Source organism: Fictibacillus phosphorivorans (genome assembly GCF_007673525.1).
In the GTDB taxonomy this organism is placed as follows: Bacteria; Bacillota; Bacilli; order Bacillales; family Fictibacillaceae; genus Fictibacillus; species Fictibacillus phosphorivorans_C.
This window is the reverse complement of sequence record NZ_VDZU01000006.1, coordinates 1-55,460: the sequence shown is the minus strand read 5'-3', so window position 1 is coordinate 55,460 and position 55,460 is coordinate 1. Positions and strand designations below refer to the sequence as shown.

Sequence of the window (55,460 nt, the reverse complement as noted above, 5' to 3'; positions counted from 1 at the left end):
ACTGACGGAATTAATTCTTAATTCCTTACCTATTTCTTTTGTTCAGTTTTCAAAGAACTTTTTTCTTTATCGCGTCACTCTCTTAAAGCAGCGACAAAAACTATCTTACCACATATCTTCTTTCGAAGCAACAACTTTTTTAAAAGTTTATGTTTGTTTTTGTCGAACGTTATGTAAGAAAAGCAACAACGTTTATTACTATATCAGCGATACGGCCGACCGTCAACGCTTTTTTAAAGATTTTATTAAAAAACCTCTTTTCATGTCGAAAAGAGGTTTGCTCGCTATAAAGAATACTTCTCTAAAAGGTCGTTTTTCGTCTTCCATACTTGAACGGATAGATCGACAAAATACTCTTGTGGGTTCAATCTTCGTAAGTGCTGAGGCCAAAACAATCCAAGCTGCTCTTGATGATAGCGCCGGATTTCTTCTAGATTCGGAAGGTCATAGACAAGCTTTCCTTCTATATAAACCGGCTGTAGCAATTCTTCGGCAGTAAAAGAAGAAACCACTTTGCTTTTGTATGTGTGCACCGGATCGAAAAGTTTTAAATCTTTTTCAGGAAGTATCTCATCATCCATCGCTATGTAATCCGCTTCAGCTTTTCCTTTTGAATTAATAATGCGGTAGACCTTTTTATATCCAGGTGTTGTGATTTTCTCTACATTAGATGATATTTTGATCGTTGGTACGAATTCTCCGTTTTCATATTTAGCTACAACTTTATAAACACCTCCGAGTGCAGGCTGATCTGATGCGGTTATCAGCTGCGTCCCAATTCCCCAAGAAGTGATTGTTGCACCTTGTGCTTTTAAATCTGAGATCACATCGTCGTCTAAGTCGTTACTCGCTACGATTTCAACATCTGTGAGGCCCGCTTTGTCTAACATTTTACGAGCTTGAATGGATAGGTACGCGAGATCACCGCTATCCAGACGAATACCTTTAAGTGATTTACCCGCCGCTTTCATCTTCAACCCAACTTCTATCGCGTTAGGAATTCCACTTTTTAATGTATTATACGTATCTACAAGTAGGACGCTTTGATTGGGCAGAACTTCCGCAAACCGTTCAAACGCTTCTTCTTCTGAATCATGATCCTGAACCCACGCGTGTGCATGAGTTCCTTTTGTAGGAATGCCAAAGAGTTTTCCAGCGCGCATATTTGATGTTGCATCAAAGCCTGCAATGTATGCGGCACGCGCTCCCCATATTGCGGCATCGGCTTCTTGGGCGCGGCGCGTTCCAAACTCCATTAACTGATCATCAGGAGTGACATAACGAATGCGGGCTGCTTTCGTTGCGATCAATGTTTGGTAGTTCATGAAATTAAGAAGTGCTGTCTCTAACAAGTGTGCTTCAAACACACGACATTTGATACGAATTAACGGCTCATTCGGAAAAACGACCGTTCCTTCTTTTACAGAGAATAACTCTCCCGAAAAATTAAAGTTCTTTAACTCCTCCAAGAAAGGTTCCTCATAGTGTTCTTCTTGTGTTCTTAAGTAGTCGATATCTTCCTCTGTAAAATGAAGATGCTCCAAATAACGAATGATCCGCTCAAGCCCCGCAAATACGGCATAGCCGCTTTTAAACGGATTCTTTCGAAAGAATGCTTCAAATACGCGAATGTTGTTGTGCGTTCCGTTTTTCCAATGGGCGTACATCATATTAATTTGATACTTATCTGTATGTAATGCTAAATCTTCATAGCTCATGAATGTGTCCCGCCTTTCTCTCTCTTCATTTTTCTCTATTTGTGTGGTTGTTAAACATGGTAAAAGGCCCGATAAGAATATCGGGCTAACACTAAATTATATTATTGTGTTCTAGCTTCCTCCGCATAATCTTGGATCACCTTTACAGCACGATCTCTTTCTGCTGTTAGAGCTTCCTTCTTAGTCTCGTGTTTTTCTTTCGCATATTCCATGAGTTTTTCATTTCTTTCCCGTATCAGTTCATCCAACTTATTTATTTCTTCATCTTTAAGTTTTGCCTGATCTCTCAGATTCATCTTTACGTCTTGGAATAGAGACTGCTCATCTCTTATACTATCAATGACTGTATCTGTGTAAATTTTACCGAGGTCCATAAACTTGTTTGAACTACTCCAGTTGATATCATTAATATCCATTGAAGAATCCCAATTAATTCGTGTATTGTGCATCGCTTTCGACCAGTTGGAATCTACTTCATCAAACAATTCTTTTTGAGAAGAAACTGATTGGAATTTACCTCCACCCGCTTCTGCTACTGCTTTAAGTTGTTGCTGACCTTCGTTATCGACATCAAAGCCAATGATGTTTACTTCTGCCTTGATGTTCGACTCGTGTAACTTTTTCGCTGCTTCTACAGGATTTCCGTCACACGTCTCAATTCCATCACTCACAATATAAATGACGTTATTTCCTTCTTTTCCTTGTAGATCCTTTTCAGCTGCTTCAATGGAAGCTGCGAGCGGTGTCCAACCTGTTGGCTTAAACTTAGAGAGAGATTGTTGGAAAGTTCCTTCATTATATGCGCCTAAAGGGTACATAACTTCCGTACTTTCACATGAAACCTTCTTGTCTTTATCATCGTTACTTCCTTTATGTCCATAAACACGCAGCATGACGTTCGCGTCATCAGGCAATCTACCTGCAAACTTCTTCAACGCTTCCTTTGCCGCCGTCATCTTATCCGTTCCTGAAACTTTTCCTGCCATGCTACCGCTTGCATCTAAAAGAATGGCTACATTAAGAGGACCTTCCTTTTTTTCCTCTCCATTTTCACTTTCTTCTTTATACTTTTCATACGCCTCTACTTCTTCAAACGAAATGTCAAAGTCCTCTAACTCCTGAAATCCCGGCTGATGATCTGCCGAGAACCCAGCAACGATTCGGTTATAGGCTTCCTCAGCCTTCATACCTTTAGGATAGTTCTTTGTGATTTTATTAATCTCTTGACCAAGAGCATCACCTTCAAGGTCCTTTACCTTTTCGTTATACTTACCTACACCCTGTTTCACCATCTCTTCAGGATCAGTCGGCGCTTTTTCAACCGTCTCTTTTCTAGGTTCTTTTTTCTTTGGTTCTGTTTCTGATGCTGTTTTTTCACTTGAGCATGCGGTTAATAGAAGAATAAATAATAAAATTAGAGATAACGTTACACTAGATAAACGATTCATTTTTCTCTCCTTTTTCTTGATCAACATTCCTTAAGCTCTCATCTCTTCTTTTTCTCTTATCTTCTGAATATGGTTATGCTTCATAGCCGGCAGTGCCAGGATCACTGGAATAATAAAGAACGGAAATGATTCTTCTCCTATAAAAAAGAGTATCAAACTTAACGGTGCGACTAGCCCGTAGATTAATAGATATAGAAGAAAATAAACACGTCTCCATCGCTTTTCTTTTTTGGACATACCGCACCTCATTTTTTAAGATTAAAACTCAATTTCTTTTTTCGTATGTGTTTTCTGAAACTCCGCTGGCTTTGGATCAAAGTATTCCATGGTGAACTTTGGAACGAACTTGTTGTTCTGTAGGTAACCTGAACCCCATGTTGGGTCCATCGTTAACCAGCGTCCGTCGACCTTTGTCTCCACCCACGCATGATTTTGCCCAGCAAACCCTGTTACCATTTGCGCTTCCATACCACTTGCACGTAATAGAGCAATCGCTAAATACGCAAAGTCCTGACAAACGCCTTCTTTCTCTTCCAACGTTTTTACCGCACTGTCGTCAAACTCAAATGTTCGATTGTTTAGCTTGTCTACGTCATAGCTCACATTTTTTGCAACATACTCGTAAACCGCTAGCGCTTTTTCTTTATCAGTCTTTTTATTTTTTGTCAGTTGCTGAGCTAGATTCGTAATCTCAGTTGCATCCGACTGAATACCTCTAGATGGTAAGGTAAATCGTTGATCACTCGTGTTTGTATTCTCAACCGAGAAATTTGCTACACCAACAAAGAACTGCATATATCCATTCGTCTTATTAAATTCAGGTGCCATAACGGATACATCGTATTTCCCTGGTCCAAAACGGAGGAAAAACTCTCCCTCAAATTTATTGTTCTTAACCGGGATCGCGTACATCGCTTTTAGATCGTCTTTCTCTGTCTGAACGAAAACGACATTCGTCTTGTTCGCATCCTCACCTTTTGGATTAATTTTCCCTTTAATCTTGTATGTTAGATCCGCTTTTTCACCGCCTACTTCTGGCGTCTCAAGTTTGAAGCCTTTTTCTTCGTAAGCGGAGGAATATTTCACAGGTTCAAAGGATTCACCAGATAAATTCTTCACATATAAGTGAGCCGCGTCCGTAAAAAAGTTTGTCGATCCTTCTTTAGGCGTCATGATCTGTACCTCATGAACACCCGCGCCATAATAGAGAGGGATTTTATGTGCAAACTTTCCATTCTCAACCGGAACCATAATTTTAGTAGATTCACTTTCTTTCTTAAGCTCAACCATAAGCTGCTCTACGCTCGAATCAGCAACTTCACCCGTAAGCTCGAAAGAACCATTCCTTTCCATATACCCATTTATGGAATTTTTTAACTTTAAATCATATTGAAATGCGTTCTTCGTATAAGCAATATCTCTCTTAATCTCAGGATTCACGTTCTCTACATCAAATGAGGCAATGTCGTAATAGTAGTCTTCAGCCGTATCGCTCGGCACACTCACTTTGACAGAATAATTCCCCTTCCCATTAAACAACTGAACCTTTTGTTCAAACTTGCCTTCCTTTAAAGGAGCGTAATAACTGAACTCTCGACCGTTTGGCCCTTCTTGATCACTCCTCACCTTAATCCATACATGATCTGACTTGAAGCTGTTATACTTTTTCGCCTTACCTTTAATGAGTACCGTCGAGTTTGCCGTAAACTCTTTGTACTTAGGGCTAGATAACGTCGCTTCCACTTCTTCTGCGTATGGAAGAAGTTCTAGTTTCTCTAATTTGTCCTCTTTATTTGCTTCCTCAGCGAGGGTTGTATACTTATCTTTTTTCGCTTCTTGTTCAGGTTTGGCAGAAGGTTTTTGGTCTGATGTGCAGGCGGTTAGTGTCAAAACCATGAGAAGAAGAAGAGAATTGGTTAGTTTGTTTTTCATTTAATAATCTCCTTTGATTATTTTTCAAAAAGAAAGAGATGGGGTTTCCATCTCTTATGCAAATTCTATAGGATAATAATTAATACGGAATATTTTTGTGAATGTTCCTACATTTCTCACTTAATAACTATAAACTTATATCCTTTTCACGAATGCTGTTTATTTGATTTTTCTTCATGTAAGCCAAAATAAAGTGGTAATTCTTCTACCGTACCTTCACACATAAAATGAAAACTGTTAAGAACTAGACTGTTTATTTTCTTCAAGCCTCTTTAATTCTTCTTGAACTTTTTTTAGGTTGTCTTCATTTAAAGACTCCAACTGCTTTTTATTGTCTCGTCTATATTGCTTCATTCTTTCAAAACGTTCTATTCGTTTATCATCTAAATATCTCCAACTCTTTCTACTAATTTCCCCCTCATCCCTTAAATATCTGATGGTATATCGATAATTATTATTTTCTCTTAAATATGCTTCAGCAAAGTCATTAGAGAAGGAGAGAATTTCAAATTCTTGATCAAAAAACTGACTCTTGGCTTCCCTGTTCGCACTGTCTTTCCATTCTTCCCAAGACTCTGCCATTTTTTTTGCTTTATCAAGTTGCTCAGTTAATTGTTCCCCATTGTTAACAGAGGAGTAAGTCCCTTTTGATGCATCAGCAATTTGCATAAGCTGTTTTTGTCCTTCATGATCAATATCAAAACCAAGAATGTTTACAATCGGCTGAATATTTGAATCAGCAAGTATTTTTCCTGCATACACAGGGTCATCATCACAAGTTGCAATCCCATCACTCACCAGATATATAATGTTGGTACTTGTTTTACTATCATACTTACTCAAGTCTTTTTAAGATTCCTTTAACGCTAAGGCAATAGGAGTCCAACCTGCTGGCTGAAACTTGTCTAGTGATGCACTAAAGCTCTCATTATTATACTTTTGCATAGAATAAACCAACTCAGAGCTACCGCATGAAAGTACTTTATCTCCGTCACTTCCGCTTCCATTATGCCCGTACACGCGTAGCGCAACATTTGCATCTTCAGGCAGGTTAGAAGCAAAATCTTTAATCGATTCTTTTGCAAGATCCATTTTGGTTTTATTACCTATTTTCCCACCCATACTTCCACTTGCATCTAAGATAATTTCAACATTCAAATTCTCTTTAAAATGATATCTTTCATCTTCCAGTTCTGGATTCCCAAAAGATTGTACTTTAATATCCTCTAAAACTTTATCTGGACTTGGATAATCTTCATGATATAGAGCAACCATGTTTGCCCAATATTTATCCAATACTTCTTCACTCGTATTATCTGTGAGTTTCGGAAACTCGTTAAATGTCTTAAGTACCCTTTTTTTTTCTTCATCTGAAGCTCTAAAATTAAGTCCAGCAAACCTTCCGACTGGATAATTCAAAACTTCATCTAAGCTTTTAGACGGTTCTGGAACATCTTTTAATTTATTGATCTCTTTTTTATTTCTTTGATCCATTGTGCTTTTTTCTTCATTACTCTTTGAACTATCCTGTTGGCGTTCAGTTTCTTCTTTATTGCTACATGCTATTAGTATGATAGAAAATGTGGTTAAAATTAGAAAGAGAACAATTTTTTATTCATAAGCGCTATTACTCCACTCCTATATAATACTAATCATCTTCATATACCATCGTACATCATACTTTTATATACTATGATCTTTTTCACGAATACTGTTTATATGATTTTTCTTCATCATAGGCAGACCTAAAGCGATACCCAACATCGCATACGGAAACCCTTCATTTCCGCCTAACCACATGAAGAGATTATAAGGAACATAAATACCATATATAAAGATGTACATCATCATATAGAAACGACGCCATTTCTTTTCACTTTTTGACATCAAATTCCCCCTAGCGAATATTCTCTAATTAAGTTTGTATTTCTCGTTTATATCCTGCTTCATTTGTTCAAACGTTTTTTCGTTCATGGAATTTAAATAATTTTCTACTTCTAGACCTGACTTCTCAATAAACTCATTTAATTTCTCTTCTTTATCTTTTAAAATCTCTCTTTGCTCTCTCGTTATATAATCCTCATTCGAAAGATAGGTAATTGAGCCACTAATATTATTAGATAGCTTCGTTTTTTTACTGTCCCATTCATTGGTAAAACCAAGAGCCTCAAAATAACGTTCTACTTTTATGGCATCCGCTTCTCTTAGTGAATCTTTCTTCCACTGCTCCCAGCGTTTTGCTATTTCTTCAACTCGCTTAAATTCTTCCTTTAACTGAGTTTGATCGTTAATATCTGTATAGATTCCACCAGCTGCGGCAGCTACATCCTTTAATTGTTTTTGCCCTTCTCCATCAACATTAAAGCCGATAACGTTAACGATCGGGGAAATATTAGAATCTACTAATTTCTTGGCTGCTTCAACAGGATCTCCATCACATGTTTCAATACCGTCACTCACTAGGAATACAATATTGTTATTCTTTTCTGCAGGATATTTCGCTAAATCTTTTTGTGCCTCTTCTAACGCTAATGTGATTGGCGTCCATCCTTTAGGCTGAAATTGATTCAGCGCTTTATCAAACTCAGTCGAATTATAAGATGCTATAGGATAGACTAAATCTGAGCTTCCGCATGACAGTTTTTTATCAGAGTCCGATCCACTCCCTTTATGACCATATACTCGTAATCCCACATTTGCTTTATCAGGTAAAGATTGTACGAAGGTATCAATAGCATCTTTGGCTAATTCCATTTGGGTTTTACCTTTCACCTTCTTACCCATAGAACCGCTTGCATCTAAGATAATTTCCACATTATAATTTTCTTTAAATTGAAATTTAGGATCTTCAATATCGGGGCTACCGAACGAATATAATTTCCACTTGTCAACAAGAGTAGCCGGGTCTGTAAAGCCATTCCAATAGAGGGCTACAAGGTTATTGAAATACAAATCTAGCGTTTCTTCATTCGCTTCCTCATCCAGTTTAGGCATGTCTTTTAAAAGCTCTTCCTTCACACCACTCGTAGTATCATATACTTCTTTTCCAGCAAATTTTCCGTTTGGATATGCAAAAATCTCATTAATAGAAGTAGGAGCTGGTGGAATTCCCTTTTTTAATTTACTATCAGATTCTTTCGTTTCAGGCTTACTTTCTTTTTTAGTTTCTTCCTTATCTTCCTTTTTAGAATCTGCAGGTTTATTCGCTTCTTCTGAGTTAGAGCATCCTGTGAATAGAGTTAGTAAAAGGAATAGAAACAATAGTGTTTTCAAGTTTCTAAAACTCATTTAATACCATACCTCTCCTGTTTATACATACTTCTTTGTTACATAATTTCGGCTGAAAATCTGAACAACTCACTATTTATGATGAAAATTCCGAAGACCTTTCTCATTTATTGTCCTGATACTCATTTCCTACAAAAATCAAATTACAACAAAATCTAATATGTAAAATCTTTTGAATTTTTTCTATGGCAAAACTATCACAGAAATTCTTAAGGCGTCAACCTTCTAAATCCTTGCTACATAAAGGCTTATTGAACTTATCCACAACCTTCTTACTACCTTTGGCAATGTTCGACTTTTTCCGACACCTCCCCGAAAAATTCCTACTAGGAATATCCTCACGTTATATATACATAAATATCCATTTTTACATTTGTTTTTACCTCTAATATTAAAAATATAAACCTGAAAATCACTAAATAAGCGCTTTTAACGATCAGAAGTAGATAAATTCACTTAGGTAAAAAGAATTAAAATAAAAAAACACCTAAACCAACGTTTGGGTGTTTTCAAAATTCTTTTCTCTATTTCTTTAACTTTCCTAGCCATCTCCACGAATAGCTATAATGCGTGGTATCATAATTTGTATTTTTAAGCTCTTTTTTCTCTCCAGGTTTTAAAGTAACGGTTTCCGTAACGTGTGTAAAAACTTTCTTTTCTTGTCTATTCTTAACCGTAATCTCGATTTTCCCTTTGTATGTATACTGTTTGTTAAAATTAGCTGCATAAATGTTATAAGCTGTAGACCATCTGCCCTTTTCCGAATTAACGACAACCTCTAAGTTCTTAAAGGATTCATTGTTACGATCTCCTCTTTCGTGATAGGTTTCCTCAAGTGTTTCAAACGCTTGTTTCTTCATATGTTCATCCATTACATCTGAAACTTTCATAATTCCATTCATCGCTAGTAAACATGTTGCTATACACCCAATCGCCCAATAAACACCAGTTCTCGTTCTCCCTAACTTTTTATAGTGAACGAATGAACTAATGGCTAGAATAAGTCCAAATGCAAAAGCTCCTATGTTAAACCAGAACACACCACTTAAATAGTCATTATCCATTTTTGTCCTCACCTTTTTAAAACTTCAATTTAATTAAGTTCACCTTCCCACTCCCAAGAATATGAATCGTACAGACTTCTCCCATCAAAATGATCTATTTGTTTCTTTTCTCCTGGTTTTATAGTAATTTTTTTAGTTGTGTATTCCCCGTCAACTATTTTATTATTGATGATGGTTTTTATATAAACCTTTCCATGAAATGATACCTTTTTATTAAAATTAGCTACATAAATATAATGAGTATCTGGGCCTTTACTTTTATCAGTTTTAAGTGATAATTCCAGGTTAGCAAAAGATTCTTCTTCATTTCCTCTTTCTTCATTGTTTTTTTCCATTTCTGTATATGCAGCTTTTACTCTTTGCTTCTCTGAATAGTTCACGTACAGAATTACTCCATTAAAAAAAATCATAACTCCTATAAAGACAGCTGTTCCCCAGAGTTCAGCTCGAATTTGACTAACTTTTTCTTTCTTCTTCTTTTTGTAATAACCTATTCCAAATATTAATGCTAAGATGAACGCTAGTATATTCGTAAAAATAATTAACCACATTTCCAACAAAACCTCCTAACTTAATCCTCTTCTAAATGTATTCGTAATCCTCTATAACCTTCAAACTACTCTAATTTTCATACCCTACTTACGCTCAATCCAAATCAAAGTTTCGACATAAAAAAAGTTGAGGTCAAAAGATCAACCCCAACAACTCTTCACTATAATAAAATGTCACTAACGCGCCTACCGCTAAATATGGTCCGAACGGGATCGCGGTCTTTCGGTTATATTTCTTCGTTACTAATCCTACGATTGCGATTAAAACGCCGACGATGGACGCGACCATTAATGTCAGATAAGCTCCTTGGAACCCGAGTACGAGCCCTAATGCCCCCATCAGCTTAATGTCTCCACCACCGATTCCGCCTTTAGAGAGAACGGCTAACAACAATAAAAATAAAAATCCGAGCAAACTTCCGACGGCAGCGTCTACCCAGCCTCTAGGTTCAAAGATCGCCTGTAACGCTAGGAACCACAAGAAAAATACGATCAGCACTTTGTCTGAGATAATAAAGTACAACAAGTCGGAAACGGTAATGATGGCGCATAATAAAACGAGTGAACAGGCTAACAACAGCTCGATCGAGAAACCGTATTTTATGTATGAAAAACTATAAAGAGCACCAGTTGCGAGTTCTACCATCGTATATAAAAGGGGGATCCCTTTCTTACATGATTTACACTTTGCACCCGCAGCTAGAAACGAAACAACGGGAAACAGCTCGTACCATTTTAATTGCCTTTCGCAATGGTCACATTGTGAACGTTCTACACCTATTACCTTCATTCCCTTTGGCAGACGGTAGCCGATCACTCCGCCGAACGAGGCTAATACTGCTCCTACTACAAAAAACCAAACAGTCCACATTGCATCCATTTCCCACTTCTCCCTTAATCTTCATCCTGCACACTATTATAATGAAGAAACTTATTTTTTGCATCTCTCTTCCTTAAAGTTATCGGCTATCTTTTTTATATGTTTTCCTGCACATACAAAAAGGAATGCCCAAAAATGGACATTCCTACGAAAGTTTTTCTCTATTCAACTAAGAATACGAAATAGCTGATAAAGACGATGAAGAGAACCCACATGATCGGGTGAACTTCTTTGAAACGTCCTTTTACTGTCATTGTTAGTGGGTACATAACGAATCCTAGTGCGATACCTGTTGCGATGCTGTATGTGAGCGGCATTGCGATTAGGGTTAAGAATGCTGGTACTGCAATTTCTAGACGGTCCCACTTGATCTTGCTTAGTACCGATACCATGAGCACACCTACGATGATCAGTGCTGGTGCTGTTACAGATGGTGTTACGACTACTAATAATGGCGAGAAGAAAAGAGCGAGTAGGAACAATCCACCCGTTACAACAGACGTGAATCCTGTACGTCCACCTGCAGCTACACCTGAAGCTGATTCGATATAAGCTGTTGTTGAAGATGTTCCAAGGATCGCACCAACTGCGATCGCTGATGAATCGGCGAGCAACGCTTTACCTGCACGAGGCAGCTTGTTGTCTTTCATGATTCCGGCTTGTGATGCAACTGCCATCAATGTTCCTGCTGTATCAAAGAAATCAACGATAAAAAACGTTAGAACAACGATCATCATGTCTATGGTGAAAATTTGATCAAAGTGAGAAAACGCTTGTCCGAATGTTGGTGCAAGGCTCGGAATCGCTCCTACGATTTGATCTGGCTTATTGATCAAACCAGCAAAGATACCAACTACAGCTGTGATTACCATTCCGTAGAAAATTCCTCCACGAACGTTTCGGATCATCATTAAAATCGTAATGATGAAACCAAAGATTGCGAGAAGTGTTGGACCTTGTGTTAAGTCACCAAGAGAAACAAGTGTAGCTTCGCTTGGAGCGACGATTCCTGCGTTCTTCAGTCCGATAAATGCGATGAACAGCCCGATACCGGACGCTGCAGCAAACTTCAAATCTTCTGGGATTGCATTTATGATGGTTTCGCGAATTTTAAATAATGTAATAAAAATAAAAATAATACCAGACATCAATACGCCAGCAAGTGCTGTTTGCCACGGGATATCCATGACCAAAACTACTGAGTAAGCGAAGAAAGCGTTTAGTCCCATACCTGGAGCAAGTGCGATCGGATACTTCGCTACGATCCCCATGAAAAGAGTTCCTAGGGCCGCTGCAAGTGCAGTTGCCGTGAACACGGCACCTTTATCCATGCCAGCATCGCCTAATACGGATGGGTTAACGAATAAAATGTAAGCCATCGCAAGGAACGTAGTTAATCCCGCTGTTGCTTCTTTTTTGTAAGAAGTGTTGAACTCCTTGAAACCAAAATACTTTTCCATCTATATATCCCCCTATACCCTGTCTACGTATAAAATCGAAAGCTATTTCTAGTCGCTTTTGGATGAGGTTGATTTCCGTTTCAGGTACTCGCTTTCCGCGGGGCAAGCGGTGAGCCACATTCGTACGTTTCACTTTTAAGTGTCTCACCTGCACGCCTGTCCCGCAGGAGGCTCGCACCTTGCACTACAAACAACTTTCAAAGATGAACTTCATAAAAGCCCTGCGACTAGCAGCAATCTATAGAAAATAACTAACAAAAAGACCCAAGGGACAAGCCCTTGGGTCTGAATACGTAAGAGTTAATGAAACGAGGCCTATGCAAAGAGAGCATGTGCGCCATGTTTCAAAAATCCTTCGTAGTCAGACCATTTACGGCAGTCTGGTAGAAACTTTCGGGCCATATCCCCGAATTTATACGTAGGAAATACATTTAATTTTTAATTACTATTTGAGTATAGGTCGAACTTTGTCGTACGTCAAGCATTTTTACGAATGATTTTATGTTATTTTGCAATAATCGTTCGTGTTTTCGCTTTCAAACCTATTCCCACTCGATCGTTGCTGGTGGCTTAGACGTAATATCGTACACCACGCGGTTGATGTGATCCACTTCGTTTACGATACGTGTAGAGATCTTTTCAAGAACGTCCCAAGGGATACGTGCCCAGTCAGAAGTCATTCCGTCGATTGAAGTTACGGCACGGATACCGATCGTGTAATCGTACGTACGAGCGTCACCCATTACACCAACGCTACGGATGTCAGGGAGGACAGTGAAATATTGCCACACTTCACGCTCTAACCCTGCTTTTGCGATCTCTTCGCGAAGAATGAAATCAGACTCACGAACGATTTCTAACTTTTCTTCTGTAATCGCACCAAGTACACGGATTCCTAGACCAGGGCCTGGGAACGGCTGACGCCAAACAATGTGTTCAGGAATTCCAAGCTCTGTACCTACTTTACGCACTTCATCTTTAAAGAGTGTGTTAAGAGGTTCGATCAATTTGAACTGCATGTCTTCAGGAAGTCCGCCAACGTTATGGTGAGACTTGATCGTTTGTGCAGTTGCTGTACCGCTCTCTACGATATCTGTGTAAAGCGTACCTTGTGCAAGGAACTCGATGCCTTGTAGGTTTGACGCTTCTTCATCAAATACGTAGATAAACTCGTTACCGATGATCTTACGCTTCTTCTCAGGATCAGATACACCTTCAAGCTTGCTTAAGAAACGGTCTTTTGCATCGACTTTGATGATGTTGATGTTGAATCCTTCGCTGAATGTTTTCATAACTTGATCTGCTTCATCTTTACGAAGAAGTCCGTGATCAACGAAAATACATGTTAATTGGTCGCCGATCGCTTTATGAACAAGTACGGCAACAACAGACGAGTCAACGCCACCTGACATCGCGCAGATGACTTTTTTGTCGCCAACAACGTCACGGATCTTTTGAATCTCGTCTTCGATCCAGTTTTCCATCGTCCAGTTACCTTCACATTCACAAACAGATTTTACGAAGTTATCAAGAAACTCGATACCATACTCTGAATGACGAACTTCTGGGTGGAATTGTACGCCGTAAAGTTTACGAGATACATCACTCATTGCAGCTACAGGACAAGAAAGACTTGTTGCGTCCGTTACAAAACCTTCTGGTGGTGCAACAACTAAGTCGCTATGGCTCATCCATACCACTTGTTGCTCTGGAAGATTTTCATAAAGTTTGTTCATGTTCGTTACTGTGATCTCTGCTTTACCATACTCACGGTGGCTCGCGCGCTCTACTTTACCGCCGAAGTGGTAGCTCATCAACTGCATACCATAACAGATGCCGAGCACTGGAATATCCAGATCAAAAATAGCTGGATCACAAGCTGGTGCTCCGTCCGCATAAACAGAGTTAGGTCCACCAGAGAAGATGATTCCTTTTGGGTTCATTTTCTTTATATCTTCCGCCGTTGTCGTGTGCGGATGTAATTCACTGTATACTCCTAAGTCACGGATACGACGTGCAATCAACTGATTATATTGTCCACCGAAATCTAACACAACGATCATTTCACTCATTACGTGCAAATCATTCGTTACGCTCATGTACTTCACCCCATCTATTATTATCAGCTATAGTATCCGTCAGCTTGTCTATCTTTACACTTTCTTTATAAAACAAAAAGAATTCTACCCTTGTTTTCCACATACAAAAACAAAGGCAGAATTCCTTAAAATGTAGCTATAAAGAATCCTGCCTTCATAGTCAGGTCATTTTCGGCAACCCGGTAGAGACTCTCGAACCTTATTATCGAGGATATACGAAGGAGAATAATATCTGACACTATAATCTTAAAGACATTCTAACAATGCCTGTTATAGCGGTCAAGGGCGGATTCTTTTAATTAAATTTTCCCACAATTCTTTATGAAAATCATTCCACAGATCTGACTGCTTTTTCGGACTGAATTGAACACCTTCATAGGCTTTCGCGAGAATTCTCATGTCCTTTGTATCAAGCTCTCTGTCAACATACAAAGCGTATTCTCTCAACGTAAAAGCAGGTCTTCTTTTTATGCCATATACCTTTAATAACCACATCAAGCGTTCGAAGGCTTCTTCAAAGCTATCAGCGCCTTTTTTATGTTTATAGCGCCAGATCGTGTACTGTCGGAGCCATTTTCTGCGGAACAGATAAGCGAGCCCAGCGATTACAACAAAGCTGATTAACAGAATTACAGCTAACGTTCCAACAGATTTCAGGATTGAATCTGAACCTGTTTTTTCTCCTGAAGAAGTGTTTTCCTCCTTGGTTACGTCTTTTTCAGGCTTGTCCGGCTGAGTCGGAACTGGTGCAGCTGGTGTTGAATCTTTTTCTTCGCCTTCAGGCTGGAATGGATTATCGAATCCACGCGTCGGCTCGAATGGAACCCAACCAATTCCTGAAAAATACACTTCTACCCATGAGTGGGCATTTGCGTTTGTAACGGTATATTCACGAAGACCATCATCACCAAGTGCTTCAAAAGTTCCAGGAGTAAAGCCTTTTACCCAGCGCGCAGGTATGCCAACAGAGCGCAGCATTACAACCATCGACGTTGAAAAGTTGTCGCAATACCCTTTTTTCGTTTCAAACAGGAACTGATCGACGTAATCTTCATCGCTCTTTGGAACGGCAACTTCGATCGTGTTATAGCCATAAGCGTTCTTTGCAAAATAGCTTTCGACCGTTTTAACTTTATCGTAGATCGTTGGTTGGTTTACGGTAACATTTTCCGCTAAATCTTTTACCCGCTGCGGCAATGTTTCGGGAAGCTGCAAGTAATTTTCTGTTATATAAACGGGGTATTGATTGTTGGAAGCTTTTAATTGCTCTTCTTTTATTACAGGTAACTGGTAGTCCATCTCGTATTCAGAAAGTTTCTCTTCTCTCCCACCTTGAAAGGTAGAAATCTTCCCGTTTACACCATCTAACTGATAGTTGATATCCGATTCTGCTTTTATATTGGCTAGCTTTCCTGGAATCATTAAAAATGAATATTCTTTTCTTCTCTCCGCTTCGATACGTGCTTTATGGTCTTTCATTTCTAATCCATCTTCCCAGACTCTGGTGTAATTCGTATCGGCTGAAGGATTATCTGCTTCTAAAGCGATCGCCTGAGTCGGAATCTTATTCTCCCACCCTTTACCGGTGTAGAATTCTTTCGTTTCTATCCGCCAATAATGCCTGCCGTTATCATAAGCGGTAAAGATCGGCGTATAGTCGAACTCAAATGGTCCGCCAAGCTGGCTGTCGTTTTCTCCATAACCAATCTTTGCGATCCCAGCGCCTTTTCCTAGACCTTCTTCTCCATCTTTTCCTGACATGTTCTGAAGAAACGGAACAGGATCTGGCCAGATTGGAGATGCTTTTGGTGCCACATACCCTAAAGCTGACGACAAAGCGATGACTCCAGAAAGTGGTGCCACCCACAGGACAGGGAATTTTCCTTTTAAAAGCGAGAAGCCCTGCGTTTCAATAATCTTCATCATTCGTAAAATACCGACTAAAATCAGTCCGATGAAAACGGTACGGATGATCGCGAATTTCCCATCATAAACCGTAAATGTATCAAGTATCGAAATATAAATGACGGTGATTAAGAAAAACAGAAAGATTCTCCGCGTTTGGACGAGCCAATAATGCATCAAATAACTGACGAGCCAGAGTAATATAAAGAACAACAGACTTCGAGAGAGCGACGTCATCTCGTCCCAGTTTTGGTCTGAAAACAGCCCAAGATTGTATTGAATATCTTCAATTAAGAATGGAACCCATTTAAAGGATAAGAAGACATCAAAAAAGTAAAGCGAATGAAGCGCATATAACATCGCTCCCAATTTTACCGGAAATGAGATCCATAACGGTAGCTGAAAATACGTAACGATAAACAAAAAGAGCGTGTACATCACGAAAATTTGGATATCGTTCGTCGTTGTAAGCTCTTTAAGCGGTCTTAACCACTCCCATAAAAGAAGAAAGCCTAAGCCGTACAGAACCAATACGTGTAGCGTTGACGCTTGTTGCTGATTAGATTGAGGCATACGTGCCACCTGCCTTCAGCGATTCGTTAAAGTCAGAGCCAATGATCGGTGTTACAGGCACACCGAACTGCCTGATTCGAGAGATATACGTGAGTTCTTGACTCTTTAGTTTAGTATCAAGCGCTAAGTAAAAGAAAATCACATTCGTTTGCTGTCTAGATGCGATAAGTTCGAGCGTTTTCATCGTGTATTCAGAAAGATTCGGCGATATGATAAGCGCTGTCTTTCCTTCCATATAGCCTGCCATGTATTCCTGCTTCAATCGTTCTTCAAACGGCAGCTTCACGTCTGACTTCACTTTTGCCAGTTCGTGAAGAATCCGCCACTCTTGCTCAACCCCAATATTCATCGGGATTTCTTTTCCAGATAGCGGATGATAACCGATCGAACCACCCTTTGAAATCGCATAGTGAACGATGGATGCGGCAAGTGAAACGCCGCGTTCAAACAGCCAATCCTGCGTGCCGTAACTCTTTTCACAATGATCAAGCACAATTACAAAATCATCGTTCCGCTGCTGTTCGAACACTTTTGTCAGCAGCTTATTCGATCTTGCACTCGCTTTCCAGTGCAGCCAGTTCATTCGGTCGCCAGCGACATAATCACGAACACTGACTGTCGATGTATAGTCGGTAAACGAACGCTTCCCGACTTTTTTCATACCAGATTGCAGCATCTTTCCTGCTTCCCACCGCTCGATACTTTGATATTGTGGGTACACAAAGATCTGATCTTGAACGGAGACACTCGTGCTTTTCAAAACAAAGCCAAAGACATCACCTGTACTGATTTGAATTTGATCGAATTTAAACAACCCACGCGGTGCAGGATTAATCGTATATGAATATTCTAGATGCCTGCGAAACAACGGAAACAACAGGATACGAGACTGGATCTGATGCGTATTGCCCTCGTATCGTGTCTCACGAAGCAGTACCTCTGGCAGCACGTCCTCTAACACAACGTAAAAGAGCGGAAAGTTGCTTCTTCGTTTGATGACGATCGTAACTTCTACTTCTTCGCCTGCCATCAGTTTGTTTTTAGAGATAAATCGCTCAACCTTCAACCTCTGAATCGGATAGAAAGCCATCGTAACGGAATAAAGAACGAGCGGAAGTACGCTGTAAAATAAAAACCAGCTTACGAATCCTCCTTGAAACATGGCAAAAGAGAACGTAACAAGCAGTAAAAAGATGATCCCTGAAAACCCGATCGGCGTTTTATACTTCTCCCGAAATTTATGAAGAAACGCCTTCATTATGCATGCTGTTCCTTATGAATAGGTGCAGGCACGCGGGCCAAAAGCTCATTGATTACTTCTTCAGCTGAGATCCCTTCAAAGCGGGCTTCAGGTTTTAGTAGCACGCGGTGAACAAGAACATACGGTGCTAAGTATTTCACATCATCAGGGATAACAAAATCACGGTTCATGAGCAATGCAAAAGCCTGTGCTGCTTTTAATAAAGCGAGCGAGCCACGCGGACTAACGCCTAGCGCAATGGATTTATGATTACGTGTACGATTAATCAGATCGACGATATATCGCTTGATCGAATCTGATACATAGATGTTCTTAACGGCTTTTTTCAGTTCTGAGATCTCTTCAGGTGAGATGGCTGGTTTAAGGAGGTGGATCGGGTGTTCATTTCCGATTACGTTCAATACGTTAAACTCTTCCTCTGGAGTCGGATACCCCATCGTCAGCTTCATTAAGAAACGGTCAAGCTGTGCTTCTGGAAGTGGATAAGTTCCTTCGTACTCGATCGGGTTTTGGGTGGCCATAACTAAGAACGGATCGGGCAATATATGTGTCTGCCCATCTACGGTCATGCTCATTTCTTCCATTGATTCAAGAAGTGCAGATTGCGTCTTTGGTGACGTACGGTTGATCTCATCAGCAAGGATGATGTTTCCTACAAGAGGACCTGGTCTAAATTCAAAACTCATATCTTTTTGGTTATATATCGATACCCCCGTCATATCAGACGGCAATAAATCAGGTGTGAACTGGATGCGGTTAAAGGTTAGTCCCAGAGATTTTGCGATGGATCGCACCATCATCGTCTTCCCTACTCCTGGTACGTCTTCAAGTAAAACATGTCCCCCTGCTAATAACGAAACAAGTGTTAACTCTGTAACCTTTTTCTTACCTACCATAACTTTTTCTACGTTTGCGATAACCTCTCTAAGTTGAGGATGATATTCAAATGTCTTTTCATTTCTAGCGTTCATGATAGACTCCCCTCTAACATTTCTGTCTCTACATTATTTAATTTTTTCTTTCCTTTAAATATTCTCATCACACAGACGATATTCCTTGTTTTTTTACAAAAAAAGAGAAGATTCGATACAAGTGAACAAATAAAAAAAGATGCACTCTATACAGTGCACCGTAATCGTTCTTTCTAAATATTGTTTTGCGTTCTTAAACTCTAATTTCCCAAGCTTAATAAGCATGCTGTTTTTGTAGATATTTCTCGGGAAATTGTAGAAATATGACGATTGAATGTAGAGGATTGTATTTTGTATCATTATAAAATCCATATCGGGTCACGATATATCTATGTTAAATAATAGCTCCGTTAGGGTTGACCGTATCGCCCCCCGATATACACAAGCTTACTTTCTAAATAAAGAAAGAATCGCTTCCCATTTACTTTTCGGCCGGCTTTGAACTACGATTTCAAGTCGTCTATTAAAATCGTTCTGCAGACGCCATTCTTTGACCTGTTCTTCTCTTAACTTTTGAATTTCCTGTTGCAGAAGTTCACTTTTCTCTTTTTCCTGTTCTAGCAATGCTTCGTATTGTTCTTTCTGTTGATTGGTCAGCTTCTCAATCTTTGCGTTCGTTTTCTGAGCTGCGTTTCCAACATTCGCACTGATCGCATGATGATCTTGCTGAAGCCTCGATACGGTTACTTTAAGCTCTGACATATCGTTTGTCAGCTGAGCATTCATCTCGCGTGTCGCTGCTAATTCATTCGCTAGCATCATTAATACTTCTCTTAATTGGTTCGGGTCTTGTGGAAGGTTCTCATATGTATCGGGTAGCGCTACGTCCGTCTGAACTGTTTCTTTCAGTCTTTCTTTTTGTTGAAGTACAATATCTTTAGCTGTATCGTCTAAAGGCTTGTCTGTATCGCGTAGCGCTATGAGCGATTCAATATCAGATTGAACAAAGATACGGCGATCTCCATCCTTTAAAAACTCGTATCCATTTCGTTCTAAAATTTGTCCATACTTTCGAACAGTAGGTGTTGCGATCCCTACTTCTTCTGCAACTTCCTTGGAGGAGAAAGCTCGTTCATTCGGTTGTATATCACGTCGCATATCGGGCCTCCTTCATTTCTCTTCATCTATTCCTTATATCGCCATGCGATACATATCGTTAAATTCTTCTACTATAGGCATTCGCAATGAACTGTACCAATACGTCTATGCTCTCCTAAATAGATTTCGGCAAATGTATCGATCTCCCCTTCTTTCCTTTTGAGAAACTCGCTCATTCCACTAGTTTATTTTTCTATTTCTTCACCCTACCCAGAAAATAGCTGTTTTCTAAAAGAATAAGGACATATATAATGAAAAAGTGCAATTATTTTTACATTTATTTTTTATGAGAGAGGTTATGTAATGAATACTACTTATTCATCGATACAATCTACTAAAACAAGAATGTTAGTCATCAGCGCACTATTCGTGGCACTGACTCTTGTTGCAACGATGTTCATCAACATTAAGCTTCCAATTGCAGGAAACGGTGGTCTAATCCACTTAGGAAACATTCCTCTATTCGTAGCAGCTTTTGTTTTCGGCAGAAGAACAGGTGCTATTGCAGGTGCTTTTGGGATGGGCTTGTATGATCTATTTTCTCCTTGGACCATTTGGGCACCGTTTACTTTTGTTATCGTTGGTGCAATGGGCTATGTAGCCGGTGTGATTTCGGAAAAAGTACCGGGTAAACGAGTACTCGTCTACTCAATGGCAGTTGTGGTTGCTATGCTTATTAAAGTAGTAGGCTATTATTTTGCAGAAGTTGTGCTTTATGGAAACTGGATTCAGCCGTTCGGATCGATTCCAGGAAACATTCTGCAAGTTGGTATTGCGGGGATTATTGTTATTCCACTCGTAGCACGCATTAAGAAAAGAATTCTTTAGTAACAGAGACCCTGTATCGTATCGGCTTAATTCCTATGCGATATGGGGTTTTTTATTGTTTACCGATGCCCTGAAACCTTTTAAGAATACAAAGCGACTTACCTTAAAACGGATATCAAGAGGTGTGAAGATGAAGAAATCATTTCTTAAATTGTTTTTTATTACATTGAGTATCTTGTTAGCTGGGTGTAGCGTTTATTCTGAAAGTAAAGAGACCGCTCCGAACCTCATCATGCAGGATACCAAAGAGAGGCTTATCGTTACAGGCGAAGTAAAGAGGACTTTTAAAAATAACAAGGCCGTTAGAATTGCTAGAGATGCGATACAGTCTGCTGAAAGAATACCTGGAATTTTAAATGTTTCAAAAAATAATTTAGAGATGACTCTTGTTGATTCGAATGGAAATAAAGAGAACTATTTTCTTTGGTTACGAAAAGAAAGTGATAGTGGCATGATCATGAATGCCGACGATACACATACGGGATATACTCTGAAGCAACTTGACGTTGTTAAATTAAGAAAGCTGTTAAAATTCTAATACAAACAATCTACGAACCAACAAAAACTTCACCATCACACTTCACTCCTCCTGAATGTTAAAATAAAGAATACTTCCCTGTTAGACATATTGAAACTGTCGACTTAAAATCGCAAGAACTTAGGAGTGTATAGAAGCATGAACAAAAAAGATATCGCTCAAATACGAAAACAATTCAAGAAAGAGAACGATCTACTGAAGATCTCCAGCATCTTTAATGTGTATATTACGAAAGAATCAAGCGAGATCTATCATCACGTGAGTCAGCCTTTTGAGATGCTAGATCCTGAACAACAAGAGCTCTTTTTTAATAACTTCAAAAAATTGCTTGGTGGAAATCTCGATGAAAAGTTATTTGAATTAAAGTTTAATAGAAATGCTGAAAATAATAGCCAGCTTATCCTGCATCAGGGATTACTTGCTAGCGATACAGAAGACTGGAAAGAACGCATGCTTCAAATGGTAGGGAAGATGCTCGTAAACCGTCAGTACGAAAAGGATATCGTGATTACCTTCATTAAGGGAGAATACTATAAGCCGACGAAGCGCAAAAATGATGAGGCTGAGATTAGTGAACGAGATGCCGTCTACTCCTTCCCCTTTATTTTGTGCAGCATAAACAATACACAAGAACCGAAGAAAGAACTGCTCTTTGATTATGTGGAAAAAGAGTTCAAGTACAATTTCGTGGTCGATCCTGTTATTAACCTGAACGCGCCGATCGGAGGGTTCCTCTTCCCTTGTTTTAGTGATAATGCAGCAGATGTGAACCACATTCTGTATTCAGCAGGTAAAGTGCATGAACCCGATTATGAATTCATAGTGGACGTTTTAAATGGCGAAGAAATCATGACAGCAAAAGACGATAAGATTGTGTTTGAAGAAATTATCAAAGACGTAACACAAGATCAGTTGAACACGTCTACCCTCTCCAATGTTTATGAAGAAATCAACCGAATGATGGAAGAGAACGAGGAGGAAGAGCATCCACGACTAGACTCCAAGGACGTTGAGCGCGTACTGAAAGCGAGCGGTGTTGAAGATATTAGTGTGGAAAAGGTAGAATCCGCTTTTCAAAAAGTGATTGATGACGATAAGTATGAAATTAAAGCGAGCAGTGTTGTTCCGAAATACAACTCGAAGTCAATTAAGATCGACACAAAGGTAGCTAAAATTTCGATTAGCCCGCAAGATTTAAGGTATGTGAAACAAGTGCAGCTTAGTGGTAAACGTTACCTCATGATTGAAGTTGAGGAAGATACGGTGATTGAAGGGTTTACGATGATTCCAGAGGCTTTTGGCGAGAAGGTTAAGTAGTTAGATTGCCCAATTAATACAACCTAAAAAAAGACTCCTAAGTTTAGGAGTCTTTTTTTAGGTGATAAGTTAAAAATTATTACCAAGAGTTATCTATGAAAGTAAAACCATTATGGCTAACATTAAATTTATCAATAAAGTTGTAAGGTGTAGGTGATGTTGGTTGATAAAAGCTACCAGAACTATTACGAGTTTTGAATGTCTTACCAGCTTTGTAGTAAGAGTACCAAACTAGTTCAGAACAGTAAGTTGAAGCAATATTAGTAGGACCAGAAGTGATTTTGTAAGTAATTTTTTTTCCTTTGAAATAGTATATTGCTTTATTAGCTGCATTCTTTCCTAAAGTGCTTGAACTTGAGCGGACCACCTTGGATTTTTCATATCTTGAATGCCATTGACTTTCTGTCAAAACCGTTGGATAAGGTTCCGATTTCCAACCGGAGGTATGTAAAATGGTAGTATCGGTAATATAAATTCCTGAATGTCCAACTATTCCACTTGAAGAAGTACTGTTGGTGATGATAATATCTCCTGGTTTATTGTTTATAGCTGCTTTTGCAGAGATTCCTGGGAAAGCTGTTACAGACACTAGAACTAAAAATAGCGTCAGAACAACAAGTTTATAAGACTTCATATTTTTTATCTCCTTTACTTTATTGAAAGTATACTGAGTTTACTATACCAGTAAACGATACTACAAGAAGTTATATCATAGAACATAGTAAAAAAATCGCATACTTTATTCTAAACAGTGATTTCCTCATCTAATGATACAAGTTGTTTCGACCATAAATTTTTGTTGTTTTTTTCACTTTCAAGAATCACAGTAGTACCACTAGAAAAAGATTTAACTAATTCATCAGTGAATAGCTCCTTTTTTTGTTTTTTTGTATTCACCAGGAATTTCTAAGAAGTGAGAATTTGCCTTCATAAATAAATAACGATGAAAGAATTTTACAGAGACATAGGTAAAAAAGATAGAAAACATAAGGTAGACTAATAACATTATAGTAGTCATTATTACCTCTGACTTACTAATAAAGTAATGGGCAATGATATAGCCTAAAGGGACCGACCAGGTTAATGCTTTGAAATGCCATGGCATGTCTTTAAATTGTAAAAAATCCGAATTAATAGAACAGTATTTTTTATTTTGAAACCAAATTTGAAACAGAAAAAAAGCTAAGTAAATAATTAATGACATTACAAAAAAATTATTGGAATGGATATTTAATACGATATAAGCAATTTTTTGAACTAAAATAAAATAACATAAAGATCCTACTGCTCCTAAACATCCCACAAAAAGAATAAACTCAAAATGAAGACCTTCAGCTTTTCTAAGTAACATTGTTAAAGCCCAAAGGTTAATTAATAATAAAAAAGGGATAGTTAACCAGAAAGATAATTCATGATAGGGAAACAGCAGAGGTAAAATTATTAATAAGTCTAGCATAACAAAGGTTGATCCAAATACACCGAACTTAACTTGATCAGTATCCGTAAAAGATAAATGTTCAAGTATATGATTAGGCAAATTTTTTCGTTTAATTGAGTTATCTATTTTCAGCATTTTTGACCACCCTATTAGTATGGAGAAATATTTTACCGAACAAGCTTGAGAAAGCTTTTATTCCTTTTTGAACACATTTCTTAGCTTTTTCAGAAAGTGTTTCTTTCTCTTTTCCAAATTTTAAATCTTTCTAGTACTAAGAAACTCCTATAAAAGTCCTTGACCTATTGCGGCGCCAGTTAATGATACTGCTCCCAATCCTTCATCGTCTCCTACAATTTTGGATTTTGATGCACCTCTATTACCATGTTTTCTGAAGTAGTTACCCCAAACCCAAAACAACCTGCTCAACTTTTTAATGTGCTTACCACGGCTGATGTGGGCTTAACATATTTATCTATAGTCTGGATATTCCCTCATTTAGTTTGTGAGTCAATCCAACTTTCAGGGTAGTTTCCACCTTTAATGTTAGCAACAGAGCCATTCTTCACACGATAAGTTTCATATTTTGTTGCGTTTTATTTTAAGAATTAACAAGGCTATGGCAAAGGGTACGTTAAGTGAAAATGGGCAATGACTTCACAACAAAAAATCCCAGGCGACAATATTTACCCCAGATTGCTACTTAATTGTCTTGCATGTCGTTTTCTATTTTCTTACGCAGATGTTTTCCTTCTTCTGAATCATAACCATCATACATAACCTTCTCAATAAAGTTACGGTTAAAAAACACATTGTAATCGGCAGAAATATTACCTTCAGGGTATGGATTACCTTCAGGGTATGGAACCGCTATGTAATCAAATTGTTTTCCCGAACTTACTTGTATTTGATTGTAGCCATAAATCATGACACTTTTCTTCATCTGCTTTAACTTTACGACTGTGCCAATAGGCAAAGGCTTGGATTTATCTAGCTTTTCTTTTACGGAAGTATCTTCTTTCGCATTCGTACATCCTATTAAAAGTAGAACAAATAAAAAGATGATTGACAGTTTGCCTTTATTTTTAGTTCGTAACATTTTCATTGTTCCTTTTTAGTTTTTTGATTTCCAGTTCAACCTTTTCCCTCATGTCCACTTCTTGCGGGGATTCATAGCCAGGGTAGATCACGTCTTCACCCATATTTCTATTAAAGAAAACATTAAATTGCTCCGAGATATTTCCTTCTAGAATTTGGTTTCTTCCATAAATCATAATCAACTTTTTAAAATCCTTCACTTTGATTACTGTCCCAATAGGCAACAACGTTATATTTGTATCAGCCATTTAAATCCACCCTCTTTTTTTTAGAATCGAACGGATAATTAATGCAATTACGCAGGAGCCATATACAAAGATTGCTACAATACTCAATGTTCCTATTTCTCTTTGTAATTCATTTTCAGGCGAATTAACAAATAGGATACTAGCAAACATTAAGGTTCCACTTACCGCCCCCAAAATAGCATACAGAAGTAATCCAAAATTTAAAGCTTTTATAAAATCCTTTTTATTTGTAGGAAACAATGTTAAATCCTCCAACGTAGTTTTGATATTTTATTTGTCTCTGAATTTTATTCCTATCCCTTTACCGAGTGCAGCGTAACTCCTAAAAACATCCACTCCAATGAATGGATCATAATCAAATCCAAAAAAATTCTAACGGTTCGTATCCAAAGAAATTTAATGGTTCTACTTTAACTTCCGTTTTAGTTGCAGAAACTCCTGGCCCCTGCGGATGTGGTATAGCTTTAAATATCCGCTTTTAATTCTCTTGCTCAAGTAAGAAATCAGCCGATACTGGTGATTTATCTGAAGAAAATGTTGATTAAAAAACACCTACTTCTACTTTCACACCTAAATTTTGAACATACAAAAGAGAATTAGTAATTGATTCCCGAGAGAAAGGTACACTAACTTTCGATTCCCCGAATAAAACTTTATGTCCAAGGTTTTTCTTTAAATGTTTGCCTAGATTCTTCTGCAACCCTGCTATGCCAAAGTAAAGTGGATAAGAATCAAGGACCTTCACCAATATTCCCCTATATGTACTTAACTAAGCTTAATTATTAATCCTTGAGAGTGGACTATTTAAATATACATACTCCCTTTATGAAGCTCATGCCCTTTCTTTGCAGTCAATTCCCACAAATAAATAGCTACCTAAATTTACTCATTATTCTATGTTACCGAATGGAACGTGTTGGAAAACATAGGTCTTTCAAACTAATTTAAAATTTAAACTGAAAAACGTGGTAATCATTATGTACTAATACCCCTTTATTATGGAAAAATAAACCTTTTTATCGTGATGAATTTCCTGCAATTAATTAAATAATTATTTGTTTATAGGAGATAGGATACATAGACATTATTTACGGTTAATTTACTTTGCACAATCTTGCTGTCGCAATTGTGCAGTCTCATCACTAATGCTGAAGATCACTTTTTCTGTAGAATATTGCACGAACAAACCTGAACATCTGTTGTCATCAATGCATTTAGTACTTCTTCTTTGTCCTTATGAATAATCAAAAATAAAAAACCCCTCATAAGTTTTATCAACTTATGAGAAGTTTCCGGTAAATCCTTTATGTCTGCAAAATGCTACTAGCATTCCACCTTTTTTAAAACTCACAAACCCTATTAAATGGGTTTTGTGGGCGTTATTACATCATGCCGCCCATTCATTTAATTATTAAACTTAAATAAATATTTGTAAAAAATCATCTGATATTAATATAAAAGCCGAAATTAATGAAATAAAGAGAAACTCTTTCTAAAACATTTGCGGACAATTTTGCGGACATTTTCATGGATAAAATTATTAACAAACCTCTTTAAAAGTAATTACATTTTTTCTTATAAGTGTTCACATAAAAGCCTAGAAATAGGCTTTTTTTGTGTATATCAGACATAGTCAGATAGCTTCGTCTAACTAAAATTAAAAAGTATAATCATTTTTTACTAAAGTACATTAGATTTTTTTGGGGTAGTGACAATAGAGCTTTTCTCTTTAAAAAATGCCGTAAAGAGAACATTTAACCGTTATCACCATGATTACTACATGTCTATACAATGGTGAGCTAATTAAGACGCTTCTTGATTGTACAAAGCTTTTTGAAAAGCAGTAAACGTTTCTTGGATTTTAATTACGCCGCCTAAAACGTCCACCCCATCTGAAATTGAATGATATTTCAACTCCAATAATCGTGGTAATTTTTCTTGATCAAGCTCTTCAAAACCAGTTTCAATATATTTATTTAGTACAAATTCAAGAAAATCTTTTTCCTTATCATCTAAATCCTTTAGGATATTGGACTTTGCTTTGTCTACTCGTTCTTGCCTTGAAATTGGCTTAGTAGCATACGAAACAAATTCAAGTACATCAAACAAATCACTATTTTCAGCGTTTATTAAATTTTGTAATGCGACCAATTCGTCTTTACCATATCCTGCATCAGCAAGTTTCTCTAGCAAAGCTCTTCGGGTTTTAGGATTTGACCATATTTCACGCAGTTCTTCCTCACTTTTAAAAAAATCAGGAAGCGTTCCATATAAGTTCTCTAAGAATTCTTCAGCCGAAATCGGCTTTCCATCCGCATTCCAAAAGCTAGTAGCTACTGTATGTTGGATTTCACGGTCTTTTCCATCTCTAAGTTTAATCTTTATTTTTTTCTTAGTTTCCCCTGGATCTCCTGGATCTCCCGGATCTCCTGGATCTCCTGGATCTCCTGGATTATGCGGATCTCGTGGTTCCCCAGGCTCTCTAGGCTCTGGTTCTACTGGCTCTCCATCCCATTCTGGGTCACTAAAATTTAGATATGCATCGACAAAATCATAAATCGTAAAGAATTCTTTGCCTTCATACAATCTTGTTCCTCGACCTATTATTTGTTTAAATTCGATCATTTGTTTGACTGGCCGCATTAGTACTATATTACGGACATTACGAGCATCAACTCCAGTTGATAGCTTTTTAGAAGTCGTAAGAACGGTTGGAATTGCCTTTTCATTATCTTGAAAATCACGTAAATAAAGTTCTCCTAAAGCTGAATCATCTGCAGTTACACGTACGCAATATAATGAGTCTTTACTCTCACTGTATTGATTAATAAGATCCCTAACAAGTGCTGCATGCGGCTGTGTAGCACAAAAAACAATAGTTTTTTCCTTTTGATTAATTTCAGAGAGAAAGACTTTTACTCGTTTAGCCTCACGTTCTTTTATTTCGATAATTCTATTGAAATCATTTTCAGTATATATTTTCCCTTCTTCTATTTCTCCCTCGAGGACTTCATCGTCTGTTGTATATAAATAATCATCTATAGTTGTTTTAATTCGTTTCACTTTAAAAGGTGTAAGAAATCCATCATTTATTCCTTCTTTTAGAGAGTAAACATATACCGGTTCACCGAAATATTTATAAGTATCAGCATTATGAATTCGCTTGGGTGTAGCAGTTAATCCTAGATGAACTGCGGTGTGGAAATATTCTAAAATGTCTCGCCAACTACTTTCATCTTTAGCTCCACCACGATGACACTCATCAATAATGATAAGATCAAAGTAATCTGGAGGATAATCACCAAAATAAGGTTTGTTATCTTTACCACTCATAAAAGTTTGAAAGATTGTAAAGAAGATGTTGCCGTTTGTAGGAACTCTTCCTTTTTTAACTATTTCTTTAGGATTTATACGGACTAACGCATCTTCCGGAAAAGCTGAAAAAGCATTAAACGCTTGGTCGGCTAATATGTTTCTATCTGCTAAAAATAAGATACGTGGCCTACGTGACCCGTCACGTTGAATATTCCAGCGTGTTTGAAAAAGCTTCCAAGCAATTTGAAAGGCAATGAAAGTTTTCCCTGTACCTGTAGCTAAAGTAAGTAATATTCTAGATTTTTCATCAGCAATTGCTGAAACTGTCTTATTAACGGAAATTTCCTGGTAGTACCTAGGGGTTTTAGTTCCACCTACATCTTCAAAAGGGACCTTATTAAACCTATCTCTCCATTTGTTATGATCAGAGAAAATCTTATTCCATAATTCATCAGGAGTAGGAAAAGAAGCAACTGCTTCTTCGTTTCCATTTTTTATACACATCTCATAAATGTCTCTGCCGTTACAAGAATATGAATAATCTAACCTTAATTTTATTGCATAATTTTTGGCTTGTGCCACTCCTGCTCCTACTTCTAATTCATCACTCTTGGCTTCAATAACTGCTAACTTAATACCTTTATATACAAGTATATAATCAGCTATTAATGGTTTCGCTCTGCCACCAGCTTGTATTTTTCCAGCAGTAATATGAAACTCTCGTAAGACTTTTGAACCTTCAACTAGTCCCCAACCACTTTCTCTTAATTTAGGGTCAATAAGTTCAGCTCTTGTTTCAGCTTCATTCATACTACAACCTCCTTAGAATTCACTGTAAAATGTTTTGTTCATAATTGATTTTTTCAGCTCATCTAAGTTAGTTTGTTTCTTTTGATGAATAGCTTCAAGTTTTCTGGTTTTATGTGAAATTATATCAAGTTTGTCAATAATAAATTGTTGCTCTTCATACGGAGGAATGACCAGTTCGCAATTTAATATATCTGCCTTTCTCAAATTTGTTTGGTTTTCACCATTGTCAAATCCTAAGAAATATTTATTCCTATTAAGTTGATAGTATAAAAATTTATTAATAAACTTATCTGTCCTAATAGCACATATTCGTTGATTTAAACTATATTTGTTATCTTCATCGACCAAAAAACATTTTGCAAGTGCTTTACCATTTGGAACATCACTCATTACCATAGTAATATCTCCCTTAAAGAGAGGAAATAAAGCTTCATTTGTTTTCTTGTAATGTGTCCCATTTGAGGATATAAATTTGGAATTAACTACTATATAATCTCCATTCTCATCTATTATTTTCTCGTGTGCTTTTCCATTAAAAAATGTACATACTTCTTCTAACTTTTTCTTTTCCCATAAACTATTTGTTATATCAAAAGTAGATTGTTCTTCTTTTATTTCACTTAAAATTTTAATAGTCTCATTGTCCATTACTTCTATCTCTTCTAAAATCTCTTCAGGTTGACGAAGAATCAGCTCATTTTCTTTATTAGGATTTTTAACAGACAAATCATAAAACTCGTTGTCGATATCATTTATGTTTACTGTCCATGAATTTATTGAATCTGTCTTTAATTTTTGTAATTCTACAAAATCTAGCAAGTCGTTCTCATTTAGTGGATTTGTTTTACCAAGATTTCTATCCAAATTGAGTTGATAATACCAGATATTTTTAGTAGGAGTACCTTTTTCGAAGAAAAGAACTACAGTCTTTTGTCCTACCCCTGTAAATGTGCCACTAGGCAAATCTAAAACTGTATGCAAATCACAATTTTCTAAAAGTTGTTTTCTTAGATTTATAGAAGCATTATCTACATTTGATAGAAATGTATTCTTAATAACGATACCAGCACGCCCGTTTGCTTTCATTATTTTTATGAAGTGTTGTAGAAATAAAGATGCTGTTTCCCCAGTCTTAATAGGAAAGTTTTGTTGAACCTCGGAACGTTCCTTCCCCCCAAACGGAGGATTTGCTAGGATGATATCATAACGATCTTTTTCTTGAATATCAGCAATATTTTCAGCTAAAGTGTTTGTATGAACAATATTAGGTGCTTCGATGCCATGTAAAATCATATTCATTATTCCGATAATATACGCTAAAGATTTTTTCTCTTTTCCGTAAAATGACTTCTTTTGTAGAATATCCATTTCCTTGGTGCTAATATTTTTACTTGTCTTTAAGTAATCAAATGCTTCGACTAAGAAACCAGCAGACCCAGCAGCACCATCGTAAATCTTATCTCCGATTTTCGGGGCGACTACATTAACAATAGTTTTTATGAGAGGACGTGGCGTGTAATACTCTCCACCGTTTCTTCCTGCATTACCCATGTTTTTAATCTTGTCTTCATATAAATGTGACAACTCATATTTTTCTGCATGTGAACGAAACCTTAGTTGATCTACCAGGTTAATTACCTCTCTAAGGTTATATCCACTCTGAATTTTATTGTTTAGTTCTGAGAATATTTCACCAATTTTATACTCGATAGTGTCAGCATCAGGTGAATCTAATTTAAATCTCTGAAGATATGGAAATAGCTTATTATTCACAAACTCTTTAAGGTCATCTCCAGTCATAGCTCTGTGGTAATCTAATTTACCTTTGTTATCTTTAGGTGCTGCCCATACATCCCATTTATAATCTGATCTGATTATATCCTTGTACGGTTTACCAGAGAGTTCAGCCATAGTACTTTTATCTCTCTCAAGATCATCTAGATACTTTAAAAAAAGAATCCATGAAGTTTGCTCTATGTAATCTAATTGACTACCACAGCCCGCATCTTTCCAAAGTACATCATCTATATTTTTAAAAGTTTGCTCAAACATTTTTGTTATCCTCCGACTTCTCGTGCCACCTATATTTACCAATAACGGCTTGTCTATTTTACTTATTATACAACACTTGTAACAAGACTTTTAAAATTTTTTATTTCAAGCAAGATGCTGATCATAATGAGCTTTATACTTATTAAACTAACACTTGTGATAAGTGCATTGATAGTTGTGAAAATATTATAAAAAATAGAAAGACCACCATTATTTATGGTGGCCTTTTCGAGTTATGTATTGGTATATGTGTCCACAGGACAAAAATCATATCTCTTATAATCTGGTTGATTAAAATGATCATTAGGATGAATTAAATGATGATAATCTACAAATACAGGTGTTAAATGGTTGTTGGTATAATCGTGTATAACTATAAGCCTTAGGTTTTGTGTAACTCCTAACTGCCATAATGAGGGTCCTGCAGCTTTATCACTTTGAAACCTGTTACCATGTATTTGTTCAATGATTCCTAAAACCATATCTATCTTTTCATTAACAACAGGGTGACAATGTCTCCATGAGCCACGGCCTTGGGAGCGTACTATTTCACTCCAGTTATCTTGAATCACTGGAATAATTTTATGAAAAAGCTCGAAGATATAACCTGCAAACATATTTTCATCGCTTAATTTATTCGTGAAACCACCCAATGATACACTTCTTAACCAGTTCTTGTTAGAGAAGTCAAAAGTCAAAGGGGAATCTGACTGATTAGGTTCAGTTTCCCTTTTTAATGGCTTTTTAGGAGTAGGACCTGATTTAAGACGTTTCTTCATCCTACCTTTATCCACTAGTCTACATACTCCACTCTTTGAATATAGTAATTAAAAATTTGCTCATCGCTTATTTCTACATTACATCTTTCAAGTGCGGAATATCCAGATCTGGCATTAAGCCAAGGATCTTCCTGATGTGTAATAGACTCTAACTCATTCCCGTTATACTCTCCATATTCATCCCAAACATCCTCAAGGATTTCCTCTATATCTGCAGAAAATGACGAAACTGGTCCTTCGTATTGTGGAATTTCGTTGTAACCGTACTCCCTGAATGAATCATACACCTCTCTAATTACTGGACCGTGAACCCATGCTTCAAATTTTGCATCAAACAATTTATTATCGAGCTCTGTATTTGAATCGTTTTCCATTGTCAAAGTCCAAGAGTATGCATAATATAATATTTTTTGAAGTTTTTTCGGAGTCATAGCTTCTTTCGAAAGAAACCAATTAATTACATCCTGTAAAGGATATGCCATTTTATACTCCTCCTTCTACTTAAAGTTATTATAATGTACTACACTGTATTACACTTTATAATTCTATAATAAACCAGTTTTTCTATTAAATAAACAAATTTGTTACAGGAAAATCATAAAAAAGGGAACATACATTCCCTTAACTATTAATCTATTGGTCATTAGGGTCTACAAATAATACCTTTAATGAACCGCCGTTCACGCCAGATACCTCTGTTTTATCGGTAAATAACTTTAAATACTTACCTAATAGCTCGTATGCTTTAAGCCGGTCTTTTGTTTGTTCTTCATTATTATCGGCTATGTTCTTTATCCCTTGTAAAATAAAATCAACAGTAATCGCAGCTTTTTCAATACGATATTCCGCCTCTGCATTAATTGCTTTAATAATTTCAGGTTTTTTCAAGTTTTCCTGGCCAATAGCATAAGCAGTTTTTTTGCTGTACCCTGCTCGAATCGCCGCCTGTGTCGCATTATAATCAATCAAGTATTCTTCGATGAATAAGGCTTGTTTAATCGTTAATTTCTCTCCCATGGGGTTATTTACCTCCGTTTCGTAATTTGCCTCTACTGTCCCTTAGCTTTCCGCTTCATGTAATTAAAATAGCGATCTATTTTTGCAAGCACGAAATCAAAATCTTCGCCAGCTTCTAAATGTCTAGTAAAAACTGCTTTAGGCATCCCTGCTTGATACGTTTCAAGCCATCCTTGCCACTGGTTATTAAAGAATTCAATATAAACCGCACTGTTCTTATTCGCAGACCCAATGTAAAGTGTTCCAGTTAAAGCTACGATTAACCCAGCTCTTTTTGCCTTCCGATCTCGGCTTTCATGTTCTGCTAGTTTGATAAGTTCGTTGATTGTAGCCATATATCCCCACATATATTATTGTTACGCCATTAACGTGATTAACTCCATTATTCTAGAAACCTAGCCATTATTTGGCTAGCACGGATTTTCTATCTGCGCCTTTAATACGTTTTTATTACGCCATTTTTTCTTTATGTGCATTAAAAATGACGTAATAAAAGCGTTAATAAAAGCGTTTCTGTTAGGCGTGAAAAACCTGGGCCATAGAGGTATTTTTGATAAAGACGTTAATCTGATTAATGGAGTAAGAGTTAATCAATCAAATCCAGAAGCGTGATCTTTTGTGTGGGCCGTTTCCTTCCAGGTAATCGTACCTTTTCGACCCTTATGAATCCATTTGACAGTAGATCTTCTAGTATGGCGTCTAAATCTTCTTTGGAAAGATTCCTGCTAAAGAATTCCCTGACTTCATTTCTGGTCATCCCGCCCATTTTCATTTCCTTTCGGTGTTTTAATTCATCCAACAATTTTATTGCTTGCGGATGTTCGAGTACTGTTCCGTTACCAAATATATACCGAGCAGATTTGAAGGAATACTGCCATAAGTCAAGCGCTGCTTTCAAGTGTATTACCTTAATGGTATGCGACTGATCCAACAGGGCGTATATACAGGCTAAACGCATGGTCTGAGCTTCTGCACGACTGGTAACGGCTCCGACAATCCCGCCAGTCCCCGTTGATAGAGGTTTGTAAATTTCATGCCACATCTTTTCTCCTTCTTCATCCCGCTTTAACTCTCCAGCAGCAGTACCAAAACGGACAGCCTCACTAATTTTATTAACAAGCGACGATACATCTATTTCATGAAAGGCTCCACCACTAGGTAAGAATTTTGAACGTTTTACCATGAACCACATGAAACGGTTGGCAAGGCCATTCACCAAATCAACGTTAGACATATCTTTCTTTAGCTCGTCCTCTGTGATTTGGCCAAGTATAGAGATATGCGCATTAGTCGCTTGGATTGGACTTCTCGTTAATGTTCTTGGACTCCCGCTATCCCATAACTCTCGAATAATAGGAGATAGCGTGTTTCCTTCTCTTTTAGCTGACCTAAGCGTCTTCCCGAACTCTTCTTCAATAATTAGCATCCGTTTATCACTTATTCCTTCGCTAACAATTTCAATATCGTAACCTACTATTTCTTTCTCGATACCTTTACCTTCTGCAATTGGAACCTTCCTAGTTTCTTCGTCCCTGACTGCATAGATCAACCCTTCCCCGCTCGATAAGCCTGATAGAATGTGGTCCTTTTCCCACTCTGGACTGATGGCTTTGAAAAGCAACCTGATAGGTGCCAGTGAAGTCCCTTTCCTTCCTTTACCTGTAGCACCTACTACGACTGTAAATATCCTAGCCGGATGTTTCCTTCCCCCTGCAACGAAATGAGCAGCATCGCCAATAATGTTGCCATAAGCCGTTAGAAAAGTTACTAAGGTCGCGATAGGATCGGCTTCTGAATGGGGATCTATTGCCTTTACTATTTCTCCTGCAAGCCCATAGAAAGCAGGAGAAACCCTACTTTCATTATTTTCAAACAGTCTGAGTTCAGTAGAAAATTCGCCGTTTTCGTTAATAAAGTCATTGTCCTCATCCGATAAACTATCAGAAATTTCTGCTACTGTTTGTTTATCATATGACAAATCGAAACCTGTTTTGAATATTTGTTCTATCCGTTCTGGAGAAAAGTTTTCTGTCAATATTTCCGCTATATGCCTCATTTTTTTATACCGCCTCCGCCACTGGTATGTCTTTAAAAATAAAATTTTTAATTTCCTCGAGAGCTAGAAACTGTTTAACAGGTTCCGGATCAATCAAACAGTCTAGCCAGTAATCTACCTGATTTTTTTGATGGTAGAGTTCGCCTTTATATTCCATATCTTCTTCAGTTCTAATCGTATATAAATAGTTTGAGATCACTATCTCAAGCTCTTTTAGTTCAAGAATGTATTTTTTTACTTCTTCACGAAAGCGAAATTCTAGTGTTAACGCTCGCTGTTGTTCAATTCTTCTATTGTTCAGTTGATTTACCTGTACTGCATCTAAAGTTCTAAGGCTAAAATCAATAGCTAATGTTCTAATTGCCTCTGAAGTGTTAATGTTCAGCAACATGCGCACAAGGTCAATGACATCTCCCCGCTTAGCTTGGTTACAACCCGCCCAACAACGAAAAGTGTTGGTCACGTTATACACTGTAAAGCTTGGAGAACGATCATCATGGAAAGGACAGCGAATATTAAACTTGTTACGATTTAGCTTAGAATGACTAATGTTCAGCTGAAAATATCTCGTCAGAACATCCTTAATTGAGACTTCATGCTTGATCTGTGCAATAAGCGATTTTTTTGTTATGTTTATGTTATAAGAATTACTTTCAACACCTGTCCTGGCGCTGTGAACGCCAGGTTTTTTGTATTTTTCCATACTAATCACCTCTTAGTTTGATCGTTACTCTGTAACTGAACTGGCCATTTCATAGTTACTAAAAAGGTTTGGTTTTATTTCTTAATGACCAATCGTCAATATATGCTTGTACTTCCTTTCTATTAAAAACCCACTTTTTTCCGACTCTAAGTTTAGGAAAACCTGGATCAATCAAAAAGGTTTTTTCAACGGTTGGCCATGATAGCGAAAGCATTTTGCATAACTGTCTTGAGTCCATTAAAATTGATTGGAATTCAATGCCTTCCAGTTTTTTTTTCACTTCAGCAAGATACAGTTCCTTAAGTTCATTATCATCTAGCATTATTTGTATCATTACCCTGAGTTCCTCCTTATTTGACACCCCTATGGAAATCTTGGTTTACACCACCTTCAAAAAAAATTTCACTCGGTTCTTTGTTCAATACCTTACATAAAGCAGCAATTGTTTTTAAAGTTGGATTACTATACCCCTTCTCTATATCAGAGACTGTTACACGGCTTAACCGTGAACGCCTTGCTAATTCCGAAATTGAGATACCTCTTTCCGTTCTTACCTCTTTTAGGTAGTTGTAACTCATGGTTTACACCTCCTTTTTTAAAGTGTAAATTATAGTTTGCATTTTTGTCAACCATGATTTACACTTAATGCAACAAATCTATTCGAAAGGAGGAAGAAATTATGAGCGAATTCGGGCAATACCTAAAAGAATTACGCGGAAAAAAATCGATAAGAGAAGTTGCAAGAGATGTGGGCATCAGCCACACTTATTTAACTACTCTTGAAAAAGGCTTTGATCCTAGAACTAAAAAACTTAGAAAACCAAATATAGACGTTCTAAAAAGAATAGCATCTTATTATGGTGTACCCACTGCAGATTTAATCAATAGGGCAGGATACAAGTACGAACCATCTGATTTTATTCCAGCCGCTGCACTAATGAAAGTATTGGAAAATTATAAGACCAAAGAAGTTCGTGAGGAATATCCGGTTCAAGCGGATGCACTAATGAGAGTTTTGGATAATTATAAAATCATAAACGATGATAACAACCGTTCAAATGACTTGTATTATCTTCTACAAACAAATGAGGAGCTTTATTTTAAAAACGAAAGATTAACTGATGAAGACAAGAAAAAAATTCTTACTCTTATACACACTTTACTTAATTAAGGAGGCACACCAATAATGGCTCATTTCCGTAAAAGAGGCAAAAAGGGACAAGAAACCTGGACTTACATTATTGATTTAGGATTAGATCCGCTTACAAAAAAACGCCAGCAAGTCTCAAAGGGAGGTTTTGAAAAGAAAAAAGATGCTCAATCGGCTGCAAGGATCATTGAGCTTGAAATAGAAAGAGGTACATTCATTAAAGAATCTGAAATGCCATTTGAAGTTTTTGCGCATGACTGGTTAAAGACTTATGGTATGAATGTGAAAATTAGCACCGTAAGGGCCAGAGAAAAGGAAATGAAACATTTCACTAGTGTTTGGGGACCCTATTCAATTAAAAATCTCACAAAAAAAATGTATAGGGATAGGATTAATGAATTATCCGGAAAGTATAAACGGAACTATGTAAGCGGGATTCATGCATGTGGTCGAATGCTTTTTCAACATGCAATGGACTTGGGTTTAATAAAAATAAACCCCACTTCAAATGTTCATCTACCTAAACAACAAACAAAAGTAGAGGAATTGGAGAATGAAAAAGATGAAATTAAGTTTCTCGAAAAAGAAGAACTTGCCTCTTTCTTAAAGCTGTCACTAACAGATGGCCTTGAAATGGACCACTTAGTGTTTACCACCTTAGCATATACTGGTATCCGTATCGGAGAACTACTTGCCTTAAAATGGGCAGATATTGATATGGATCAAAGCAAATTACGAGTAACAAAGACTCTTTATAATCCAAATAATAATTACCGAGAATATCAACTTCTCACCCCAAAAACAACCGGCTCAATCCGCACAATACGTATTGATGAAATGCTCGTTGGATTGTTCAGGAAACACCGAATAAAACAGAATGAAACCAAACTGAAAAACAGGATGATTTATAACGATTGCAGCTTTATTTTTGCACGTGATGACGGATATCCCCAATTAAGAAAAGTTATCGAGGTTAGACTTAAAAGACTCCTTAAGAAAGCAGAGATAGACAAGAATATTACCCCGCACTCTTTCCGTCATACACATACCTCCTTATTAATTGAAGCAGGAGTAGGGATTAAAGAGATACAACAGCGCTTAGGCCATACAGATATTAATACTACGATGAATATTTATGCTCATATGACCGCTAACATGGAAGAAAAGGCCTCCCATCAGTTCAGCGAACTAATGAAAGACCTTCTTCTATAGACGGTTCTATCGGAAAACAAATCAATTTTTAACATTATGCGGTCAAATCCGCGGACAAATCACTATCTTAACCTCTTAAAGCGTTGATGTGTAAGGGTTTTATCCCTTAAATTACATCATGCCGCCCATTCCACCCATGCCCATACCGGACATGTCAGGCATTCCGCCGCCAGCGTTTTCTTCTGGCTTATCCGCGATTACTGCTTCTGTTGTTAGGAACATTGCAGATACGGATGCTGCGTTTTGTAGAGCTGAACGTGTAACTTTTGTTGGGTCAACGATTCCGGATTCGAACATGTTTACCCACTCGCCAGTTGCAGCGTTAAATCCAACTCCGATTTCTTCGTTCTTCAGACGCTCAACCACTACAGATCCTTCAAGACCTGCGTTGTGTGCGATTTGACGAACTGGCTCTTCTAGTGCACGAAGTACTAGTTTTACACCTGTTAACTCATCGCCAGTCGCTTCTACTTGAGCGATCGCTTTTAGCACGTTAACTAGAGCTGTACCACCACCGGATACGATACCCTCTTCAACTGCTGCACGCGTTGAGTTAAGTGCGTCTTCGATACGAAGTTTGCGCTCTTTTAGCTCAGTTTCTGTAGCTGCACCAACTTTGATTACTGCTACTCCACCAGCTAATTTCGCTAGGCGCTCTTGTAATTTTTCTTTATCGAACTCAGAAGTTGTTTCTTCGAGTTGTGCTTTGATTTGGTTAACACGAGCTGCGATTTTAGCAGAGTCTCCTGCACCTTCAACGATTGTTGTGTTTTCTTTTGTAACCACAACTTTTGAAGCTGTACCAAGCTGCGTGATGTTCGCAGTCTTAAGGTCAAGACCTAGCTCTTCAGTGATCACTTCACCGCCAGTTAGTACTGCGATGTCTTCTAGCATTGCTTTACGGCGGTCACCGAATCCAGGAGCTTTTACAGCTACTGCATTGAATGTTCCGCGAAGCTTGTTAACTACTAATGTAGCAAGTGCTTCACCTTCAACGTCTTCAGCGATCAACAATAGAGATTTCCCTTGTTGAACTACTTGCTCAAGAACTGGAAGGATTTCTTGGATGTTCGTAATCTTCTTATCTGTGATAAGGATGTACGGGTTCTCAAGCTCTGCTTCCATCTTGTCAGAGTTTGTTACCATGTATGGCGATGCGTATCCGCGGTCGAACTGCATACCTTCAACCACTTCAAGCTCAGTTGTGAATCCTTTTGATTCTTCGATCGTGATAACGCCGTCGTTTCCAACGCGCTCCATCGCTTCAGCAATCAATTGTCCTACTTCTTCGTCAGCTGCAGAGATCGCCGCAACTTGTGCGATAGACTCTTTGCCTTCGATTGGTTTAGAGATCGCTTTTAATTCTTGAACAGCAGCAGCCGTTGCTTTTTCGATCCCTTTACGAAGTACCATTGGGTTTGCTCCGCTTGTTACGTTCTTTAATCCTTCACGAATCATCGCTTGAGCAAGAACTGTTGCAGTTGTTGTTCCGTCTCCTGCTACGTCGTTCGTTTTGCTCGCAACTTCAGCTACAAGCTTAGCACCCATGTTTTCGAATGCATCTTCAAGCTCGATTTCTTTTGCGATTGTAACACCGTCGTTTGTGATTAGAGGAGAACCGAATTTCTTCTCAAGCACAACGTTACGTCCTTTTGGTCCAAGTGTTACTTTTACAGCGTTTGCTAGTGCATCAACACCACGAAGCATTGAGCGGCGTGCGTCTTCACTAAATTTAATATCTTTAGCCATGTAAAAACCCTCCCATTAATTTTAAAAGTTAGTGACTTACATATGCTTTATGTTTGATTTATGTAGCTTCAAAATTTTGAAGCTTTCCAGTTACCTAACGATTAGCCTACAATCGCTAAAACGTCAGACTCACGAAGAATCAAGAATTCTTTACCTTGGTACTTAACTTCTGTACCTGCGTATTTTGAGAAAATAATCGTGTTGCCTTCAGAAACTTCTAAAGAGATACGCTCGCCGTTATCCGTTACACGGCCCGTACCTACAGCAACAACTTTTCCTTCTTGAGGCTTTTCTTTTGCTGAATCTGGCAATACAATGCCGCTTGCAGTTTTTTCTTCACCTTCTACAAGCTCAATAATAATACGGTCACCTAGTGGCTTTAACAAGTGAAACACCCTCCTTAAATAGTTAAAAGATTTCTTATTAGCACTCTTTGTTAGTGAGTGCTAACTCCATTTCTAATAATAAATAAAACTAAAAAATTTTGCAAGTGAGAAATCTAAATATAAATCGAATTACCCGCAAATTCGATATCCTCGCGAGCCCTGCCTATTCTATGTTAAAATGGGTAAGCATATAAAGAGGTATGAAACGTAATTATTTTTAGGGCTGTACGTAAAGGAGAAGGTAATTTGAAGAAAAAATATTGGTGGATCATCTTCATATATATCGTGATGCAATTCTCAGGTTACATTGGGGTTCCACTGTTAAATGAACTTGGTGTTCCTAAAAATCAACTTTTTGGAATGTGGGGAACGTTCAGCTTTATCGCGGCTCTTGTGATTATCCTTTACATGCTGATCCCTGAAATGAGAGAACGCCACCGGAATTCTAAGCGTGTCTCAAAAGGATCTGCCGTTCTATGGTCGATCATCGGTATTTTCATGGCGTACGCCGCTCAAATTATCGCGAGCATGATCGAGATGAATGTTTTTGGCATTCAACCTGGATCAGAGAACACGAAGCAACTTGTTGAAATCGTGAAAAACGTTAAATATTTTATGATTGTAACGGCCATCGTTGGGCCAATACTAGAAGAGATTATCTTCCGAAAGATTATTTTCGGCTCTCTTCATAAACGCTTTAATTTCTTTATCTCTGCTTTGATCAGTTCTTTAATCTTTGCTGCTGTTCATGCGGACTTCACACACTTATTAATCTACACGGCAATGGGTTTCACGTTCGCTTTTCTGTATGTTAAAACGCAACGCCTTATCGTACCGATCGCAGCACACGTTGCCATGAACACGCTCGTTTTGATCGTTCAAGTATTATTTGCCGATAAAATCAAAGAAATGGAACAACAGCTAGAAACAGCGCAACTGATTATTGGAGGACTATTATGAAGACATCACCACTGTTTATGGCATTTTTATATTTAGGGATCGGAGTCGTCTTTACCTACTTAGCCGTTCATTACGCAAGCGAGTACGGTATGACAAGCTTCTGGACGATCATCACGATGGTCGTAGCAACCTTCGATTACGCCAATGCCATCCGCTATTTCGCGTTAAACAACCACTTGAAAAGGAAAAAGAAGAAATAATATGGGGAACTGCTTCTTGATGGAGGCAGTTTTTTTGTTTGTGAGGGTGTTTTTGTGGTGTTTTGTGAGGTTGGCCAGTGGTCTGAGGTGGGATTGGACAGATTGTTGGCTGAATTGGACAGATTATGTTGGAGATTGGACAGATTATGCGGCCAATCGGACAGATTAATCTTCGAATCCGACAGATTATCATCACCAACACTAAAACGAAGACTGTTTCAGTACTTTAGGTGGCAACTAAATAGCCCGAAAGCCACCTCAAACGATGCTTACTGTCGACTTCCACGAAAATACTGTCCACTTTTCGAGTTTTACTATCCACTTTCGAAAAAATACTGTCCACTTTTCAATAAATACTGTCCACTTCCCCATTTTTACTGTCCACTCCTACTCTCCGATACCGCAGCTTCACTCCAACCACACAAAAAAGAGGATTCCCCACGTGGAGTCATCCTCTTTTTAATCATGATACATAGCTTCCGCCTGGGCTTCTCGTTCTTTTACGAGTGCTTCGACTTCGGCTTTCATTCGTTTTTCATAAGCAGCCTTCGAAATGATGATGCTGATTTCGTATAACAGGATAAGCGGGAACGTAACCATTAAGTGAGACAGCAGCTCTGGCGGTGTAATCAATCCCGCTACTACTAAAATCCCGAAGTAGGCTACTTTTCGTATGCTCTTAAGGAAATCCGGCGTTACGATTCCGAGTCGAGTCAGAAACATGATCAAGACTGGAAACTGGAACAACAGGCCGAACGGCAGTGTGATGTTGAATAGGAATGAGAAGTATTCCTGAATTCCGTATTCGCCTTCTACACTAAGTGCCACGGCGACATTTCCCATAAAGCTCACAACGAACGGAAAAAGAATAAAGTATGAGAATGCGAGTCCCGTTAAGAAAAGCACGAATGCGATCGGGATGTACATGAGCGTAACTTTTCGTTCGTTCTCATAAAGCCCCGGGCTGATGAATGCCCAGAGTTGGTACAACACCACTGGTGCGGATAGGACGAGGCCGATGAAGAAGGCAAACGTCATGTACACGTTCAGTGGATCGGTTAGATGAAAAGCGTTCATCTGAATGTTCTTTGCAATTGGATCACTTTGTAGATATACAATCACGGGCTTGGCTAAGAAAAATCCAGCGATCAAGAATACGAAGAAAGCTAGGATCGCCCACATGATGCGCTTTCGTAATTCGCCAATGTGACCGTATAGCGACATATTTTTTTCAGAGGTCATAGACAAACATCCTTACTTCTTCAGTTGTTCGCTTTCCTTTTTGTCATCTTCTTCGTCCATCATGCCTTTTGTCGCATTCTTGAACTCGCGAAGCGTTTTACCTGCTGCTTTTCCTAGCTCAGGCAGCTTTTTCGGTCCAAACATAACAAGAGCTGCCAGTCCGATTACCGCGATACTTCCTGGTCCTAACATAACGATTACCTCCTTGTTTTAAGAGTAATTTTTCATAAAATAAACAAGCGATTGCAATTCAACAGCTAAATCGATGTGATGAACACGAATCTCTGGTGAGACAGTCAATCGTGCGGGTGTGAAGTTTAAGATGCCTGTTACACCTGCGCGCTCGAGTTGATCGGCGATCGGTTGAGCGGCTCCTACTGGAACGGTCAGGATCGCAACATCGATACCGCGGTTCTTCAACTCTTGCTCGATGTCTTCTGTGTGATAGATCGGTACTCCGGCAATTTCGCTGCCGATTTTAGCTTTGTCTACATCGAATGCGACTTCTATTTTGGTATTGTTATTTTTGGTGAAATTGTAATGTAAAAAGGCCGTGCCTAAGTTACCTACTCCGATTAACGCTACGGTTGTTGTCTCATCCTGGTTCAACGTTTTCGCGAAGAACGACAGCAGATAATTAACATTGTAGCCATAACCTTTTTTGCCTAATGCGCCAAAGTAGGAAAAATCTCTGCGGATTGTTGCAGAATCTACTTTAACGGCTTCGCTTAGTTCAGCAGAAGACACCCTTTGTTTACCGGAAGATGATAAGTTTTTCAAAAAACGATAATACAAGGGCAGCCGTTTTGCTGTTGCGTGTGGTATTTTTAACTGATCTTGATTCATATTTGGAGCCCTCCAAGTTTAGAAAGCTTATCTATTCCTATTGTATCATATTTTGTCAGGGCTTGAAGAACGTAGAAAGTCCCCATTCTTGCCTCCTGTTTTTGACTGGAGATATGTAGGTCCAATCACCATTCCTTTATCCGCTGCTTTACACATATCATAGACGGTTAACGCTGCTGCAGAAGCCGCTGTTAACGCCTCCATCTCAACACCGGTGCTGCCCTTCGTTTTCACTTCAACTTTGATGTTTAATTTAAACATGCTGTCCGCTAATTCATGCCATGAAAAAGACAGATCAACGCCAGTCAGTGATAACGGGTGACACATCGGAATCCAGTCAGAGGTTTTTTTCGCAGCCATGATTCCAGCGATTTGCGCGACGGCTAGAACGTCCCCTTTTTTAAATCCGTTTTCTTTGATCTTAAGGAAGACTTCTTCAGAAACCGTTACCCCGCTTACCGCTACGGCTGTTCGGTGAGATGTTTCTTTTTCCGAAATATCAACCATGCGCGCACGGCCTTCTTCGTTAAAATGGGTAAACTCTGTCATAAAACCCCTCCTCATGATGAATATACACGAAACCGCTTTTATTGTCGTTAAGATTTTACTTGTAATTATTGCAAAATGTTGAACATTCCCTTTGTTGGCGCGAATCTCCAAACTACGCTAAACTACTAGTTAGACAGGGTTATTTGTATTAAGGCTGATACATGATTGTTGAAAGTAGTTGATTTCCGCTCCAGGTGCTTCGCTTTCCGCGGGGCAGGCGGTGAGCCACATTCGTACGTTTCACGTATAAGTGTCTCACCTGCCCACCTGTCCCGCAGGAGTCTCGCACCTTGCGCTCCAATCAACTTTACAATGAGGCAATAATTCCAATCATTTTAGGTAGCCATTTAATAAAACCACCCGTTTTCCATAGAGGTGAAATTACAATGATTATTTTACAAGTTCAGGACGTTACGAAGTCGTTTGGCGCGGACGTTATTTTATCGAATATAAAACTAGAGGTTCAAAAGGGTGAGCGGATCGCGCTTGTTGGGCGGAACGGTGCGGGTAAATCTACGCTGCTACGCGTGATTACTGGTGAGTATTCCTATGATTCTGGTCATGTCATGATCCCGAAAGATGTAAAGACTGGTTATCTTGCACAAGATGCGGGGCTGGACTCTGATGAGTCGATTTGGAACGAGATGCTCTCGGTGTTTGAAGACCTTCGTAAAAAAGAGAAAAAGCTGCGTGATATGGAAGCGCGTATGGGCGATCCAGAAGTGATTGCGAATGAAGCGGAGTACGAGCGTCTCCTGAAGGATTATGATGCGCTACAGGTTACATTTAAAGACGAAGGCGGCTATCAGTATGAAGCAGAGATTCGTACGGTTCTTCATGGTTTTCAATTTGCCGATTTTGACCGCGATACGAAGATTAACACATTGAGTGGTGGGCAAAAAACGCGTCTCGCACTCGCAAAGCTCCTATTAACTAAACCAGATCTACTCATTCTCGATGAGCCGACGAACCACTTAGACATCAAAACGCTAACGTGGCTTGAGCAATATTTGCAGAGTTATCCCGGCGGCATCTTGATCGTCTCCCATGACCGGTATTTCCTCGATAAGATCGTAACGACCGTTTATGAAGTTTCTAGAAAACGTTCTTACCGTTTCACAGGTAACTATTCTAGCTATCTCGAGCAAAAAGCGGAGCGTTTCGCTCAAGAGATGAAAGAGTTTGAGAAGCAGCAAGAACAGGTTGCAAAGTTGGAAGATTTTATTCAACGCAACATCGTGCGTGCTTCGACCACGAAACGTGCACAGAGTCGTCGCAAACAGTTAGAGAAGATGGAATTGAAAGAGCGTCCGGCTGGTGCAGAAAAGTCTGCTAGTTTTTCTTTTGAGATTGAGAGACAAAGTGGGAACGATGTGCTGAAACTTGAGAACGTGAGCACAGGATATGAAGCTGGCGAACCGTTATTTAAGAATGTATCGGTAGCGGTTAACCGCCAGGACAGCGTCGCGATCGTTGGACCGAACGGAATCGGCAAATCGACTTTATTAAAAGTGATACGTAAGCAGCTGCCGCTCATATCGGGCGATATACGTTACGGCAGTGGACTCAGGATCTCTCACTATGATCAGGAACAAGCAGACCTTCATTCACGCAAGACCCTACTGAACGAGCTATGGGATGATTATCCGGAAAAGACGGAAAAAGAGATCCGCTCGATCCTCGGACAGTTTCTGTTTAGCGGTGACGATGTGTTGAAGCTTGTAACCGAGCTGAGCGGTGGTCAGAAGGCTCGACTTGCTCTGGCGAAGCTTATGATGGAAAAAGGTAACCTTCTTCTGCTGGACGAGCCAACGAACCATCTGGATCTCGACAGCAAAGAGATCCTTGAACAAGCTCTGATCCACTATCCTGGTACGATTCTTTTCGTATCGCATGACCGTTATTTCATCAACCGTATCGCCACAAAGGTCGTTGAGCTCGCGCCAACAGGCATGACCGAGTATCTAGGTGACTACGACTATTACACAGAAAAGAAAAATGAGATGAAAGCACGTGAAGAAATTACTGCGCGCCAGAAAGCGGAGAACGCGGTTAACACTCCTTCTTCAAACCAAGGAAACGGTGCGAAGAACTCGATCGATAAAGAAGCGAAGAAGCTCGACCGTAAAAGGCAGCGTCGTATCGAGGAGATTGAGGGTCTGCTTGAAGGACTAGAAACGAAAATCACTTCGGCCGAAGCTGAACTTTGTAAACCTGAAGTCTTTCAGGATTATGAAAAGACACAAGAATTCCAATCTCAGCTTGATGTTTTGAATGAAGAGATGGAAACGTTGATGGAAGAATGGGAAAAACTACAGAATGCTTAAGTTGAAAGCTGTTATCCTTACTTTTTTGTAGGGATGTCAGCTTTTTTGTTTTACTTTTGCACTTCTCCACACATCATTTCATTCGCTGCGCACGTTTCGACATCACTTACGCACTTCTTCCCCAACGTTACACACAAGTATCTTCATATACTTAAAAAAACACCCAGTGAAATTTTCGAATAATCATTCTTATCCACAGATCAACCTGTGGATTTTGCACTTTTTGACGACTTATCCACTTTATCCACACGAACATGTGTATACATGATGTGAATTGTGTATAATACAAACCCTTTATTTCAAATGTTTCAAAAGCATTGTCCACATTATCCACAAACCTGTGTATAACTTTTCCACAAAAATGAAGGGTTTTTGTGTCGAATTACGTCGATATCAAAAAAAGCTCTTCTCCTTATAAAAGGAAAAGAGCTTTTTCATTATTGCGCTTCTAAATCTAACCCTGGTACACCGTTTAATGCCATATCTCCACGCGTTCCTTTTTGGTACGCCACACTTCCTGCAGCTCCAATCATGGCTGCATTATCTGTGCATAAGTGGAGAGGAGGAATAACGAGGTCATACTTTGTTCCATTAAAACGGTTTTCTAACATATGACGAAGTCCTTTGTTCGCCGCTACTCCTCCGGCTAAAAGGACTTGCTTTACGTTATACTGCTCTGCGGCACGGTATGTTTTTTCCACAAGTACATCCACAACACTTGCTTGGAAACTCGCTGCTAGATCTTCTGGCTTGATCACTTCTCCCCGCTGTGTTGCATTATGAACCGTGTTGATCACGGCAGATTTCAAGCCGCTGAAGCTGAAATCAAGCGAGTTAGGCTCTAGCCAAGCGCGAGGCAGGTCAATGTTCGCTTCTCCCTCTTGTGCTAGCTTATCGATATGAGGGCCGCCTGGGTATGGCATGTTAAGCGTTCGCGCGACTTTATCGTACGCTTCCCCAGCTGCATCATCTCTTGTTTCACCGATCACTTTAAACGTGCCGTGCTCCTCCATCAGGACAAGCTCTGTATGCCCGCCTGAGACGATAAGAGACAACAGTGGAAACGTCATTTCTTTTACAAGTCGGTTTGCGTAAATATGTCCTGCGATATGATGCACAGGAACGAGCGGTAGGCTGTGTGCAAAGGCAAATGCTTTCGCTGCATTAACTCCGATTAATAATGCTCCGACGAGTCCAGGACCTTCTGTTACAGCAACCGCCGTGAGATTTCCTGGCTCTAACCCCGCTTGATTCAATGCTTCTTCAATCACGACCGTAATTTCCTCAACATGATGGCGTGACGCCACCTCAGGGACAACTCCGCCAAAACGCTTATGACTCTCAATCTGTGACGCGACAACGTTTGCCAGCAGTTCTGTACCGTTCTTCACAATCGCAACTGCTGTCTCATCACAGCTTGTTTCTATCGCTAATATCAATTCATCTTTTATCATAATTCCACCCACATTACTAAAGCATCTTCACCATTATCGCTATAATAGTTTTTCCGGATACCGCCTGCTTCAAATCCTAGTTTTTTATATAAATTCTGTGCAACATGATTACTCACGCGTGCCTCTAGCGTCATCGATACAGCGCCGTGCATCTTCGCGAGTTTGATCGCTTCTCTCATGAGCATCTCCCCTAGCTTTCTTCCTCTATAAGAAGGAAGGATCGCGATGTTCGTAACATGTGCCTCGTCCATAACGAGCCAGATGCCGCAATAACCGACCGGTTGAAAGGAATCTTCGATGACGAGGTAATGAGCGAATTGGTTCTCAACGATTTCTCTATAAAAAGCTTCTCTTGACCATGGAACAGCAAACGACGCTTGCTCGATCCCGAGGATATCATCTATATCGCTTACTTTTGCCAGTCTGAATGTATAAGGCTCTCCCATCAGATCTACCCTACTTCCCCTGTGACTTCAGCCAGTTCACTTCTGCTTCTGCCAACTGAAGATAGCTTGGTGTAAACGAATGGATATCAACCGGTTCGCTTGTCATACCGATACGCCCGAGTTCGCTTGGACGCGGATTGTGATCAGATACTTGTCCAAAAACAGCTTGGTCGCCTAACACGTTCTGAATCGTCTCTTGGTGCAGGGCCAAATCGCTGCCTACAAATAATATCTTTTTATCTAGCGTTTGAAGTTTTTCCAACCAATCTTTTAATAAGATGATTTGGTCTTCCCAAAGATTTTGATACTCTCCTGATTCATTTCTTCCGTAAAGCCCCGTAAATAGCTGTGTGCGGCGCGCATCGAACAACGGAATGGTATAGCCCTCAAAGTATTTCCCGCTCTGAGCAAGTACTTCCAAGCTCGAGATCCCAACGAGTTCTTTTTTTAGCGTCCACGCAAGTGTCTTTGCGATCGTTACACCGATTCTGACACCTGTGTATGATCCTGGGCCTTTGGCAACCACGATGCGATCAAGATCTGCAGGCTTTACCCCGGTCTCTTTTAATACTTCTTCAATCGCAGGCATCACTCGTATCGAATGATTCTTTTTTAAGTTCGTAATATACTCACCGAGCACTTTTCCTTCATCCAATACTGAGATCCCCATCACAAGATTGGATGTATCTATTGCAAGAACTTTCATTACATAATCTCCTTAACGCGTTCTTCGTATCTGCTTCCGATAGGTTTTAATTGAATCTCCCGCTTATCGTCGCCTTTGTGTGAGATAACGAGTTCAAGTCTTTCCTCTGGTAAATAATCTTCAATAAATACGGCCCACTCGACCACACAGACGCCATCACCTGAAAAGTACTCTTCAAATCCTAGATCTTCGTCAGAGTCTTCTAACCGGTACACGTCCATATGATAAAGCGGTAATCGACCACTATATTCTTTAATGATGGTAAAAGTAGGAGAGTTCACTGTACGGGTCACTCCGAGCCCTTTTGCGAGCCCTTTTGTAAAAGTCGTCTTTCCAGCTCCAAGATCTCCAGCCAGTGTGAGTACATCTCCTTTTTGAAGAATAGAGCCCAGCTTTTCGGCAAAAGACATCGTTTCTTCCGCTGACTTTGTTTCGTATTGATAAGTACTCATGACTTCCCCTTACCTTTCCCTAAAATGATTAAATCCTTTTTTCGTGAGAACTTCAGGCTTCTCGTCCTGTTTGTGAAGATAGACCTCAGCCTTACCAGCTTCTCCAACTTTACCGATTTCATAAAGCAGCAGCCTGTGTTGTTTGAATGTATCTGATAGCACCTTAAAATCTTCTTCTGACGCCGTCCCAACCAGCACATAGTCCTCTCCACCAAACAACTGATGGTTGAGCACGTCCGCCTCTGATAAATCTCTTAAGGACTCACTAACAGGCAGACTGTTTCTTTCTATATGAATGGAAACGTTACTCGCTTCAGCGATCTCATTCAATTCGCTCGCCACTCCGTCACTGACATCGTTCAAGGATATTCGAAAACCGCTTCCTGCGAGAATTCTTCCATGCTGGATATGAGGAATGGGCATCTGATGCTGACTTATCCATTTTTCTTCTTTTGCCGTGAAAACAGCATGTCTTGTTTTTTCTAGCAAAACAGAGAGCCCTGCTGCTGATTCTCCCGTTGTTCCTGTTAAAAATACGGAGTCTCCAGGTTTAGCGTTACTTCTTAATAAAGATCTTCCTTTTTCTACTTTTCCAATAACCGTCACGGATAATACTAACGGCCCTTTTGTAGAAACGGTATCGCCGCCCATAAGATCTATTTTGTATTCCGTTGCGAGTTCGCCCATGCCTCGATAGATCTTTTGCAGTTCATCCTCCGACCATTCAGGTGGAATCGCGATCGAGACGAGATAGAACTGAGGAATACCACCCATCGCCGCAATATCACTGACGTTCACAGCAAGTGCTTTAAATCCCGTTTGATAAGGAGATAAGGTATTCTTCGTAAAATGAACGCCTTCTACCATGGTATCCACACAAACGATTTGATCCATCTCTTCGTTCACCGACCAAAGAGCAGCGTCATCACCAATGCCTTGAACCACCTCTTTTTGAAAAAAGTGCCCAGGCGTGATGCTGTTGATCCATTCAAATTCATCTTTAATCATGGATGTGCTCCTCTCTGGTCTTTATTTTAGTTTGTTTTCTAAATAGATAATTGCTGTTAGCTTTTTTCAAAAAGACTTCAATGATTAAGTTGATTGGAGTGCAAGGTGCGAGACTCCTGTGGGACAGGTGGGCAGTCCGAAAAGTGGAAGTGGCTCGTTCAGCCCCGACCAGCAAAAGGTGAATGGGCTAGGAAGGCGTAATTTGCCTTCTGGACCGTTTAACTTTTGACCTCGAGGGGCTAGCCACTGCAACTAGACAGGTGAGACACTTAAATGTGAAACATTAGGAATGTGGCTCACCGCCTGCCCCGCGGAAAGCGAAGCACCTGGAGCGGAAATCAACAGCTCAAAAAAACAGCTAAGAATAAATTTAAAGACAATTCAAATTATAAAAAAGCCTTAGGATTATAATAAAACTCCTAAGGTGACAGTTGTATATTAGTTTAACTTACTTTTAGACATAAAAAAACACGAAACCTTGTTTCGTTTTTATAAGTGGCGGACCCGACCGGGGTCGAACCGGCGATCTCCTGCGTGACAGGCAGGCATGTTAACCACTACACCACGGGTCCAGCTTGTATGTAATTGATGATGTAGTTCATGAAATTAAAATTGGTTGCACCCAATGGGCACTTCCGATATTTCATGGCTAGACGTTTACTCGACGTAGTTCATGAAATTTAATTGGTTGCGGGGACAGGATTTGAACCTGCGACCTTCGGGTTATGAGCCCGACGAGCTACCAGACTGCTCCACCCCGCGACGTTATAAAATGTTGTTTTTTCTGGTTTAGATAACAACTTGTTTCGGACATTTATTAATATAACACGTTTATTAGTATGATGCAAGTGTTTTAAAAATATTAGGCACAAGAAATTTTATTTATTTCCTGTGCCCTCTATTTTATGCCACTTTATCGTTATTTTCAGGGCGCTTGTTGAACCCTTTTAAATAGTAGATCGCTGTTAGTAAGATCAACCAACATGGCCCTACGATCAAGGCGATACGTGTATCTGGGAAGTATGCCATGAGTCCTACAACAAATATTAGAATAGCTAATGCGATATATGAACCATACGGAAAGAATGGCACTTTAAATTTCAGTGTTTTCTTTTCTTCTTCACTTAAGCTTCTGCGGAACTTAAGCTGTGACAGAAGTATAATCGACCATGTCCATATCGCTCCGAATGTTGAGATACTTGTTACCCATACGAAAACTTTTTCAGGAACAAGATAATTTAACACGACTCCAATAAGAAGTGCTCCAGCTGAAACTAATACAGCTACAGAAGGTACACCTGTCTTACTTACTTTATGAAGTTTAGCCGGTGCTTGTTTTTGTTCAGCCAGGTTGAAAAGCATACGTCCTGTACTGAAAATTCCACTGTTACAGCTTGATAATGCCGCAGTTAGAACGACAAAGTTAATGATACCAGCAGCTTGTCCGATACCGATTTTTTCAAATGTAAGAACGAACGGACTTCCTTGCGTTCCGATTTGATCCCACGGATAGATGGACATGATAACGAATAATGCCCCTACGTAGAAAATTAGGATACGCCAGAATACAGAGTTTACAGCTCTTGCTAAAGATTTTTCAGGATTCTTTACCTCACCTGCTGTAACACCGATCATCTCAATTCCTAAGAATGCAAACATAACCATCTGCATAGACATGAGGATTCCCTGTATGCCGTTTGGTGCGAAACCGCCATTTTCCCAAAGGTTACTAATTCCTGTTGCCACTCCACCGTTACCAAAACCAAAGAGTATCATGCCTAAACCAGTTATAATCATCAATACGATAGCAACGATTTTGATAAGTGCAAACCAGAATTCAAACTCTCCATATGCTTTGATCGCAAGCAAGTTGATGCTCGCCATAATCACAAGTGCTGATAGTGCCCAAATCCAGACAGGTACATCTGGGTACCACATCTTCATATAAATACCTACAGCTGTAATCTCAGCCATACATGTAACTATCCATAAGAACCAGTAGTTCCAGCCTGTTAAATAACCGGCTAGTGGTCCAATATAGTTTTTAGCATAACGGCTGAAAGATCCGGCAACAGGTTGATGAATGGCCATCTCACCTAACGCTCTCATAATGATAAACATTACAGATCCGCCTAATGCATATGCTAATAAAATTGCTGGCCCCGCCATTTCAATTGCTGAAGCTGACCCTAAAAATAAGCCCACTCCAATAGCGGCCCCGAGTGACATAAGTGTGATATGTCGTTCTTCGAGCCCACGATGTAATTCTTGTTTTGGCTTCATTTTTATGCCTCCCTTGATGTATATGATGAAGCGCTTTCACTCAGGTATCATAACACATTTCGACAAAAAGAAACAATTCGTTTTTATTACAGTAAAAAGCCCAAAAGCCCTATTGTAACAGGGCTTTTTTGGCAGCTTCTTTAAAAACAGTTACGATATCCTCAATATTTTCAATCCCCACAGAAATTCGGATCACATTCTTATTAATCCCCAATTTTTCGCATGTCTCAGCTGGTAGTGAACGGTGAGAAGTTCCGAGTGGATATGAGACCGTCGTCTCTACACCAGCAAGCGTTGGAACGATGTGTACCCAATCCAATGATTTAAAGAACGTATGCACGTTGCTTTTCTCATCCAGTTCAATCGTAACAATTGATGAATTTCCGTTTTCACTCACGTATTCTGGATAGTAGACGGTTTTAATTCCATCAGTCAGTTTAAGCTGGTTCGCTAATTCAGTGGCGTTAGATATGTGACGCTCCATACGCACGCTTAATGTTTTTAAGCCGCGAGAAGCTAACCACGCATCAAACGGTCCTAAATTACAGCCAAGGTGAATCATTTTTGATTGAGCCTTTGCGATTAACTCCTCTCTACCTACTACTACACCTGCTGTCACGTCGCTATGGCCGTTTAAATATTTCGTCGCACTATGAACAACGAGATCGACACCTTTCGTGTACGGCTGAAGTGCATAAGGTGTAGCGAAAGTATTATCGATCATCGTCTTAAGATTATGTTCTTTTGCAAGGGCAACAAGTCCCTCTAGATCCTCTACACGCAATAAAGGATTCGTTATGGATTCTGAATAAATGAGCTTTGTATTGTTGCGGATATTTCTTTTAACCTCATTTAGGTCCTTGAATGAAACGAATGTGGTTTCGATTCCAAAGCTTTTGAGGTCATCAGAAAGAAGCTGGTAGGTTCCGCCGTATAAATCATCACAAGCTAGAATATGGTCACCGACTTGTACGACTGCTAAGATACCCACTAGAATGGCTGACATACCCGATGAAGTTACAACACCAGCAGGAGCTTGTTCAAGGTTTGCCACACCACTCGCAAAATCGTTCTGATTCGGGTTGTTCATACGTGTATATAAATAATCATTCTTTCCTCTAAAATAATCCTCTAAGTCATCTAGATCATTAAAAGAAAAAGCTGACGTCTGATAGATCGGATTGATCTTACTTACCGACTTAACACTATTATGACCACTTGCATGCACGCTGGATGTATCAAAATGAACATTCTTCATGATATATGGCCTCCCCATTGTTTTTTATCTTTTAGTTTAGCATAAAACTGCTTGGAGATATGGGGTTGGGGTTTGTTTGTTTTTTGGTAGTGTGTAGAGTGATGTTGGTTAGGTGCTTGTGATATCTATATGTTAGTTACTGTCGTCGTTTTAAGTTTTAGCTATTCGCTGTCGTTGTCGAAAATTCGATAAAAATTTTTATCCGTGAAATTATGTGGTTTATCCGTGAATATATGAAGGATTACCATGAAATTATGTGGCTTTGGGTTGATGAGGAGATCTCATTTGGGGCTTCTGAGGGAAGATCAGGGCCGTTTGGATGAGTTTTTGGCTTCAAAGAGGGTTAAAGCAGCTGCTAGTATTGATTTTGAATGGATTTTTGGAGCTTTTGCTGAAGAATATCGCGTGTTGGAAGATGGCTGTGGCCATCTTCTTCCTATTTTAAGAGTTGTAGGAGGGTTTCGCGGCTGAAACTGATATTCAAAACATACGAAGTGGGGTATATCCCTGGTCTAATTAAGTCTGAATGCACAAAATTAAGTCAAAATGAGAGTAAATTAAGTCGGAACGAACCTCAATTAAGTCGAAAATCAAAAATAAAGGCATTTCGCTAATTCTCGACTCTCGACAACCGCTCTCTGCCCAAACCAAGCTCTATACCCCCGAGACCTTCCTCCCCCACATCCATAATAGAAAGTTTGGCAGCCGCCAAACCACCTTATTTCTTTTTAAAACACAAAAAAAGAAGATGGATTCTCATCCATCTTCCTCATTGCCTAGCGACGTCC

At 39.0% G+C, this 55,460-nt stretch carries 54 protein-coding genes, 2 tRNA genes and 2 riboswitches; of the genes, 9 read left to right on the top strand and 47 right to left on the bottom strand.

What is annotated here, in order from left to right; all coding sequences use genetic code 11:
* Window positions 1-284 precede the first annotated feature (284 nt).
* The 17 genes from FS458_RS20315 to FS458_RS20235 all read right to left on the bottom strand — a co-directional run bounded on the left by FS458_RS20315 (window position 285) and on the right by FS458_RS20235 (window position 20,248).
* Window positions 285-1,718, bottom strand: a complete 1,434-nt coding sequence (locus FS458_RS20315; protein ID WP_144705038.1) for a nicotinate phosphoribosyltransferase — start codon at window positions 1,716-1,718, stop codon at window positions 285-287.
* 101 nt (window positions 1,719-1,819) lie between these two features.
* A complete protein-coding gene (locus FS458_RS20310; RefSeq protein WP_186320670.1) occupies window positions 1,820-3,166 on the bottom strand; it encodes a VWA domain-containing protein in 1,347 nt (448 codons plus the stop codon).
* Between the two features lie 30 nt (window positions 3,167-3,196).
* Window positions 3,197-3,403 (bottom strand): hypothetical protein, encoded by a 207-nt coding sequence (locus FS458_RS20305; RefSeq protein ID WP_144705032.1) that lies wholly within the window; start codon window positions 3,401-3,403, stop codon window positions 3,197-3,199.
* Between the two features lie 21 nt (window positions 3,404-3,424).
* The gene (locus FS458_RS20300; protein ID WP_144705029.1) at window positions 3,425-5,098 is read right to left on the bottom strand and encodes a transglutaminase domain-containing protein; all 1,674 of its coding nucleotides are present in this window, start codon (window positions 5,096-5,098) and stop codon (window positions 3,425-3,427) included.
* A gap of 237 nt (window positions 5,099-5,335) precedes the next feature.
* Window positions 5,336-5,941, bottom strand: a complete 606-nt coding sequence (locus tag FS458_RS20295; protein ID WP_144705026.1) for a hypothetical protein — start codon at window positions 5,939-5,941, stop codon at window positions 5,336-5,338.
* A 6-nt stretch (window positions 5,942-5,947) separates the two neighbouring features.
* Window positions 5,948-6,592, bottom strand: a complete 645-nt coding sequence (locus FS458_RS20290; protein WP_144705023.1) for a hypothetical protein — start codon at window positions 6,590-6,592, stop codon at window positions 5,948-5,950.
* 189 nt (window positions 6,593-6,781) lie between these two features.
* Entirely contained in the window at window positions 6,782-6,985 is a 204-nt protein-coding gene (locus tag FS458_RS20285) for a hypothetical protein (RefSeq protein WP_144705020.1), read from the bottom strand.
* 24 nt (window positions 6,986-7,009) lie between these two features.
* Entirely contained in the window at window positions 7,010-8,386 is a 1,377-nt protein-coding gene (locus FS458_RS20280; RefSeq protein WP_144705017.1) for a vWA domain-containing protein, read from the bottom strand.
* Window positions 8,387-8,910: 524 nt separating this feature from the next.
* Complete coding sequence (locus FS458_RS20275) at window positions 8,911-9,450, bottom strand: hypothetical protein (RefSeq protein ID WP_144705014.1); 540 nt, start codon at window positions 9,448-9,450, stop codon at window positions 8,911-8,913.
* Window positions 9,451-9,479: 29 nt separating this feature from the next.
* Entirely contained in the window at window positions 9,480-10,007 is a 528-nt protein-coding gene (locus FS458_RS20270) for a hypothetical protein (RefSeq protein WP_144705011.1), read from the bottom strand.
* A 127-nt stretch (window positions 10,008-10,134) separates the two neighbouring features.
* A complete protein-coding gene (locus FS458_RS20265) occupies window positions 10,135-10,881 on the bottom strand; it encodes a prepilin peptidase (protein WP_144705008.1) in 747 nt (248 codons plus the stop codon).
* A gap of 161 nt (window positions 10,882-11,042) precedes the next feature.
* The gene (locus FS458_RS20260; RefSeq protein WP_144705005.1) at window positions 11,043-12,341 is read right to left on the bottom strand and encodes an NCS2 family permease; all 1,299 of its coding nucleotides are present in this window, start codon (window positions 12,339-12,341) and stop codon (window positions 11,043-11,045) included.
* Between the two features lie 338 nt (window positions 12,342-12,679).
* Window positions 12,680-12,781, bottom strand: a riboswitch (purine riboswitch).
* 102 nt (window positions 12,782-12,883) lie between these two features.
* The gene (guaA, locus tag FS458_RS20255) at window positions 12,884-14,440 is read right to left on the bottom strand and encodes a glutamine-hydrolyzing GMP synthase (protein WP_313957546.1); all 1,557 of its coding nucleotides are present in this window, start codon (window positions 14,438-14,440) and stop codon (window positions 12,884-12,886) included.
* 137 nt (window positions 14,441-14,577) lie between these two features.
* Window positions 14,578-14,679: riboswitch (purine riboswitch) on the bottom strand.
* Window positions 14,680-14,719: 40 nt separating this feature from the next.
* Window positions 14,720-16,918: a DUF4129 domain-containing transglutaminase family protein gene (locus FS458_RS20250; protein WP_144705002.1), complete on the bottom strand. Its 2,199-nt coding sequence runs from the start codon at window positions 16,916-16,918 to the stop codon at window positions 14,720-14,722.
* Window positions 16,905-18,176 carry a DUF58 domain-containing protein gene (locus FS458_RS20245; protein WP_144704999.1) on the bottom strand — a complete coding sequence of 424 codons (1,272 nt, stop codon included), beginning with the start codon at window positions 18,174-18,176 and terminating at the stop codon, window positions 16,905-16,907. The genes FS458_RS20250 and FS458_RS20245 overlap by 14 nt, the downstream gene beginning before the upstream one ends.
* Window positions 18,176-19,150 (bottom strand): AAA family ATPase, encoded by a 975-nt coding sequence (locus FS458_RS20240; RefSeq protein ID WP_137792205.1) that lies wholly within the window; start codon window positions 19,148-19,150, stop codon window positions 18,176-18,178. The genes FS458_RS20245 and FS458_RS20240 overlap by 1 nt, the downstream gene beginning before the upstream one ends.
* A gap of 387 nt (window positions 19,151-19,537) precedes the next feature.
* Window positions 19,538-20,248 (bottom strand): hypothetical protein, encoded by a 711-nt coding sequence (locus tag FS458_RS20235; protein ID WP_144704996.1) that lies wholly within the window; start codon window positions 20,246-20,248, stop codon window positions 19,538-19,540.
* A gap of 303 nt (window positions 20,249-20,551) precedes the next feature.
* Between FS458_RS20235 and FS458_RS20230 the strand changes: the two genes are divergently transcribed.
* The 3 genes from FS458_RS20230 to FS458_RS20220 all read left to right on the top strand — a co-directional run bounded on the left by FS458_RS20230 (window position 20,552) and on the right by FS458_RS20220 (window position 22,931).
* On the top strand, window positions 20,552-21,076 hold the full coding sequence (locus FS458_RS20230; protein ID WP_144704993.1) for an ECF transporter S component: 525 nt from the start codon (window positions 20,552-20,554) through the stop codon (window positions 21,074-21,076).
* A 130-nt stretch (window positions 21,077-21,206) separates the two neighbouring features.
* Complete coding sequence (locus tag FS458_RS20225) at window positions 21,207-21,614, top strand: hypothetical protein (protein ID WP_144704990.1); 408 nt, start codon at window positions 21,207-21,209, stop codon at window positions 21,612-21,614.
* Between the two features lie 138 nt (window positions 21,615-21,752).
* The gene (locus FS458_RS20220) at window positions 21,753-22,931 is read left to right on the top strand and encodes a DUF4317 domain-containing protein (protein ID WP_144704987.1); all 1,179 of its coding nucleotides are present in this window, start codon (window positions 21,753-21,755) and stop codon (window positions 22,929-22,931) included.
* 79 nt (window positions 22,932-23,010) lie between these two features.
* Here FS458_RS20220 and FS458_RS20215 read toward each other — a convergent pair whose 3' ends face one another.
* The 15 genes from FS458_RS20215 to FS458_RS20145 form a co-directional block, all read right to left on the bottom strand.
* On the bottom strand, window positions 23,011-23,565 hold the full coding sequence (locus FS458_RS20215) for a hypothetical protein (RefSeq protein ID WP_144704984.1): 555 nt from the start codon (window positions 23,563-23,565) through the stop codon (window positions 23,011-23,013).
* Between the two features lie 225 nt (window positions 23,566-23,790).
* The gene (locus FS458_RS20210; protein ID WP_144704981.1) at window positions 23,791-24,504 is read right to left on the bottom strand and encodes a hypothetical protein; all 714 of its coding nucleotides are present in this window, start codon (window positions 24,502-24,504) and stop codon (window positions 23,791-23,793) included.
* 565 nt (window positions 24,505-25,069) lie between these two features.
* Window positions 25,070-25,465, bottom strand: a complete 396-nt coding sequence (locus FS458_RS20205) for a DUF4176 domain-containing protein (RefSeq protein WP_144704978.1) — start codon at window positions 25,463-25,465, stop codon at window positions 25,070-25,072.
* Complete coding sequence (locus FS458_RS20200) at window positions 25,452-25,712, bottom strand: DUF4176 domain-containing protein (protein ID WP_144704975.1); 261 nt, start codon at window positions 25,710-25,712, stop codon at window positions 25,452-25,454. Before FS458_RS20200 ends, FS458_RS20205 begins: the two co-directional genes overlap by 14 nt.
* Entirely contained in the window at window positions 25,713-25,952 is a 240-nt protein-coding gene (locus FS458_RS20195) for a hypothetical protein (RefSeq protein ID WP_144704972.1), read from the bottom strand. It abuts the gene before it with no gap.
* 1,563 nt (window positions 25,953-27,515) lie between these two features.
* On the bottom strand, window positions 27,516-29,837 hold the full coding sequence (gene hsdR / locus FS458_RS20190; protein ID WP_144704970.1) for an EcoAI/FtnUII family type I restriction enzme subunit R: 2,322 nt from the start codon (window positions 29,835-29,837) through the stop codon (window positions 27,516-27,518).
* A gap of 12 nt (window positions 29,838-29,849) precedes the next feature.
* On the bottom strand, window positions 29,850-31,889 hold the full coding sequence (locus tag FS458_RS20185) for an N-6 DNA methylase (RefSeq protein WP_186320669.1): 2,040 nt from the start codon (window positions 31,887-31,889) through the stop codon (window positions 29,850-29,852).
* Between the two features lie 233 nt (window positions 31,890-32,122).
* Window positions 32,123-32,668: a hypothetical protein gene (locus tag FS458_RS20180; RefSeq protein WP_144704967.1), complete on the bottom strand. Its 546-nt coding sequence runs from the start codon at window positions 32,666-32,668 to the stop codon at window positions 32,123-32,125.
* Window positions 32,669-32,682: 14 nt separating this feature from the next.
* Window positions 32,683-33,150 carry a Panacea domain-containing protein gene (locus FS458_RS20175; protein WP_144704964.1) on the bottom strand — a complete coding sequence of 156 codons (468 nt, stop codon included), beginning with the start codon at window positions 33,148-33,150 and terminating at the stop codon, window positions 32,683-32,685.
* A 151-nt stretch (window positions 33,151-33,301) separates the two neighbouring features.
* Window positions 33,302-33,685, bottom strand: coding sequence for a terminase small subunit (locus tag FS458_RS20170; protein ID WP_144704961.1), 384 nt, complete (start codon window positions 33,683-33,685; stop codon window positions 33,302-33,304).
* Between the two features lie 32 nt (window positions 33,686-33,717).
* Window positions 33,718-34,020 (bottom strand): hypothetical protein, encoded by a 303-nt coding sequence (locus FS458_RS20165; protein WP_144704958.1) that lies wholly within the window; start codon window positions 34,018-34,020, stop codon window positions 33,718-33,720.
* 251 nt (window positions 34,021-34,271) lie between these two features.
* On the bottom strand, window positions 34,272-35,741 hold the full coding sequence (locus tag FS458_RS20160) for a DUF3987 domain-containing protein (protein WP_144704955.1): 1,470 nt from the start codon (window positions 35,739-35,741) through the stop codon (window positions 34,272-34,274).
* A gap of 4 nt (window positions 35,742-35,745) precedes the next feature.
* Entirely contained in the window at window positions 35,746-36,444 is a 699-nt protein-coding gene (locus FS458_RS20155; protein WP_144704952.1) for a CHC2 zinc finger domain-containing protein, read from the bottom strand.
* A 58-nt stretch (window positions 36,445-36,502) separates the two neighbouring features.
* Complete coding sequence (locus FS458_RS20150; RefSeq protein ID WP_144704948.1) at window positions 36,503-36,778, bottom strand: helix-turn-helix domain-containing protein; 276 nt, start codon at window positions 36,776-36,778, stop codon at window positions 36,503-36,505.
* A gap of 16 nt (window positions 36,779-36,794) precedes the next feature.
* Complete coding sequence (locus FS458_RS20145) at window positions 36,795-37,022, bottom strand: helix-turn-helix transcriptional regulator (RefSeq protein ID WP_144704945.1); 228 nt, start codon at window positions 37,020-37,022, stop codon at window positions 36,795-36,797.
* A 101-nt stretch (window positions 37,023-37,123) separates the two neighbouring features.
* Between FS458_RS20145 and FS458_RS20140 the strand changes: the two genes are divergently transcribed.
* Window positions 37,124-37,615: a helix-turn-helix domain-containing protein gene (locus FS458_RS20140; RefSeq protein WP_144704941.1), complete on the top strand. Its 492-nt coding sequence runs from the start codon at window positions 37,124-37,126 to the stop codon at window positions 37,613-37,615.
* A gap of 15 nt (window positions 37,616-37,630) precedes the next feature.
* Window positions 37,631-38,806 (top strand): site-specific integrase, encoded by a 1,176-nt coding sequence (locus FS458_RS20135; RefSeq protein ID WP_144704938.1) that lies wholly within the window; start codon window positions 37,631-37,633, stop codon window positions 38,804-38,806.
* 111 nt (window positions 38,807-38,917) lie between these two features.
* On the opposite strand, the gene groL is transcribed toward FS458_RS20135, so the two are convergent.
* Both groL and groES read right to left on the bottom strand, forming a co-directional pair.
* Window positions 38,918-40,555 carry a chaperonin GroEL gene (gene groL / locus FS458_RS20130; protein WP_144704935.1) on the bottom strand — a complete coding sequence of 546 codons (1,638 nt, stop codon included), beginning with the start codon at window positions 40,553-40,555 and terminating at the stop codon, window positions 38,918-38,920.
* 101 nt (window positions 40,556-40,656) lie between these two features.
* The gene (gene groES / locus FS458_RS20125; RefSeq protein WP_137792218.1) at window positions 40,657-40,941 is read right to left on the bottom strand and encodes a co-chaperone GroES; all 285 of its coding nucleotides are present in this window, start codon (window positions 40,939-40,941) and stop codon (window positions 40,657-40,659) included.
* Window positions 40,942-41,187: 246 nt separating this feature from the next.
* Here groES and FS458_RS20120 point away from each other — a divergent pair, with 246 nt between their 5' ends.
* Window positions 41,188-41,901: a CPBP family intramembrane glutamic endopeptidase gene (locus FS458_RS20120; protein WP_144704932.1), complete on the top strand. Its 714-nt coding sequence runs from the start codon at window positions 41,188-41,190 to the stop codon at window positions 41,899-41,901.
* The gene (locus FS458_RS20115; RefSeq protein WP_137792220.1) at window positions 41,898-42,101 is read left to right on the top strand and encodes a YdiK family protein; all 204 of its coding nucleotides are present in this window, start codon (window positions 41,898-41,900) and stop codon (window positions 42,099-42,101) included. The genes FS458_RS20120 and FS458_RS20115 overlap by 4 nt, the downstream gene beginning before the upstream one ends.
* A gap of 459 nt (window positions 42,102-42,560) precedes the next feature.
* Here FS458_RS20115 and tatC read toward each other — a convergent pair whose 3' ends face one another.
* From tatC to moaC, 4 genes are read right to left on the bottom strand one after another with little or no spacing between them, the layout of a single operon-like run.
* Entirely contained in the window at window positions 42,561-43,343 is a 783-nt protein-coding gene (gene tatC / locus FS458_RS20110) for a twin-arginine translocase subunit TatC (RefSeq protein ID WP_144704928.1), read from the bottom strand.
* Window positions 43,344-43,355: 12 nt separating this feature from the next.
* Entirely contained in the window at window positions 43,356-43,535 is a 180-nt protein-coding gene (locus tag FS458_RS20105) for a twin-arginine translocase TatA/TatE family subunit (protein ID WP_118156255.1), read from the bottom strand.
* Window positions 43,536-43,553: 18 nt separating this feature from the next.
* A complete protein-coding gene (locus tag FS458_RS20100) occupies window positions 43,554-44,189 on the bottom strand; it encodes a redox-sensing transcriptional repressor Rex (RefSeq protein ID WP_144704923.1) in 636 nt (211 codons plus the stop codon).
* Between the two features lie 45 nt (window positions 44,190-44,234).
* Window positions 44,235-44,738 carry a cyclic pyranopterin monophosphate synthase MoaC gene (gene moaC / locus FS458_RS20095; protein ID WP_144704920.1) on the bottom strand — a complete coding sequence of 168 codons (504 nt, stop codon included), beginning with the start codon at window positions 44,736-44,738 and terminating at the stop codon, window positions 44,235-44,237.
* A 386-nt stretch (window positions 44,739-45,124) separates the two neighbouring features.
* On the opposite strand from moaC, the gene FS458_RS20090 reads away from it, so the two are divergent.
* Window positions 45,125-47,065, top strand: a complete 1,941-nt coding sequence (locus FS458_RS20090) for an ABC-F family ATP-binding cassette domain-containing protein (protein ID WP_144704917.1) — start codon at window positions 45,125-45,127, stop codon at window positions 47,063-47,065.
* Window positions 47,066-47,502: 437 nt separating this feature from the next.
* Here FS458_RS20090 and tsaD read toward each other — a convergent pair whose 3' ends face one another.
* The 9 genes from tsaD to FS458_RS20040 form a co-directional block, all read right to left on the bottom strand.
* The gene (gene tsaD / locus FS458_RS20080; protein WP_144704914.1) at window positions 47,503-48,519 is read right to left on the bottom strand and encodes a tRNA (adenosine(37)-N6)-threonylcarbamoyltransferase complex transferase subunit TsaD; all 1,017 of its coding nucleotides are present in this window, start codon (window positions 48,517-48,519) and stop codon (window positions 47,503-47,505) included.
* The gene (rimI, locus tag FS458_RS20075) at window positions 48,516-48,965 is read right to left on the bottom strand and encodes a ribosomal protein S18-alanine N-acetyltransferase (RefSeq protein ID WP_066399684.1); all 450 of its coding nucleotides are present in this window, start codon (window positions 48,963-48,965) and stop codon (window positions 48,516-48,518) included. The genes tsaD and rimI overlap by 4 nt, the downstream gene beginning before the upstream one ends.
* A gap of 10 nt (window positions 48,966-48,975) precedes the next feature.
* Window positions 48,976-49,671 carry a tRNA (adenosine(37)-N6)-threonylcarbamoyltransferase complex dimerization subunit type 1 TsaB gene (gene tsaB, locus FS458_RS20070; RefSeq protein WP_144704911.1) on the bottom strand — a complete coding sequence of 232 codons (696 nt, stop codon included), beginning with the start codon at window positions 49,669-49,671 and terminating at the stop codon, window positions 48,976-48,978.
* Complete coding sequence (gene tsaE / locus FS458_RS20065; protein WP_144704908.1) at window positions 49,671-50,123, bottom strand: tRNA (adenosine(37)-N6)-threonylcarbamoyltransferase complex ATPase subunit type 1 TsaE; 453 nt, start codon at window positions 50,121-50,123, stop codon at window positions 49,671-49,673. The genes tsaB and tsaE overlap by 1 nt, the downstream gene beginning before the upstream one ends.
* A 9-nt stretch (window positions 50,124-50,132) precedes the next feature.
* Window positions 50,133-51,131: a thiamine-phosphate kinase gene (gene thiL, locus FS458_RS20060; RefSeq protein WP_144704904.1), complete on the bottom strand. Its 999-nt coding sequence runs from the start codon at window positions 51,129-51,131 to the stop codon at window positions 50,133-50,135.
* 496 nt (window positions 51,132-51,627) lie between these two features.
* A tRNA-Asp gene (locus FS458_RS20055) sits at window positions 51,628-51,703 on the bottom strand.
* 113 nt (window positions 51,704-51,816) lie between these two features.
* Window positions 51,817-51,893 (bottom strand) — tRNA-Met (locus FS458_RS20050).
* A gap of 141 nt (window positions 51,894-52,034) precedes the next feature.
* Complete coding sequence (locus FS458_RS20045) at window positions 52,035-53,414, bottom strand: amino acid permease (protein WP_144704901.1); 1,380 nt, start codon at window positions 53,412-53,414, stop codon at window positions 52,035-52,037.
* A 109-nt stretch (window positions 53,415-53,523) separates the two neighbouring features.
* Window positions 53,524-54,672 (bottom strand): trans-sulfuration enzyme family protein, encoded by a 1,149-nt coding sequence (locus FS458_RS20040; RefSeq protein WP_144704898.1) that lies wholly within the window; start codon window positions 54,670-54,672, stop codon window positions 53,524-53,526.
* Window positions 54,673-54,957: 285 nt separating this feature from the next.
* Here FS458_RS20040 and FS458_RS20035 point away from each other — a divergent pair, with 285 nt between their 5' ends.
* Window positions 54,958-55,143 (top strand): hypothetical protein, encoded by a 186-nt coding sequence (locus FS458_RS20035; protein WP_144704895.1) that lies wholly within the window; start codon window positions 54,958-54,960, stop codon window positions 55,141-55,143.
* The last annotated feature ends 317 nt before the right edge of the window (window positions 55,144-55,460 follow it).

Coding starts and splice junctions, on each gene's coding strand:
- FS458_RS20315 (WP_144705038.1), bottom strand. CDS start 1,718: ATGAGCTATGAAGATTTAGCATTACATACAGATAAGTATCAAATTAAT.
- FS458_RS20310 (WP_186320670.1), bottom strand. CDS start 3,166: ATGAATCGTTTATCTAGTGTAACGTTATCTCTAATTTTATTATTTATT.
- FS458_RS20305 (WP_144705032.1), bottom strand. CDS start 3,403: ATGTCCAAAAAAGAAAAGCGATGGAGACGTGTTTATTTTCTTCTATAT.
- FS458_RS20300 (WP_144705029.1), bottom strand. CDS start 5,098: ATGAAAAACAAACTAACCAATTCTCTTCTTCTTCTCATGGTTTTGACA.
- FS458_RS20290 (WP_144705023.1), bottom strand. CDS start 6,592: ATGGATCAAAGAAATAAAAAAGAGATCAATAAATTAAAAGATGTTCCA.
- FS458_RS20285 (WP_144705020.1), bottom strand. CDS start 6,985: ATGTCAAAAAGTGAAAAGAAATGGCGTCGTTTCTATATGATGATGTAC.
- FS458_RS20280 (WP_144705017.1), bottom strand. CDS start 8,386: ATGAGTTTTAGAAACTTGAAAACACTATTGTTTCTATTCCTTTTACTA.
- FS458_RS20275 (WP_144705014.1), bottom strand. CDS start 9,450: ATGGATAATGACTATTTAAGTGGTGTGTTCTGGTTTAACATAGGAGCT.
- FS458_RS20265 (WP_144705008.1), bottom strand. CDS start 10,881: ATGGATGCAATGTGGACTGTTTGGTTTTTTGTAGTAGGAGCAGTATTA.
- FS458_RS20260 (WP_144705005.1), bottom strand. CDS start 12,341: ATGGAAAAGTATTTTGGTTTCAAGGAGTTCAACACTTCTTACAAAAAA.
- guaA (WP_313957546.1), bottom strand. CDS start 14,440: ATGAGCGTAACGAATGATTTGCACGTAATGAGTGAAATGATCGTTGTG.
- FS458_RS20250 (WP_144705002.1), bottom strand. CDS start 16,918: ATGCCTCAATCTAATCAGCAACAAGCGTCAACGCTACACGTATTGGTT.
- FS458_RS20245 (WP_144704999.1), bottom strand. CDS start 18,176: ATGAAGGCGTTTCTTCATAAATTTCGGGAGAAGTATAAAACGCCGATC.
- FS458_RS20240 (WP_137792205.1), bottom strand. CDS start 19,150: ATGAACGCTAGAAATGAAAAGACATTTGAATATCATCCTCAACTTAGA.
- FS458_RS20235 (WP_144704996.1), bottom strand. CDS start 20,248: ATGCGACGTGATATACAACCGAATGAACGAGCTTTCTCCTCCAAGGAA.
- FS458_RS20230 (WP_144704993.1), top strand. CDS start 20,552: ATGAATACTACTTATTCATCGATACAATCTACTAAAACAAGAATGTTA.
- FS458_RS20225 (WP_144704990.1), top strand. CDS start 21,207: ATGAAGAAATCATTTCTTAAATTGTTTTTTATTACATTGAGTATCTTG.
- FS458_RS20220 (WP_144704987.1), top strand. CDS start 21,753: ATGAACAAAAAAGATATCGCTCAAATACGAAAACAATTCAAGAAAGAG.
- FS458_RS20215 (WP_144704984.1), bottom strand. CDS start 23,565: ATGAAGTCTTATAAACTTGTTGTTCTGACGCTATTTTTAGTTCTAGTG.
- FS458_RS20210 (WP_144704981.1), bottom strand. CDS start 24,504: ATGCTGAAAATAGATAACTCAATTAAACGAAAAAATTTGCCTAATCAT.
- FS458_RS20205 (WP_144704978.1), bottom strand. CDS start 25,465: ATGTTACGAACTAAAAATAAAGGCAAACTGTCAATCATCTTTTTATTT.
- FS458_RS20200 (WP_144704975.1), bottom strand. CDS start 25,712: ATGGCTGATACAAATATAACGTTGTTGCCTATTGGGACAGTAATCAAA.
- hsdR (WP_144704970.1), bottom strand. CDS start 29,837: ATGAATGAAGCTGAAACAAGAGCTGAACTTATTGACCCTAAATTAAGA.
- FS458_RS20185 (WP_186320669.1), bottom strand. CDS start 31,889: ATGTTTGAGCAAACTTTTAAAAATATAGATGATGTACTTTGGAAAGAT.
- FS458_RS20180 (WP_144704967.1), bottom strand. CDS start 32,668: ATGAAGAAACGTCTTAAATCAGGTCCTACTCCTAAAAAGCCATTAAAA.
- FS458_RS20175 (WP_144704964.1), bottom strand. CDS start 33,150: ATGGCATATCCTTTACAGGATGTAATTAATTGGTTTCTTTCGAAAGAA.
- FS458_RS20170 (WP_144704961.1), bottom strand. CDS start 33,685: ATGGGAGAGAAATTAACGATTAAACAAGCCTTATTCATCGAAGAATAC.
- FS458_RS20165 (WP_144704958.1), bottom strand. CDS start 34,020: ATGGCTACAATCAACGAACTTATCAAACTAGCAGAACATGAAAGCCGA.
- FS458_RS20160 (WP_144704955.1), bottom strand. CDS start 35,741: ATGAGGCATATAGCGGAAATATTGACAGAAAACTTTTCTCCAGAACGG.
- FS458_RS20155 (WP_144704952.1), bottom strand. CDS start 36,444: ATGGAAAAATACAAAAAACCTGGCGTTCACAGCGCCAGGACAGGTGTT.
- FS458_RS20150 (WP_144704948.1), bottom strand. CDS start 36,778: ATGATACAAATAATGCTAGATGATAATGAACTTAAGGAACTGTATCTT.
- FS458_RS20145 (WP_144704945.1), bottom strand. CDS start 37,022: ATGAGTTACAACTACCTAAAAGAGGTAAGAACGGAAAGAGGTATCTCA.
- FS458_RS20140 (WP_144704941.1), top strand. CDS start 37,124: ATGAGCGAATTCGGGCAATACCTAAAAGAATTACGCGGAAAAAAATCG.
- FS458_RS20135 (WP_144704938.1), top strand. CDS start 37,631: ATGGCTCATTTCCGTAAAAGAGGCAAAAAGGGACAAGAAACCTGGACT.
- groL (WP_144704935.1), bottom strand. CDS start 40,555: ATGGCTAAAGATATTAAATTTAGTGAAGACGCACGCCGCTCAATGCTT.
- FS458_RS20115 (WP_137792220.1), top strand. CDS start 41,898: ATGAAGACATCACCACTGTTTATGGCATTTTTATATTTAGGGATCGGA.
- tatC (WP_144704928.1), bottom strand. CDS start 43,343: ATGACCTCTGAAAAAAATATGTCGCTATACGGTCACATTGGCGAATTA.
- FS458_RS20105 (WP_118156255.1), bottom strand. CDS start 43,535: ATGTTAGGACCAGGAAGTATCGCGGTAATCGGACTGGCAGCTCTTGTT.
- FS458_RS20100 (WP_144704923.1), bottom strand. CDS start 44,189: ATGAATCAAGATCAGTTAAAAATACCACACGCAACAGCAAAACGGCTG.
- moaC (WP_144704920.1), bottom strand. CDS start 44,738: ATGACAGAGTTTACCCATTTTAACGAAGAAGGCCGTGCGCGCATGGTT.
- FS458_RS20090 (WP_144704917.1), top strand. CDS start 45,125: ATGATTATTTTACAAGTTCAGGACGTTACGAAGTCGTTTGGCGCGGAC.
- tsaD (WP_144704914.1), bottom strand. CDS start 48,519: ATGATAAAAGATGAATTGATATTAGCGATAGAAACAAGCTGTGATGAG.
- rimI (WP_066399684.1), bottom strand. CDS start 48,965: ATGGGAGAGCCTTATACATTCAGACTGGCAAAAGTAAGCGATATAGAT.
- tsaB (WP_144704911.1), bottom strand. CDS start 49,671: ATGAAAGTTCTTGCAATAGATACATCCAATCTTGTGATGGGGATCTCA.
- tsaE (WP_144704908.1), bottom strand. CDS start 50,123: ATGAGTACTTATCAATACGAAACAAAGTCAGCGGAAGAAACGATGTCT.
- thiL (WP_144704904.1), bottom strand. CDS start 51,131: ATGATTAAAGATGAATTTGAATGGATCAACAGCATCACGCCTGGGCAC.
- FS458_RS20045 (WP_144704901.1), bottom strand. CDS start 53,414: ATGAAGCCAAAACAAGAATTACATCGTGGGCTCGAAGAACGACATATC.
- FS458_RS20040 (WP_144704898.1), bottom strand. CDS start 54,672: ATGAAGAATGTTCATTTTGATACATCCAGCGTGCATGCAAGTGGTCAT.